The sequence below is a fragment of the Chryseobacterium antibioticum genome, from assembly GCF_012927325.1.
In the GTDB taxonomy this organism is placed as follows: Bacteria; Bacteroidota; Bacteroidia; order Flavobacteriales; family Weeksellaceae; genus Chryseobacterium; species Chryseobacterium antibioticum.
This window is the reverse complement of record NZ_JABBGI010000002.1, coordinates 115344-173014: the sequence shown is the minus strand read 5'-3', so window position 1 is coordinate 173014 and position 57671 is coordinate 115344. Positions and strand designations below refer to the sequence as shown.

Sequence of the window (57671 nt, the reverse complement as noted above, 5' to 3'; positions counted from 1 at the left end):
CCTTTTCCTAAAGCTGGCGAAAGAAATTTTGACCCAAAAGGAAACAATTCAAAGTTTGAACAGAAACCTTTCAAAAAAAGTGAAGAAAGTTCTAAGAGCAGAGATGAAGATCCAGGTTCGAAAACTGAGAGTAGAGCATACATCACCAATGCAAATGAAGGACGTGAGAGAAAGACTTTCGGTAAACCGGCTCCAAAAAGAGATGGAAAGAGTTTTGGCACCAGAGACAAGTATGAAAGAGGCAGTTTGAAATATGGAAGAAGACCATCAAGTGCAGATGACAAAAATGAAGATAAGGCAAGGTCTTTTGTACAGAAAAGAAGGTTAAACAAGATTGAAAAAGATGTTCATAAAGATACCATCCGTCTTAATAAGTATATCGCCAACTCAGGAATTTGCAGCAGAAGAGAAGCTGACGAACTGATCACGCAGGGGCTGGTAGAAGTAAATGGAGTGGTAGTGAATGAAATGGGATATCAGGTTCAAAAGACTGACAAAGTAGTTTTTGACGGACAGGGTATTACGCCTGAAAAACCGGTATACGTGCTTTTAAATAAACCGAAAGGGTATATTTCTACCACTAAAGATGACAAAGCGAGAAAAACCGTAATGGATCTGGTAGCCAATGCATCACCGTACCGCCTTTTCCCTGTCGGAAGACTGGACCGTTCTACAACTGGAGTTATTCTTTTAACGAATGACGGACACATGACTAAAAAGCTGACGCATCCTTCTTTTGATGCCAAAAAAATCTATCATGTGACACTGGATAAAAAACTGACCAATGAAGATATGAGACTTATCGTAGAAGGAATTCGTCTTGATGAAGGAATCGCGCTAGTAGATCAGATTTCATTCATTGAAGGTAAACCTAAAAATGAACTTGGAATTGAAATTCACAGTGGATGGAACCGTGTAATCAGAAGAATTTTCCAAAGACTTGGATATGAAGTGGAAACTTTAGACAGAGTGATGTTTGCCGGATTGACAAAGAAGAATATCAAACGTGGACACTGGAGAATCCTTACAGAACTAGAAGTTAATAATCTTAAAATGCTTTAATCATTTAAAGAGAATTATAAGTATTAAAAAAGCGCAGAAATTTTATTTCTGCGCTTTTTTGTTTATTTGTATGAAGCCTTTCTAATTAAAGTAAGCTTATATCGACCCTAATTACCCTTCCATGAAGTGTGGATTTTTGCAAAGCAAAAAGACGGGGTAGTTAAAAAAAGTTATACGTTCTATCCCAATCACTAAAAAAGGCCTATCCCAGAACCGTAATCCCTTTTTGGATTAAATCATAAATAGCATCTCTGCCATTATCAGGCTTCACATTAACGGCTTTGGTTCCGTTGAAATGGAGGCACGTAATATAGCCGTTTGCAATAGCATCCGTACATGTGAATTTTACACAGTAATCCAGGGCAAGTCCTACGATTTCAAGCAACTGGATGTCGTGGTATTTTAAGAAATCATCTAGCCCTGTTTTCATAAAATGATTATTGTCCTGAAAACCACTGTAACTGTCGATTTCCGTATTTTTTCCCTTTTGAATAATATGGGTTACTTTATCTCTGTTCAGATCTTTATGGAATTCTGCTCCGAAAGTTCCCTGAACACAATGATCCGGCCACATAAACTGTGGAACACCGTTCAGAATAATGCTTTCTCCTACTTTTCTGTTATTATTGCTGGCAAAACTTTTGTGATCAGCAGGATGCCAGTCTTGAGTAAGGACGATCTGGTCATATTCATTTTCTTCCATCAGAAGATTGATATAAGGAATCACTTCATTTGCTTCCGGAACTGCCAATGCGCCGCCTTCACAGAAATCATTCTGTACATCTACGATTATTAACGCTTTTTTCATATTAAGATTTCTCGAATTTTGGATAAAAATACTCAAAAAATTGTCCAAAATTGAATTATCGGACAAATCGGCAATATAAAATTTTAAACCAAATATCAATAGCTTATCTTTGCAGTAAATAAGTATTTTATGTCATTTGAGTCGTTAGGATTATCACACAATATTATTCATTCTGTCAACAAATTAGGGTATTTAAAGCCATTCCCAATTCAAGAGCAGGCTATTCCTGTTATTTTGCAAGGGAAAGATTTGATGGGAATTGCCCAGACAGGTTCCGGAAAAACGGCTTGTTTTGTCATGCCTATTTTAGAGAAATTACAGAATGCAGAAGTTAAAAAAGATCGTAATGTTCATGTTTTAATATTGGTTCCTACACGTGAGCTGGCCATTCAGATTGATGGAGTTTTCAAGGCTTTCACAGAAAATCTAAAGCGTGAGATTCGCACAATGGCTGTTTATGGAGGGGTTTCTATCAATCCGCAGATGAAAGGAATGTTTGGGGTCGAAGTTCTTATCGCAACACCGGGCCGTTTATTGGATTTAATTGATCATAATGCGTTGAGTATTTCAGGAATTCAGCATTTAGTAATTGATGAAGCGGATAAAATGTTTCAGTTAGGTTTTGGAGAAGAAATGAATAAACTTTTCGCTCTGATGCCTGTCATCAAACAAACGACTCTGTTTTCGGCTACCTTAAATGATAAAGTTGCTGAAATGAAGGAGCGTTTATCAATTAATCCTACAATAATTGAAATCAAAAAGGATGAAGTTGAAATTGATCATATAGAACAGCTGGCTTATCACGTTTCACCGGAAAATAAAGGTCCTTTTTTACGGTATTTAATTAAAGAAAAGAAAGTTGAAAAAGCCTTAATCTTTGTTTCCTCTACAAGATCTGCCGATAATTTGGTAGAAAAACTCAAAAAAAATAAAATTAAGGCAGTAGCTATTCACAGTCAGAAATCGCAAGGCGCACGTCGAAATAATTTAGAAGAATTTAAAGTAAATGGGGCTCAGATCTTAGTGGCTACAGACTTAATTGGGCGTGGGATTCACATCGAGTCTTTACCTTGCGTCATTAATTATGAATTGCCGCGTTCTCCTTTAGACTATATTCACCGTATTGGTAGAACGGGTCGTGCGAACGAAAAAGGAACGGCTATCAATATTCTAACGGATGATGAACTGCAGCATTTCAGAGTGATTCAAAAGAAAATGGGGAAGAAAGTAACTTTACAGAGAACAGAGGGTATTGATTTGCATGGATATTAATGCATGAATTTAAATAATAAAGGCTTCAATTTTAATAGAATTGAAGCTTTTTTTAGACCTCAATACTTCAATATTTTATAAATTATAATCAATAAATTAATGTTTTTTTCATTTTAAATTCTTTGATTTTTGATAAATTTACATTCACGGCATTTAAAAAATTGTCCAAAAATTAATAACCGGATAAAACTGCGACATTAAAAAAATAAAACGAGTACAATGAGCAACTTAGAACAGAAGAGGTTTCCAATAGGTGAGTACCAACAGCCTGAGAACATCTGCGATATCAAACTTGATGAGTATATTAAAGTCATCAAAAACTTTCCTGAAAAGCTTAAAAACTTAATAGAAGACCTCTCTGATGATCAGTTGGATACCCCTTACAGAGAAGGTGGATGGACGGTACGACAGCTTGTGAATCACATTGCCGACAGCCATATCAACAGTTTTATTCGCCTTAAATTGGCATTAACGGAAGATAATCCTACCATCAGACCTTATGATGAAGCGAAATGGGCAGAACTGCAGGACAGCGTCAATATGCCGATAAAACCAGCCATGAGAATGATCAAGGGTACGCATCAAAGATGGGCAGCTTTGCTTAAAACTCTTACGAATAAACAATTCGAAAGAACCTTTCATCATCCTGAACAAAACCAGAATTACGATCTGAGAAACTATCTTGCCCTTTATGTTTGGCATTGTAATCATCATTTTGCTCACATTGAAAACCTGAAGAAAGAAAAAGGGTGGTAAAAAAGAGTCTGCACAACCCAATTTATTTTGAGGAGATTGTACAGAGAATTTCCCTGCTTGCTGAAAATGCTCCCCGGAAATGGGGACAAATGAACGTTTCTCAGATGTTAAAGCACTGTGAACTTGTTCTTAAGGTAGCTTTGGGGAAGATTGAACTTCCGGAGATCAATATCTTCTTTAAGATGGTAGGGGCAGCAACCAAAATAGAAATGCAGATCTTTAATAACGGAATTCCCCGAAACATGCCTACTTTTCGAAAACTAATCGTTAATTTTGAATGTGATTTTGATGGATCAAAAACCAATCTGCTGAATACACTGAAGGACTTCCGGACCGCATCTGAAAATAAAGAGCTTCCGGACCACCACAGATTATTTGGTATAATGACTGAAAAAGACTGGGGATTTTTAGAATACAAACATCTTGATCATCATTTAAAACAATTTAATGTATGAGTTTTTTTGATAAAATATTCGGAGGAAAAGAAGAAAACCCTGAACGTAAATCTTTCTGGAAAAAAATAGAATCTTCAGAAGATCTGTCCCAGGCAATAGAAGCTTCTTATCACCATAGAATTGCTATTTTCAAACATTCAACACGATGCTTCATCAGCACAACGGTTTTGAAAAACTTTGAAAAAGAAATAGATGGTTTAAATGATAAACCGGATTTGTATTATCTGGATTTGCTGGAGCACAGACTGATCTCAAATAAGATCGCTGACGATCTTGGCATCAGACATGAAAGCCCGCAGTTAATCATTATAGAAGATGGAAAAGTGGTCGGCAGCTCTTCACATGAAGATATATCCGTTAGACAGATTGTATAATGAAGAATATCAACACGTATTTAGCTAAAGTACTCAATGTTCCTATAGAAAAGGTGAACATGTGCAGCTTACACTATGAAGTAAAGAAAATACCTAAAAATCAGTTTCTTTTACAGTATGGTGAAATATGCAGGCATATATTCTTTGTGGAAAAAGGATTGCTGAAGATGTATTCCATTGACAAGAACGGGAAAGAACACATCATACAGTTCGCTCCCGAAAGCTGGCTGATTTCTGACCGAAGCAGTCTTTATTTTAACGAAAAATCCATTTACTATATAGAAGCAGTGGAAGATACAGAAGTGCTGTTTCTTCATCCTGACTTCTTTAACAAGCTGGTAGAACAGTTCCCCAACAGCATTGAAAGAAGTGATTTCTTGCTGCAAAAGCATATCCGAAGTCTTCAAAACAGGATCAACTCCCTGCTCGGCGAAACCGCAGAAGAGAGATACATGAAGTTTATCAAAATGTATCCGGACCTTCTCCTGAGAGTTCCGCAATGGATGATCGCTTCCTACCTTGGAATCACTCCTGAAAGTCTAAGCCGCGTAAGAAAGGAACTGGCAAGAAAAAACTTCGTTCCGGATAAATAATATCAGATTTTCTTCGCAAGATTTCCGACCTGTTGCAGGCATAATTGGGTTTCTTCCGTCCAGGGAAGACCAATGCAAAGACGCATGCAGTTTTCAAACTGATCCTGCAGGGTAAACATCCTGCCGGGAGCAATACTGATGTTCTGTTTAATCGCCAGATCATACAGTTCAGTGGTGCGGATCTTTTTGTCAAATTCTACCCATAGTGAAAGTCCTCCCTGTGGGCGGCTTGTTTTGGTGCCTTCAGGAAAATAGTCTGCAATCGTCTGTACATAATTCTGATAATTATTCTGAAGAGCCCTTCTCATCTGGTGAAGGTGCTTTTCATATCTGCCGGATTTTAGAAAGTTAGCCACAGCCTCGTTTACAATGGAAATTGATGAAGTTGAATGGAGCAGTTTCAGCTTCATAATTTTGTTTTTGTATTTTCCGGGGGCAATCCATCCTACGCGATATCCCGGAGCCAGCGTCTTTGAAATAGAGCTGCAGTACAATACATTTCCGTCTTTATCAAAAGATTTACAACATTTCGGACGGCTGGAACCAAAATAGAGATCACCATACACATCATCTTCTATTAAAGGAATGTTATGTTCAGAGAGAAACCTTACGATCTCCTTTTTATTTTCGTCCGGCATGCAGCTTCCCAAAGGAGAATTGAAATTTGGAATCAATAAACACAGATTGATCTGTGGAATCACTTTTCGCAACGCTTCAATTTCAATACCTGTCGTGGGGTGTGTAGGAAGCTCCAGTACATTTAAACCCAAACCGTTGGCCAGTTGAAGGATTCCAGGATAGCAAGGGCTTTCAATGGCTATCGTATCACCCGGTTTTCCTAAAGCCATAAGACAGAATGACAGGGCATTCATCCCGCCATTGGTGGTGACGAGATCATTTTCATTAAGATTTCCGCCCCATTGAAGAGAGCGTACCGCAATCATTCTCCGTAGTTTTAGATTTCCCTGAAGCTCCTCATATTCCGTTCCGCCATCTTTTAATTCACGGGTAGCATTGATGATTTCTTTCTTTAACTTGGCTTGTGGAAGAAGGTCTCCTGAAGGAATTCCTATAGAGAAAAAAGTGATTCCTTTTTTACCCATATTCTCATAAACGCGGCTTATCAGTTCATCCGGTTCATCATTATTGGCGATCAAAGATGGGCGGCTCACTTCTGGAAGAGGGAGCTTTACAGACATCAGCCTGCTGACAAAATAACCTGACTGCGGCTTGGATTCTATTAAAGACTGTGATTCCAGTTCCAGAAATACACGCTTGGCTGTATTCATGCTCACATGGTGCTCCTGGCACATCATTCTTACGGAAGGAAGCCTGTCTCCTGCCTTCAGAACTCCGTTTCTGATCTGTGAAGCGATTCCGTCTGCAATTTCTGTATAAATAAATTCTTTGCTCATTGTTTCTAACTGTGCTCATGCAAATATACAAAACTGGGACTGTGTTTATTCATTTTGGCTTTCTAATTTTGACTCATTAAAAAAAATATAAAAATGATGATTGATAAAATATCAAAAGACGAAAGTGTAAGCGGATGGATCAACGGCTTTATAGGCGTATTGCTGTTTAGTGGATCAATGCCGGCCACCAAATTAGCAGTGATGGAAATGAGCCCTATTTTTGTAACCATTGCCCGTGCCGGTATTGCAGGAATCCTGGCACTTTCTGTTTTACTGATCTATAAAGAAAAACGTCCTGAAAAAAAGCAAATATTCCCATTATTGCTGGTTTCAATTGGTTGTGTCGTTGGTTTTCCGCTTCTTTCTGCATTGGCGCTTCAATATCTGACTTCGGCCCATTCTATTGTGTTTTTGGGAATGCTTCCATTGGCAACAGCAGTCTTTGGAGTTCTCCGTGGAGGGGAGAGGCCCCATCCTATATTTTGGTTTTTTTCTATTATAGGAAGTCTTTTAGTCATTGGATATGCAGTTTCTCAGGGGATTTCTGCTTCACCTGTCGGCGATATTCTGATGTTACTTGCCGTGATCTTATGTGGAATGGGGTATGCTGAAGGGGCGAAACTGTCAAAAACATTAGGCGGCTGGCAGGTTATTTCCTGGGCTCTAGTATTGGCATTACCGGTTATGATTCCTTTGTTTTTTATATACTTCCCAGACCATATCGAGACTGTTAGTTTTCAGGGTTGGTTTGGAATGGCTTATATTTCTCTTTTCAGTATGTTCATTGGATTTATATTTTGGTATAAAGGTTTGGCTCAGGGGGGCATTGCGACTGTCGGGCAGCTACAGCTTTTGCAGCCTTTCTTCGGACTAGGGCTTGCGGCCTACTTCCTTCATGAACAGGTAAGTATCGGAATGTTGGGAGTTACTGTAGGCGTCATCTTATGCGTTGCCGGAACCAAGAAGTTTGCAAAATAATCAAAAATAATCATTATGATTCTAATCATAAAATAACGTTTAGTCATTAGATTATCTTTGGAATGAAGATCAAAGTATAATGATGAAGGTTATCATTTTGCTTATTAAAATTAAAAAATAATTTTACAGATATATACTTTGAAAACCCGTTTTTTCATTAAAGCGGGTTTTAATATCCCTAAGCTACCCATGAGAACTGAATCATCGTGTGGTAGGTTTAAATTTGCGAATACGTTAAATTATAGGTCATTTTTATGTTTAATATTTATTTGAAATTTTAATTATATTGTGTTATGGTAATTATTTTAACTTTATTTAACAATTTTTATAATCAACAAGGTTCGGTATTTGCATATGCTAAGACAGAATTAGGTTCCCAATGAAAATTGTCCGGAGAAAGCTGTTAGAAAACGCAAAACAATTATAGCGATCAACGGAAATATCTTGCATTGAATGAACCATGAAACAGAAAGATAAAATGATTCAGATTAAAGATTGAAAAATTTTATATTAAAAGCGGTTTCAGTAATAAATTTCACTATTTTTTATTGAACATATTTTAAAGAGATACTTATGAAAACAATAAGCTGCATGAATATTGACGATGAGCTGTTATATTCATCCGGAGGAGACATCAGACAATATAACAAAGGGGATCTCGTATACAGGGAAGGGGACCATACACTCTATTATTTCCAGATCAGAGAAGGAAAAGTGAAACTCAATAATTATGATGATGAAGGAAAAGAATTTATACATAATATTTTTGGTGGAAAACAAAGTTTTGGGGATTCAATGCTTTTTTTAGATAAATTTTATCCAACCAATGCAGTTTGTATAGAAGCATCAGAAATTATCAGAGTGCCAAGGGACCGGTTTCTGGAATTAATAAAAAAACATCCTCATCTGTCTTTGGAAATGAATGCTTGTCTGTCTCAAAGGCTTTATTTTAAAGCTGTTATGCTTCATAGTATGGCGTCCCTGAATCCCGTTTCAAGGCTCAAAGGGCTTTTGGACTACCTTAAAAGCTATCACGACGGCAGCTGTGGAAGTTGCTTTCAAATAGAGCTCACAAGACAGCAGATTGCCAATCTGGTGGGGCTTCGTGTAGAAACTGTTATCAGAACATTGAAAAAAATGGAAAAGGAAGGAAATATCACAATAGAAAACAGAAAAATTGTCTATTGATATCAGCTTTAATATGATTCAGGTCATAAAAGGGTGAATTATTCTAGCGTATATTTGAAAAATAAAGTTTCAATACATTTCTTAAGACCTTAGTAAAAGGCAGCAGGGGAGCTTTCAGCTTTCAGGATTAGATGATCAGGTTTTAACCATTGCAGGGTTGCAATACACTACTCCATATTCCTACATGAAAAATGATGTTGAGAATACTGGAGGCTTCGGTAACCACAATTGTGAGATATTGATATTGAAATGAAAAAATCATTTCCTGCCGAATAAGATCTAAAATATATTCTGCTGGATATATATAAACCATAATTATTCAGCTATATGGACTGTCATAAAATAGTAAAAAACCTGAAGTATAAAGACTTCATAAAAGTATCCTATCAGGGAAACTGGTTTGATGCTGGCGCTGCTATTTATGCCAAAGAAATAAAGGCCAATATCTTTTTATTGTTTGTCATATTAAAAGACATCAAAATAGAGAATATTCAGGCGCTGATCGCTCATTTTGACAGCTTCAGCAGTATTGGATTGAAAGAGCCGGAACAAATTATGTTTTATCTCTCAATCAAAGACAAGGACGATCTGCATTATTTTGAGAAATATTTAAAAATTTCTGATAACTAATAACCATTATGAATATGATATTTGAAAATGACACTTTAAAATATTCCGGGCTGAATGATAAAAACAATGTAATAGAGAACGAGTCTTTATTTCCAAGCGTTATCAATTCATATGGAGTTACTGCTTTTCTGATCAAATCATTGGAAAAGATAAAAAACAATGCCCAATGTGATATTCTTAAAAATGTGATTGATACCGCTATCAAAGAATATATTTTGAATATTCGTGAATATCATGGCGAAAAAACTCGATCTCCGTCCCATATGGATGCAGAAATAAAAATAGAAAATTCTTCTTTCACTTTATATGCCAAGACCGCTTATTATAAAGTATTAAAAGAAGAAGAATACCTTAATAAACTCTTACATACACTGGGAAAAAACAGAACTGGCACGGAATAATTCGTGAACGATAATTATTTGACTTTTTACCCTTTACACGACACCAAAAAAAAATTGATATGAAAAATGATTCTCAAAAGAATAAAAAGTTAGACCAACTGGATGAACACAGTACTTCCAATGAAAATGAAAAACTGACGACTAACCAGGGGATAAAAATTAATAATAACCAGGATTCATTAAAGGCCGGAGACAGAGGGCCAACACTACTGGAAGACTTCATTTTAAGGGAAAAAATTACCCATTTTGATCATGAAAGAATTCCTGAAAGAGTAGTTCATGCCCGTGGTTCAGGAGCGCATGGCGTTTTTAAGCTGAACAAAAGCCTTAAAGCGTATACCAAAGCAAAATTTCTGAATAAAATAGGTGAAGAAACACCTGTTTTTGTAAGGTTTTCAACAGTTGCCGGAAGTAAAGGAAGTACTGACCTGGCCAGAGACGTACGGGGTTTTTCGATTAAGTTTTATACAGAAGAAGGAAATTATGATCTTGTAGGCAATAATGTTCCCGTATTTTTTATTCAGGATGCTATAAAATTTCCGGATTTAATCCATGCTGTGAAACCGGAACCCGATAATGAAATTCCACAGGCCGCTTCTGCACACGATACGTTCTGGGATTTTATTTCGCTGATGCCGGAAAGTATGCATATGATCATGTGGGTGATGAGCGACAGAGCGATTCCAAGAAGTCTGAGAATGATGGAAGGTTTTGGAGTCCATTCCTTTAAATTCATCAATGAAGAAGGCAAAGTCCATTTCGTTAAATTTCACTTTAAACCCAAATTAGGCGTCCATTCTGTAGCCTGGGATGAAGCACAGAGAATCTCGGGTGTAGATCCTGATTTTCATAAAAGAGATTTATGGGAAGCGATAGAAAACGGAGCTTTTCCTGAATGGGATTTTGGTGTACAGCTGATTCCAGAGGAAGACGAGCATAAATTCGATTTCGATCTTCTTGATCCTACAAAACTGATTCCCGAAGAAGAAGTTCCTGTAGAGCTCTTTGGAACTTTGACATTGAACAGAAATCCGGATAACTTCTTTGCCGAAACGGAGCAGGTAGCATTTCATCCCGGACATCTTGTTCCCGGAATTGATTTTACCAATGATCCGCTGCTTCAGGGAAGATTGTTCTCCTATACAGATACCCAATTATCAAGACTGGGATCACCGAATTTCCATGAAATACCGATCAACAGATCAATCAATACCGTCCACAACAATCAGCGCGACGGACATATGAGACAGCAGATCGTAAAAGGAAAAGTAAGCTATGAACCCAATTCTATCGGGGGAGGATGTCCTTTTCAGGCTATGATGTCAGAAGGTGGGTTTGTTTCTCAGGAAGAAAGAGTTTCCGGCGAAAAGGTGCGAAAAAGAAGTCAGAGCTTTGTAGATCATTATTCTCAGGCAAAATTATTCTACAACAGCCAGTCGGCTCCTGAACAGACCCACCTTCAGAATGCTCTTATTTTTGAACTTTCAAAAGTTACGATACTGGAAATCAGAGAAAGAATGGTAGGTCAGCTTGCTTTTATTGATAAAACGCTTGCACAAAAAGTTGCCGATAAAGTAGGGGTTAAGGCTAAAAAATTAAACGAGCCTAACCAAAGCATCCCTGCAGATGCGAACGTAGCTGAACTTCAGAGCGAAGAAAAGGAACCCAAAACGAAGATTTCGGATGCGCTGAGTATGAAAGATACGGTAAAAGATACCATTAAAAGTAGAAAAATAGGCTTTATCATAGCTAATGGTACGGATGGAAGCACACTTAATGATTTAAAATCAAAACTGGAATCAGAAGGAGCAAAAGTGGAGCTCATCGCACCAAGTGTAGCACCGGTTAAAACCAACGACGGTTCAACCCTTACTCCCAAACATTCTCTTACAAGTATTGCCAGCGTTTGCTTTGATGCCCTATACATCAGTGGCGGAGAGAAATCCACAAAAGAACTTATAGTTCCTGAGAATAAACATCATGTGCTGCAGTTCATCAATGAAGCTTATAAACACTGTAAGGCAGTTTATTTTGGAGCAGACACGGAAGAACTTTATAACAATAGCAATATAGCCGCGAAAAAACATGAAGACCCGGCAGTAGTTACCTGGAAAGACAGCAGTTCTGATCAGCAATTTATCAAAGCTGTTTCCGGACACAGAGTCTGGGATCTGGAGCAGGAAAGAAACGCATAGATCTTAAGAATACATCCTTCACACTCACAAAATATTTATAATTATGGAATTTCAGAAAAATCTTTTAGAATATATAAGCCAGTCTATTATGATGGCTGGTGAAACCATTTCAGTAGCAGAAGGCGTTACCTCGGGGTGCCTTCAGCTTGCTTTTTCACAAATGCCCAATGCTTCCTTATTTTTCAAAGGAGGCATGACCACTTATACACTTCCACAGAAAGTAAAACTGCTGAATGTAGACAAAACAGAGGCTGAAGAATGTGACTGTGTTTCAGAAAACATTGCTCGAACCATGGCTCTGAACGTTGCAAAACTTTTTGAAACGGACTGGTCTATTGCCACCACAGGCTATTTTACTCCGATAAGAAAATCAATGTATAAGATCTTTGCCTATTTTTCCTTTTCGTATAAAGGTGAAATCATTTTAACAAAAAAACTGGAGCTGCATCCCAAAACGCAGGCTCTGAATGCGCAGATGTATTATACAGAATTCATTCTTGGATGTTTTAAAAGTGAAATCAACCAGCTTTTGATCTTGAAATAATTTCATTAAGGAATAAAAGGACAGCTCAGTTCTTGAACTTTAATAGTAAATTTTAAGCTTGTAACCATGTCAAAAAAAAGTTTCTTTTACCGTAACAGTTTAAGTATTGTTGTGCTCGTACTGATGCTTATCTGTCTTTTCGGTCAGTTTTTAACGGGCTGGAAAACACTGAATAAAGAATTGACTGAGCAGGGAAGTGCTATGCTCAGTTTAGGCAGCTATATCCACAGTGGCCATTTTATACAGGCAACTTTTGAAAACTGGGAGAGCGAATTTCTCCAAATGATGCTGTATATTGTCTTGGCCGTTTCTTTAAGACAGAAAGGCTCCAGTGAATCAAAATCTTTGGAGGGAAAAGAGGAGGTAGATAAAGAGCCACAACCCCATGTAAAAGCCTCATGGCCGGTTAAAAAGGGCGGAATATGGCTTGCCATGTACAAACACTCTTTATCGGATAAGCTTTGGAATGCATTTCTATGGCAGCCTCAAAGACTATAATGAAGAGCAGATCGTAAAAAATGAGCCTACCACCACAGCTATACAGTATAATATCAGAATCGAGGTTCTGGTTTGAATCTTTACAGAACTGGCAAAGTGAATTTTTAGCGGTTTTCTCTATCGTCGTCTTATCGATCTGGCTCCGTGAAAAAGGCTCTCCGGAATCTAAACCGGTAGATATGGCCCATGATGAAACCCCTTAATTGACTTTCTTTACTTTAGGCTTAGATTTCATGATGGTCTGATAGGAAGACGTAAAAGCTGACAAACTCTGATAACCCACTTTGTACGCGATCTGGCTTAGGGTAAACTGTCCGGTATCGATGAGTTCTATACTTTTCAGGATCCTCACAAGCTGATGGTACTTCTGAAGCGTAATTCCGGTTTCGTTCTTAAATATTCTCTGCAGGCTTCGGACAGACATTTGTGCTTTTTCTGCCAATTCATCGGCGTTCAAACTATATTTAAAATTGGAATTGATATACGTGCAGACGGGAATTAGCCTAACATCCGAGGGAATGGGGATTTCAAGATAACTGCTTTCTTTGCAGAAATTGGGAAGACTTTTTAAGATGGCTTTAAAAAACAGATCCTGTTCCTCATCTTCTTCAATCAACTGATTCCATTTGGAAGCATATAAAAGCATTTCTTTTAAAACAGGAGGAACGGCAAAAACGTGAACATTTTGGTAAAAATCATCCTCAAAAACGGTTTTAAATAAAAACACCATTAAGTTAACGGTCTTTGCTTCGGAGGTAATTCTGTGCGCTTTTCCCGAAGGAACCCAAATAACATGATATTGCGGCACCAGATAAATCTTCTGATCGATATGGAAATACTGGTATCCTTCTTCCACAAAAGTGAGCTGGGCACGATGATGGGCATGCTCATGATCATCATGTTTCCAGTCTTTCTCACACCAGACATACGCTTCTTTTCCAATGGTATCTACAAATCGGCTATCTGTTTTTTCCGTTAACCCACATTTTACAATGTCGTTCTGCATAGAATTTTTGGCAAATTTAATAAAAACGACAATACTAATTTTGTATAGTAATTATTTATCTATTAAAAATGAAAAAACTAAGTACGGTTTTTGTATTAATTTTATTATTAAAAATCACCACGATCATGGCACAAGACCATAAAGCTAAAATACTGGTCCTCATTCATTCAAATAATGGTGGAACTTATGAACTGGCTAAAGAAATAGCATCTGGCATCGAAAGCAGCAAAAGTGCTACAGCAGTGATTAAGCAAGTCAAAGAATCCCAAAATCCAAAATTGAAAAATGTTCCTGTAGCCTCCGTGGATGAATTGCCGTCTTATGATGGAATTGCTTTTGGATCACCGGTGTATTTCGGAAATATCAGTACCGGAATGAGCGAGTTTTTATCTAAAACCGTTAATTTATGGACGAACCATGCGCTGGAAGGAATGCCGGCAACTGTTTTTATGTCTGCGGGAAGTGGTGCCGGAAAAGAACTGGCTCTTAATGCTTTCTGGAATACATTAGCGGTTCACGGAATGGTATTGGTTGCCAATGGAATCAGAGGAACCGAAAGCATCGATAAAGCAATTCCTCAGGGAAATACCGTTTTGGGCGTAACGAGTATGGCGTCACTTAAAGATGTGGAAAGACCTACAAAAGACGAACGTGCACTGGCAGAACTTCAGGGAAGTAATTTTGCTAAAACGGCTTTGGCTTTGAAAGGAACGTTCAGCAAAAAACCGATGACTGCTGTTGTTTCGGAAAAGTATGATGATATCAATGTTCTTTTGAAACAGAAAAATATTACCCTGCCAAAAGTTCCTCAACCAGCTGGAAATTATAAGCCTTATGTACGTTCCGGAAACCTGGTATTTATCAATCAGGTGGCTTTAAAAGACGGTAAAATTTTAAATCCCGGAAAGTTAGGCGTTGACGTGAATGAAGAACAGGTGAAAGAAGCTACAAAAGCCACGATGCTTAATGTGATAGCCGTTTTAAAGGAAGCCGTAGGTGGTGACCTTAATAAAGTAAGACAATGTGTACAGCTGACAGGAATCTTCAATACGAAAGACGACTATACAAAACATGCAGACTTAATGAATACTGTATCAGACCTGACTGTCGAAATCCTGGGAGAAAAAGGAAAACATGCCAGAGCGACTTTGGGAGCTTCATCTATTCCTGTAAATTCTTCTGTGGAAATACAGGCTATTTTTGAAGTGGAGTAGATCCTCTGTCAAAATAATATAAATCTGCTTTATTGGCTCAATCAGGGGATAAATTGAAAATTTTGTTTTTAATCTCTCGCAGATCTGGCTGATTGAGCAGATTTTTTAATTTCTAAGTCTGTAAAAAAGGCAGTTTGTCAGATACAAAAAGTCCTTTCCTTTCTTTCGAAATCACCAGAAATTTACGATCAGTTTAATATTGATGTTGTAGAAAGTAGGCTGCGAAATTCGCAGCCTACTTTTATTTTATACCATGGCATTTCCTTCCACGCCATCTGCATTATTGGTTTTAATACCCGTAAGGGCTGCTGCTACAAAACTGAAAAGACTGACCAGTTTTCCAGCTTTAGTATCCCAGTAATACGTCTCTTTAGGCTCTACGCGAATGATGGTTACATCCGGATCATCCTTTCCGTCAAACCATGCTTTAGCCATCGGCGACCATTTTTCTTCAATGGTGGCCTTATCTTTATAAACAGAAGCCTGACCATAGACAGAAAGATACTGTGAATCACTGTTATTCATAAAAAACAGCTGTACTCTGCGATCTTCTTTAATTTCAAAATTTTTGTTACTTGTTCCGCTGCTGATAAACCATAAATTTCCACTGTCGTCCGTTTCCTGCAGGGACATAGGACGTGAATTGACGGGAGCGGTTTCAAGATCGGTGCAGAACATACAGATTCTTGCTTTTTCCGACAGTTCCTGGATCTTTTTAATGGCTTCGAGGTGGGTTAAATTCTGTGTTGACATACTATTATATTTTAATGATTGGTATTGAGTAAGAAATTAAAATTGATTGCTTCCGGAAATTGAAGATCAATAATATAGTAGATTAAAATATTCAAATACCTGACCAAACAGGACTTTTTGTGGTACCAATGGTTAAAATCTTTCTTTAAAATCATAAAATATGCCTATTTCATTCTATAGAATTTTGCGTAATTTTGAAGAATGCAGATCCAGCCACCTGAGCATTTATCATCTTACATCCGGCATTATATCTTTTTAGAAAATGCAGGTAGTGAGCGTAAAAACTTAAGGTTATTTACAGATGGAAGTACAGGGTTGATCTTGTCCGGCAGCCAGGATCTGTATGCTGGCAGCTCAGGGGATCATATTCCATCCTCTTTTTTTTATGGACAGCCTGCGGGGTATAGAGATTTTACAGCAGAAGGCTCATTTTCTATGATAGCCGTGGTTTTTCAGCCTTATTTTTTTAATATTCTTCTTAAAATTTCGGCAAAAGAAGTCAAAAACCAAATTATCTCTGCTGAAGATGTTTTGAAAAATGAACTGTTACCTTTCCAGGAAGATCTCTTAGCAGGAGCTGATCCTCAACTTATTATTTTTAAACTGAATACTTTCTTTACGAAATTCCTGTCCGGAAAAATAAATTCTGATGATGAGCTTATCAAAGCGGTTCAACAGTGGATGCTTAAAAATAAAGGTTCAGTATCTTCAAAAGATCTGGAACATTTCACCGGATACTCTGAACGGCATCTTGAAAGGAAATTTGAAGAATACATGGGCTTAACTCCCAAAAAGTACGGAAACATCATCCGGCTCCATTACTTCATTAATCTTATGAAAAAAAATGCGGGCAGTGAAAGCGTGGCAGGCCTTTCTTATGATGCGGGATATACCGACCAGTCTCATCTGATCAAAGATTTTAAAAGCAATATCGGGCTTACTCCCAACCAATACCTGAAAATTGAAAACAAACTGGCCATCAATTTTATCGAGTTGCGATAAGAATGTCGGTTTTTTACAATCCTCAGATAAGTCTGATCGATAGTTTTGCAGAAAAAAAAGATGGACAATCTCAAAATTTCAACGGCACAATTCGAAAATAAAAGCGGAGACAAAGAATACAATCTGTCTGTGATAGAGAAATTAGCCGCAGAGGCCTCAGCTAAAGGTTCACAGGTGATTGCTTTTCATGAATGTTCGGTGACAGGGTATACTTTTGCCAGAAACCTTTCAAAAGAGCAGCTTCTGGATATTGCAGAATGTATCCCTGACGGAAAAAGTATTCAAAGATTACAGCAAATCGCCACTCAATACAACATCACGATATTGGCTGGCCTTTTCGAAAAAGATGAAAAAGATGATATTTTCAAGGCTTATGTATGTGTAGATAAAACCGGACTGAAAGCTAAATACAGGAAACTTCACCCCTTCATCAACCCTCATCTTACCCCCGGAAATCAATACTGTGTTTTTGATATTCACGGCTGGAAATGTGGTATTTTGATCTGTTATGACAACAATATCGTTGAAAATGTAAGAGCGACAAGGCTTTTGGGAGCAGAGATTATTTTTATGCCGCATGTCACTATGTGTACGCCTTCCACAAGGCCGGGCGCAGGATTTGTAGATCCGGAATTGTGGAAAAACAGGGAAGCAGATCCTACATCGCTTCGTCTGGAATTTGACGGAATGAAAGGAAGAGACTGGCTGATGAAATGGTTGCCGGCAAGAGCTTATGACAATGGAATTTATGTGGTTTTCTCAAATCCTGTCGGGATGGATGATGATCAGCTGAAAAACGGTTGCTCGATGATCATTGATCCTTTTGGAGATATCATTGCGGAATGCCGTTCGTTCGATGATAGTTTTGAAACAGTCACTATTTCTCCTGAAAAGCTTTCCCTGGCGGGCGGAAACAGATATGTCAAAGCAAGAAGACCGGAGCTGTACAGAGATATCATCGGTAGGGAACATCATTCTGAACAGAAAGTGGTTTGGATGAAGGATGAGAATATTTAGCCTGACTTGGGTTGGAAGCTGGAAGAAGGAGGCAGGAAGATATCCCTGTCAAGGTTTAAAACCTTGACAGGGATATTCGGTGAAAATCTCAAAAACTTTCAGCTCCAAACTTCCTTACTTTATCAAAGCCTGAAGATCACTCCATGCTCCGCCGTTATGCACATGTAAATCGGGTAAATTACATAAACGGCAAGCAGAATTCCACAAAATATCAGTACATTTTTCATAACCTGCTGAGAATTTTTTTGTCGATATAAAAGGTTCCGAAAGGAATGAAACATGCCAGAATGACTTTCCATGTAGTTTCCTTAAATTTCCAGTGCTGCTCAACACCAACGCTTAGGGTATTGAAAAGAAAAAGCAGAAACAGAGTTCCATGAATGGGTCCCATCATCTTGACAAGGGCAGGATTTCCAAGCCAGTATTTCAAAGGAACGGCAACGAAAACTAAAGTTAATAGAGATATTCCTTCCAAAATAGCCAGGATTCTCAGGCGTCCGATTTTTGTTTTTAATAAATGTATCATTATTATCTGAAATAAGGTCTGTTAACAAATGGGGAAAACGGCCACGGAATCGCTATAAAAATAACAGCAAGAGCAATAGCGAACCAGATAAGCATCGTTTTGAATTTTTCCTGATCAATGTTTTTTCTTTTAGCTAAAGCCGAACCAATGGTAATCAGTACAATAGCAGTAATCATGAGGGAAATATGAATCAGTCCGAAGAAAAGCAGGTCCACAGAGTCTTTGGCCTCATCGAAGTTTTTCCAGAAATACTTTACAATAGGACTTTTTACATACAGAATGACTCCAAAGATCAATTGAATATGGGCAATAGTGGCTGTCCAATGTCTTACCGAATCATCTGTTTTCGAAAATGTTTGATGATAAAAATAACCTCTAAAAGCTCTCCATAGAGCATAAACAAGACTTAATAGAACGATCCAGCGAAATGTGGAGTGCAAATAGGTAAGGGTCTGGTACATGGTAACTTTTTTGAACGCATCAAAGGTATAATAAAAACATACTTATTAGTATGTTTTTTGATAAAAAATTATTCCATAGATTTAAAATAAGATTTAAGTCCCTTTAAATAAGTGAGATACACAGATTTTGAATTTTCCAGTTTTCCTAAATTCCGTACACCCCAATACCCTGCCATGACGAATACTGCAATTTCTTTGGCATTCACATGCTCTTTTACGGTACCTTCTTTCTTGCCGTTTTCAATACAGGTGATCATTGCATTTTCCCAACGCCCGGACAATTCATTCAATGCTTTCGTAAATTCTACATGCCAGGGAGCCATTTCCTGGGTGAAATTGGAAGTGGGGCAGCCGTATTCAACCTTTAGAAAATCGTTTTCCATTAAGATGCCATACACAAGCTGGTAAATATTTTCCAACGGTTTGTCACTGTTTTGAAGAGGTTCAATAAAAGTGCTTTTAAAGTTGTTTTTCAGAAGTTCGTTAATGATGGCGAGGCCCATCTCATCTTTTGTTTTAAAATGATAATAGAAGGCACCTTTTGTCACCTGCGTGGTTGCAATGATCTCATCTACACTGGTGGTCTGATAACCTTTTGCATAGATCAGTTCAAAGGCTTTCTGAAGGATATTCAGGCGGGTTGCTTCTGATTTTTTCATAGGGAGAGTCTGGCTTTAATGCAAAGGAACGGAATTTTTGGACAAAAAATAAAACTATCATTATTCTGATATTAAACTACAATTTAAATAATTTTTATAATACATTAATTCGTCGGAAATTTGTCTCGTCAAATACAACAAAATTATAACGCGATGAATGATCAAAAAGAAATACAAATCAAAACAGAATCTATTGCAAAAAGCAAAGCTCTCCCGGCCGCATTGTGGGCATTGACGATTAGTGCATTTGGAATCGGAACCACAGAATTCGTCATTGTAGGACTTCTTCCCACCGTGGCAGGAGACCTTGGAATCAGCATTCCTTCGGCTGGACTTCTCGTGAGTTTATATGCGATTGGAGTAGCGATTGGAGCTCCCATATTAACGGCATTAACAGGAAAAATACCCCGTAAAGCATTGCTGATTTCCATCATGCTGCTATTCGTCATCGGAAACGGACTGGCTTCTATTGCTCCGGGATTTATCACATTGGTGATGGCCAGAATTCTTACAGGATTTGCCCATGGGGTTTACTTTTCTATCGGTTCAACTATTGCGGCTTCGCTGGTTCCGGAGGAAAAAAGAGCCACTGCTATTTCAATTATGTTTGCAGGACTTACCCTTGCGATCGTAACCGGAGTTCCTCTGGGTACTTTTATCGGACAGCATTTCGGATGGAGAGCGACCTTCATAGGCGTTTCTATTCTGGGAATCATAGGATTGATCGCAAGTATGCTGCTCATTCCGAAAAACCTCAAAAGTGACCAGACTGCTTCTTTAAAAAGCCTTCCGAAAGTATTTGGAAACAGACGTATGGTCTTTGCATTTTTAATGACTGCGATGGGGTATGGAGGAACATTTGTAGTGTTCACTTACTTATCACCAATTTTACAGGAGATCACAGGATTTCAGGAATCTACGGTGACGTTTATTCTTCTGATTTACGGAATCGCTATTGCTTTAGGGAATCTTTTAGGAGGTAAAACAGCGAATAAAAATCCTTTAAAGGCACTTCTATGGATGTTTGCAGCACAGGGATTGGTATTATTGGCCTTTTATTTCACAGCAGATAATAAGATTTTAAGCATCATTACTTTATTTCTTTTAGGAGGTTTGTCGTTTGCCACGGTACCGGGGCTTCAGCTTTTGGTTGTACAGATAGCAGAAAAAGAACTTCCCGGAACGGAAGATGTGGCATCAGGAGTTAATATTGCGGCATTCAATATAGGAATTGCTATTGGATCTTATACCGGTGGTCTTATCGTCACTTCTTCCTTAGGATTGGCAAGTACGCCGTGGATAGGCGCTTTGTTTTTACTAGCTACAGTACTGATCACAGTTTACAGCATCCGTTTAAGCAAAAATTAAAAATAATTCCACCTGTTTTTATACTTTCAAGGACTGTCTGTAATTGGGCAGTCTTTTTTAGCTTGTGCGCTTAGTCTTACCCATATCCTCAGCTTTATTTTAAATTTCATGAATCTCAGCATCTGTAAATACAAAGAATTTTCCGCCTTTAGGAATGTTTTTGGTATCCAATCCTGTAAATTCACTAAAGGCTGGTAATAACAGTTGGTTTTGAGTCTGAACAAAGCACGGAAGCCTGATTTTTTTTACAGAAGAGTTGAGTACAACACCAGGATGAATATGTCCTGTGATCTGAAATTCTGCCAATGCTTTGTCAAAATCATGAATAAAAGTAAATCCATTAATTGTTAATAATTCTGATTTAAAATTCAAACATAATTTTTTCTCTAATTTCGCTGACAGGCGGTCGTGGTTTCCTTCAACAAGATAGAATTGAAGATCAGGATACTGATTTCTCCAACTGCAGAATTCATCCACATCCGAGTTGTCTCCGGCATGAAGCAGATCTCCGACCACAATGAATTTTTCCGGCTGGAAATATTCAATCAGAACAGAAAGCCTTTCCAGATCACTTTTCATAATTTGATTGGCTAATGCAATTCCGTTTTTCCGGAAATGGGCGGTTTTTCCAATATGAAGGTCAGCTAAGATCAGTGCTTTCTCCTTTCTCCAAAATGCCGCACGCTGGTTGGTTAAAGTGAAAACTTCGTTGTTGAGGGTGATATTTTTTACTGCGATGTTCAATTTTTTTGTAAAACGTATTAATGATTTTTTTAGAGAGGAATTTTATCTTGTCCCTCTTTTTAACTACCCCGTCTTTTTGTTGGGCAAAAATCTATCCCTTCATGGAATGGAAATTAGGGTTAAAATGAAATTGTTGTTATTACTCCCGAAGCCTGAAATCGTCTGCGAAACACGAGCCCAACTCATCACTCATAATTTATAACTTTGAACTCTAAAACCCTAAAATCCTCTCTTCCTCGCCTGTTCCACCATCCGTTTGATCCTCGCATCTAGGCTTTCGCTTGAAAGGGTCTGTCTTAAGCTGTCTACTTTGATAGGGAAGCTCAATGGCGTAAAGGTATTGGAATATTTTAAAATGATTTTTGATTTTTCAATTCTTTTAAAGGCTTCTACAAGACGGGGTTCCTGAAGCTGCATATTGAAAACTTCGGTATAGGCTTGTCTGACAAGGAAATGATTGGGATCATAGTCTTCCAACACTTTAAAAATCAGTCCTGCTGAGCTTTGTAACGACTTATTGGATCGCTGTTTTCCTGCATAATTCTGGATCACCATTCCTGAAATTACAGCTATATCACGGAATTTCCGGCGTGCCATTTCCGCAGAATTGATACTGGCAATGACATCGTTCATGAGATTGTCCCGGGTCAGAATCTTATCCATATGCTCCTCATGCAGAGGAATTTCTTTGTCGCTGAACAATTCAAAACCATAGTCATTCATCGCCATTGAAAAAGAAATCGGGGCCAGTTTTGAAATGCGGTACGCTATCAACGCAGCCATAACTTCGTGTACAAGGCGGCCTTCAAAGGGATACATGAACAGATGATACCCTTCCCGGTTTTTGATCAGCTCTACCAGAAATTCGTCTTCTTTAGGAATGTGGGAATTTTTTTCCTGACTGGCTAATAGGGGATGTAAAAATTTCAATTCTTTTTCTGATGCTTTCGGATTTAAGGCATGAGACAGTTTTTCTCTTAAAAAATGACCTAAATTAGAACTCAACGGCAGTCTTCCACCCAGATAACTCGGTGCCATTGCTTTTCCTTTTGCTGCGCGAACATAAACCGTCATATCTTTGATCATGGCGACTTCAAGCGTTCGTCCGGCGAGAATAAATCTTTCTTCTTTTTTTAATTTGGATATAAAATATTCTTCCACCATTCCGATATAGCCACCGGAAATAAATTTCACTTTCAGCATAGCATCACTTACGATAACCCCCATATTCATACGGTGGAGCATGGCGATCTTGCGCGAGGTCACTTTGTAAAGACCGTCTTCCATAATGACGATTTTATGGAATTCTTCATAGTTTTTTAAAACACTACCGCCAATGGTCAGGAAATCCAGAATGCTTTTCCATTCTTCTGCGGTCATTTCCTGGAAAGCAAATACTTTTCTGATCCTTTCAAAGGTTTCTTTGGGATAAAACCCGTCGCCAACAGCCAAAGTCATCAGAAACTGAACCAGTACATCGAAACACAAAACTTGAGGTTCACGGGGCTCTATGACTTTCTGTTTCACGGCTTCCTTTAATGCGGCTACTTCGATCAGTTCAAGAGAATGGGTAGGAACGCAGTAGATTTTAGAAGTTTCAAAAGGAGAGTGACCGCTTCGTCCGGCGCGCTGCAGGAATCTGGCAACTCCCTTTGCTGAACCGATTTGAATAACAGTGTCTACAGGTTTAAAATCAATTCCGAGGTCTAAAGATGAAGTGGAGACTACAGCTTTTAATTTTCCGGCACTTAAATTCTCTTCGATCCAGATCCGGAGATGAGCATCAATGGAACTGTGATGAATAGCGATTTGTCCAGCAAAATCCGGATAAGCATTCAGCAATAACTGATACCACATTTCGCTTTGGCTCCGTGTATTCGTAAAAACGATGGTGGATTTTGAGTCAAGGATGATCGGAACGATTTTATCGGCTAATTTACCTCCCAAATGACCAGCCCACGGAAGAATTTCAAGCTCGTCCGGAATAACGGGGAGAATATCTATTTTTTTATGTTCTTTGGCGGTAATTTTTGTTTTTTTGATGTTGTAGGGAATTAAAACTTCCATTGCTTCATCAAGGTTTCCAATGGTTGCTGTGATTCCCCATATTTTTATTTTCGGAACATATTTTCTGAGCTGAGAAATACCGAGTTCCACCATAACCCCGCGTTTTGAACCCAATAGCTCATGCCATTCATCAACAGCGATACATTTCATATCCTGGAAGAAGCGGGCGTGATTTTTCTGGCCTAAAAGCAAATGAAGGCTTTCGGGCGTTACCACAAGAATTTCAGGCATATTCCGGACCTGCTGCTGTTTTACTTTCTGGTCTGTATCTCCGTTTCTGACCCCAACGGTCCAGTCGAGGCCAATCTCATCCATGGCTTCCTGCATCGCTTTAGCAATATCCTTAGACAAAGAGCGCAAGGGAGTGATCCAGATCATTTTCAGTCCTTTTTTGTACTGTTCAGGACGGTTCATGAAGTCTGAAACCAAAGCCAGAAAAACGGAAAATGTCTTTCCAAATCCGGTGGGTGCCACGACCATTCCACTGTATCCGCTTCCAAATTTCTGCCACGTGTCGGTCTGAAATTTGAAAGGGGACATGCCTTTATCAGCCATCCATTGCTGAATGACCTTGAATCCATCACTATTGTCAAATGCTTTCAAATTATTGGATCAGTTTTTTTATTTCTTCAAGTTCGTCAATTTCGTCTACGGTTTTGTCTTTCCGCCATCTTACAATCCTTGGAAACCTTAATGCGACACCACTTTTATGCCTGCTGCTGAATCCTATACCTTCAAAGGCAATTTCGAAAACCAATTCAGCTTTTACGGTGCGAACAGGCCCGAATTTTTCAATGGCATTTTTATTGACAAATCTGCTTACCTCCATGATCTCTTTATCCGTCAAACCCGAATAGGCTTTTGCAATGGTTACCAATGCATCTCCATTCTTTACAGCGAATGTATAATCTGTATAATAGGCACTTCGTCTGCCGCTTCCTTTTTGGGCATAAATTAACACAGCATCAATAGTCAGCGGACTTACTTTCCACTTCCACCAGTCGCCTTTTTTTCTTCCGGCATGATAAGACGAATTTTTCTGTTTCAGCATAAGGCCTTCACTATTGATGTCTCTGGAACCTTCTCTTATGCTATTCAGATCTTCCCATTTTTCAAAATCAATAACTTGAGAAAGTTTAATATTTTGAGGGGTCTCGTTCAGCAATAATTCTTCCAGCATGGCACGTCTTGATGCTATAGATTTTTCACGGAGATCCGTTCCTTCCAACTCTAAAAGATCGTAAACAAACACTTCAATGGGAATATCTACCAGCATTTTTTTAGTTAAAGTTTTCCTGTTTAATCTTTTCTGTAATTCATTAAAATTTAAAACATTAGAGTCCTTTACCGCAAGTATTTCTCCATCTAAAACAAAGTTCCCTTTCATAGCCAGAACGGTCTCTTTGATTTCCGGAAACTGATCGGTTACGAGCTCTTCACCTCTTGACCAGATAAAGACTTCGTCATTCCTTTTGATGATCTGTCCACGGATTCCGTCCCATTTGTATTCGATCTGCCAGTCTCCAGGATTTCCCAGTTCTTCCAGCTCTTTTTCGAGAGGATAAGCCAGACAGAAAGGATAGGGTTTTGAATTGTCTGGATTGACATGTTCAGCCGAAATCAATTCCTGAAATGTAACTTCCCCGGGGATCCATTTTCCCATCAGACTATGCATTAAAGTACTCGATTCCTGAGATGAAAATTTGGTAAGGGCATTGATCAAAGTTTTATCGGAAACCCCAATTCTGAAACTCCCTCCCAGTAATTTGTTAAAGATAAGACGCTCTGTATAATCCAGTCCGTTCCACGACTGTAATACAAATGCTTTCTTTTCAGTTTCTGATTTGTCTTTTAACTGAACGATATCCAGCATCCACTGGGAAAGGGTCCGGTCAATGGTTTCTGAAGGTGGGGGCAGGATCAGGGAAATGGTTTCTCCAAGATCTCCCACGGAAGAATAGCTTTCCTGAAACAGCCAGAAAGGCAGCTGGGTGATTTCCAGCGCCCATTCTTTCATATAATTGGTATTCACATTCCTTTTGGGTCTTTTGCCCGTAAACAAAGCAATGAACCATACTTTATCCTGATCCGGAGCGCGTTCCAGATAATCAATGATAGCTTCTATTTTAGCATTGGTCTTATTGGTCGTTTCCAAGGCGTTGATCAAATCTGCAAAATGTTTCATGGCTCCGGATTTTCAATGATTTCTTTTTCGGACTCTTCTTCGTCTTCGCCGAACAGGGTTTCTACAACATCCGCTTTGATGCCGATCTCGTTTAAATATTTTGAAAAAATTTCCGTCTGTCCGTGCGTGACATGTACAATTTCTGCTTCTGTAGCTTTTACGGCTTGCAGAAGCCCTTTCCAGTCGGTATGATCGCTCATGGGAAATCCGGCATCAGCACTACGCCATCTTCTGGCTCCGCGTACCTGCATCCAGCCTGAACAGATAGCGGTTGCCGCATCCGGTATTTTTTTTATGATATTGCTGTCGAGTAAAGCGGGTGGGACAATGACGATTTCATGCTGTACTTCTTTGGGATTTTCTTTAAAATCAGCCGTCTTGTAATCCGGAAGCGTAATGCCTACAGATTCAAAAGCTTCATTCAGCCTTCCAATGGAATTGTGAACATATATTTTTCCTAAGCCTTCCACTGCTTTCATGATACGCTGAGCTTTTCCCAGCGAATATCCTATGAATACTGAGGTTTTTGAATTTTCCTGATTTTTAAGGACCCAGTTTTGAAGTTTTTTATTGAGATCGGGAACTTCCAGCCAGTTGTAAATGGGCAGACCGAAGGTGCTTTCCGTTACGAATTCATTGCATTTTACGAGTTCAAAGGGGGTACTTAGTCCATCTTCCTGTACTTTGTAATCTCCTGAAATAACGGTGACGTATCCTTTGTATTCTAATCTTATCTGTGCTGATCCGATAATATGTCCGGCAGGGTGCAACGAGACTTTTACACCATTTAGCGTAATGGCTTCACCATATTCAACGCTCTGGCATTCAATATCAATCCCGATCCTTTGATACAGGATGGGCTTTGTATAATGATGGCAAAGGTATTTTTTCATTCCCCACCGGGCATGGTCGGCATGTCCGTGGGTGATAATCGCCAGGTCTACAGGTCTCCAGGGATCAATATAAAATTTCCCCTGCGGACAGTAAATTCCCTTTTTTGTGAATGTTATTAATTTCAATGGTGTGATTGGTTTATATTTTACATTCAAAAATCCCACCAAATTAGGGTGATCTGTCAATTTTATAACAAAGTATGGTATGTAAAAAACTGATAGGAGTGTACTTTATCTTAGTATGAACTTCTCACCAACAAAATATTGAACCTTCCACCAACAAATATCCTTTTAAAATCCTTCAATTTTGTATCTGTAACAATAAAAAAACAAAATGAACAAAACTATTTTAATTACAGGTGCAGCAAGCGGTTTCGGAAAAATTGCAGCTTTTGATCTCGCCCAAAAAGGACACAAAGTTATCGCAACCGCACAGGTTTACCCACAGATGAGTGATTTAATCCGTGAAGCCCAGGAAAAAAGAATAGAATTGACGGTAGACAAACTGGATGTAACCCATTCAGGAGATATCGAATACATCTTAAAAAAGTATGATATTGATATTCTGATCAGCAATGCCGGAATTATGGAAGGTGGACCCATTGCTGAGCAGCCGATTGATCTGGTTCGTTCCATGTTTGATGTGAATGTTTTTGGCGGATTAGAGCTTGCTCAGGGATTTATCAAAAAATTCATTGAACAAAAGAAGCCTGGTAAAATTGTATTTACCACATCAATGGGCGGTTTATGGACGGTTCCGTATGTTGCAGCCTATTGCGCTTCAAAACATGCTATGGAATCTATTGCAGAAGGATTGAAAACGGAACTGGCTCCGTTCAACATCAAAATTGCTACCTGCAATCCGGGTGTTTTTGGAACCGGATTCAATGACAGAGGGGTAGATTCTATCTTTCGCTGGTATGATCCACAAGTGAATTTCACCCCGGAATCTTCTTTTGATGGGGTTGCCGATTCTCTTGCCCATCAGCTGGATCCTCAATCTATGGCCGATGTTATCGTCAATGTGGCATTGGATGATCAGTCTAATTTTAGAAATGTACATCCTAAAGAAACCGAAGATTTTGTAAAACAACTTCAGGCCGAGGCATGGGCTGCAAAAAGTTAAATAATGAATATTAATTATGATCAGGCTGCAAAATCACTTCAGGCAGCCACAGAAAAAGCCAGATCTTTCAATATCCCTGTAAGCATTGCAGTAGTTGATACTGGTGGGCACCTTATGACATTAGCAAGACTGGACAGTGTTTATGGCGTTATCGATTTTGCCGTTAAAAAAGCAAGAACTGCTGTGATGTTTGGGGTCGATAGCGATGTGATGGGGACTATCATTGCCGGAGCAGATATTCACGGATATGGAATGCTGAATTCCAATGCAGGACTTTTAACGGTTGCCGGTGGAGTAGTGATCAAAGATGCTGAAGGGAAAATCATAGGAGCGATAGCTTCCTCGGGTGGAGCTCCTGAGCAGGATAAAGAGATTGCAGAAGCAGGTGCTGCTGTTATAGGTTAAATTTCAGATATTTGTATCATGGAGAGAACTTTTGAGATCATATTCGATAAACTGGTGTATTCATGCGCTTTTGAAACATACAGAGGACATGAGGAATTTATTCCGGATTATTTTCTTGGTTTTCAGTTGTCCGGTGAAACGCATGCTTTCCATGACAAAGAACGGATGATTATAAAAGAAAATACGGTGGTTCTGGTACGAAAAAATCAACTGATCCGTACGGTAAAGCATCCTTCGAAGAACGGGAAATATCAGTTTCTTTCCATAACACTTGATCAGGAAACGCTTCGGCAGTATGCGGCAGAAAATAGAATTACGGCAGATGAAAGATTTTCAGATACCGAAAGGCTCTTTTTTGAATCTGATGAATTTTTCAGAGGTTACTTTGTTTCGTTGCTTCCCTATATTGACAAAACGAAAGCAGCGACTTCCAGACTGATAGTTTTAAAGGTGAAAGAAGCTATAGAATTGATTCTCCAAAGCAATCCTGATTTTAAAAACCTGCTTTTTGACTTCTCCGAACCGCATAAGATTGATTTGAAAGAATTCATGATTAAAAATTTCATGTTCAATGTATCGGTAGAGACCTTTGCCAGGCTTACAGGCCGTAGTTTATCAGGATTTAAGCGTGATTTTAATAAAGCATTCAATATAACCCCAAAACAATGGCTTAAAGAAAAAAGACTGGAGGAAGCCTATTATCTGATCCGTCATAAAAATAAAAAGCCATCAGATATTTATCTTGAACTCGGGTTTGAAAATCTTTCCCATTTTTATTATGCATTCAAACAGAAGTTCGGGATGACAACCAGTGAAATTTAATAAGTAAAAAAGCACAGAATAATAGAAAAGGAGCCGCATTCAGCTGCTCCTTTTCTATTGTGTCGGGAAGCTTGAAGAGGGAAGTTATTGAATCCAAAATCGGAACTGCGGGACAGTTTTATTAATTTTTGTACCTAAATAAGTATTGGGGAAATATCCTTGTCAAGGTTTTAAACCTTGACAAGGATTGCTAGTAGTTTCCAGCTTCTTATTAGGGGATCAATTTTTCCGCCTTCAGTTTTTCAAAAAGTTCAGTGAAAGAATCTTCTGTATTTTGATACGCTGTAAACCCAAGCTTTCTGCTGTTAGACATATCACACATCACTTCCAGCGGTCTTCCGAGATCTAGATCTGTATGCCATGCTGAAGTCAGGCGGTCAAGGTTATCTTCTCTTGCAGACCAGCTATTCCCTTTGAAATTTTGTATATCCATCGTATTACAGTTAAGAATCCAATATTTTAAGATTCTGATCAAATCTTATTTTTTTAGATAATTGATGATGCCGATCACGTCGTCTTTACCAAAACCTTCATCATGTGCGGACTGATAAGTCTCTATTAGTGTTTTGGACAGAGGAGAATCTGCTCCTGCATTGTGAGCCAGGAGAATATCTTTCAGCATCAGGTCCAAAGCAAAAGCAGGATCATAGGTGTTATTAATCAACATTGGGGTTTTTACTTTTGTGGCGCCACTTCCGCTGGCACTTTCATTGATGATTTCCATCATGGCAGCACGCTCAATTCCCAGTTTGTCTGAAAATAAAACCGTTTCTGCCAGTCCCTGATAAATTGTAGACAAGAAGTAATTAACAGACAGCTTTCCGGCAATCCCTTTTCCGTTTTCGCCCAAATGTTTTACGGCTTTTCCGAGCTTCTCCAAATAAGGCATTGCCCGCTGCAGGTCTTTTTCTTCGCCACCAGCCATGATGATCAGTGTACCTTCTGCCGCCGGCATCGTGCTTCCGGCTACCGGAGCATCTATGAAAGATGCTTGTTTTATTTTGACCGCGCCGGCAAGTTGGCTCGTGGCTTGCGGAGAAATGGTACTCATATCTACAAAGAGTTTTCCGCTGATATCTGATTTTAGAATCTCTTCATACACGGCGGTCGCTGCATGATCATCGGTAAGCATAGTGAATATCAAACTGCTGTTCTGAATCAAATCCTGAATTTGAGTATAAACCGTGGATTTTTCTTTAAAATCTTCAGCTTTTTCAGGTGATCTATTGTAAACAGAAAGCGGGAATCCTGCCTTTTCCAAATTTTTTGCCATAGGATGGCCCATATTTCCTAATCCGATGAATCCGATTTTTTCTGTCTCCATGTTTTATTTTTTCAATTACAGTTAAATATCAGCTTCTGTAGTATAATGAAGCCCGAAGAATGTAAGTTAAATATTGACAATATAAAAGTAAGCTCTGATATTGTAAACCTCTCCTATTTGTATCAAAAAACTGACCAAAACCAACGTTCTACATTAAGATTTCATTATATTTTTAATGATTTGTTTCAGTAATATTTTTCCGGATAAACTTTTAAAACCGGGAAAACTTGCTGAAATTTGCAATAAATAAAATCAATGAAGATCATAGATATCGAAAACTGGAACCGTAAAGAGCATTTTGAATTTTTCTCGCAGATGGAAAGTCCCTATTTTGGCTTTACTACTGAAGTTGACTGTACAAAAGCTTATGATGATGCAAAAGAAAATGGAGATTCTTTTTTCGCCACCTATCTTCACAGATCAATGATTGCCGTGAATACTGTAGATGAGCTGAAACTACGGATCGTTGACGGTCAGGTTATTTTATATGATACTATCCATGCCGGAAGTACGATTGGCAGGGCAGACGGAACTTTCGGTTTTGCATTTATTCCTTTTTCTGGAGATTTTAAAGTATTTAATGCCGCAATGCAAAAGGAAATTGAGGCTGTGCAGCAGTCGTCCGGGTTAAGGTTGAAGAACGGTGACCTGGGCAAAGATCTGATCAGACATACCACAATCCCATGGAATTCTTTCAGTGCGCTGATGCATCCTACCAGTTTTAATAATTCGGAATCTGTCCCAAAAATCACATTTGGAAAGTTCAGTATCCGTGATGGAAAAAAATATCTTCCGGTTTCTGTGGAAGCTCATCATGGATTGGCTGACGGACTGCATCTTGCGAGGTATCTGGAGGAATTTCAGAAACAGCTTGACGAGGAGGTGTGAATTTGTTTCGGTTGCGGATTTCGAGGTGCTCCTTGCAATTTATATAGATGGCTAATTTGTCTCAACATAAATTCCCCTTCTCTGAAAGGGTGGGTTTTGCGGAGCAAAAAGACGGGGTAGTTAAAGAGTTCTAAGATCAATGATAATCAATAATTGATGCATCGTCATACAGAAATTTTCACTCATCCTCCTCTAACTTCTAAAATCTAACTTCTCCTTTTACGGAAAACCGTAAGGTCTTTTTTTCAGTTTTGAATATTTTTGAATGTATAATATTGCTATATTAACCCGAACTCAGGTTATTTAATAAACAGGGGAGGCTCGAAATTTCAATGAGGTGAAAAACGATCAATTTTAATCAGTTCCCATAGTACGGGATACCACAAGCTTTTGGTGGTTCCATTTCAAAATCTTTTTATATTCACCGGGAATTGGGAATATAATCATCAAAAACATTGATTACGATCATAAAAAATAAGATCTGCAATCTGCTACATTTGCTTAGAATAAAAAAATGGACAACTTAAATTCGAAACTTGGCTCAAAATAGAACAAATACACTGTTGATAGGCATGACGTGGTACGTATGTGGTATTTTAATTCTGTAAAATTTTAATCATTTTTTCTTTCTTTGTTTCATTTAAAAATAACTGAAGAAAGAACTTAAGTGGCATGATTTTTAAGAATAAATATCAGGACTCTGTAAAATGTATATTATATGATTGAATCAAAATTATGAAATTTAGGTAACCCAAATAAAAACCTCCATATCAAAACAGCTATTATATAGCCGAATAAGAAGAGTTTTTGCTGATACTATCGGAAAGTATCAGAAATAAAGTAGCGATGAGAAAAATATTATGAAAAACGAAAAACCGCAATCTAATTTAGAAGATTTGAATCAAAAGATTTTAGTGCAGGACGAAATCATGGCATTGGCCAAAGAAAATTCACCACGTCTGCTGAATAAATTCAGACTTGTATATCCGGATTTTTTTGATAAGATTACAAAGGTACACCCCAATCTCAAAAATTCTGAACTGATTTTCTGCATTTACCTAAAACTCAACTTTACCACCAAGGAAATTGCGACCTACACTTTTGTGACCCCCAAAGCCATTCAGAACAGAAAAAACAGAATTCGGAAAAAACTCAATATCCCTTCTGAATTGGATATTTATAAATGGTTTAATGATCTTTAAACCAAGTTCACATCAGATTTATATTTGAATTACTGCTTTGTCCAGATCATGATAAAGCAGTATTTTCCATTGTTCTTCAGCAGCTTTTTTTTGCCACTCCAGTCTTAGTTCCATTGCTTTTCTGCCATCGAAATCACTTTTATAAGCCAGATGGTATTTCAGATAAGATGCCTGGGGAAGGTCATCCGCACCGTAAAAAACAGTCTCATCATTCTCTCTGATCCAGAATACCTGCATAAAAGGGGTATGTCCGCCTACGACTTCAAAAGAGATCTCGTCAGTAATCTTTCCCTGATCTTCATCCATCCATACAATATTCGGAAGACTAATCAGTTTTTCCAAAGTGTCAACATCAAAAGAAGGATTTACTTTATTTTCCATAGCGAAAGCCAGTTCACGTTTCTGGATATAAATTTCTGCGTTCGGAAATGTGGGTATAAAACCATGGTCAGTCTTTTGTATACTGCCGTCAATATGATCTTTGTGAAGATGCGAAAGTAAGAGCTTTGTAATGTGTTCTGGCCGGATATTTTCTCTTTCCAACAGTTCAGAAACAACAGTCTTTCCTTCAGCATTTTTCCATCCTATCCCTGCATCAAGAAGAATATAATCATTTTCTGTCATGATAAGAAATGGCTGCACAGACATTTTGATTCCTTTGATTGTATCAAAGTTTTCATGAGTCAGCAGAGTGAAGTCTTTTGTTCTGCTGGCGGAGAAATTGCCTTCTTTAAGCGGAATAATTTTCATTCTGCAAATTTCTCTAATATTTCTAAAACCTGAAAACCTTTTTTTCAATAGAACATATTGGAAAAAACGATCAGATTACCAGCTGTTCATACCATTTTTCATCGCTTTGATATAATTTTCTTCATCAAAAGAGTAGAGGTCGGGAGCTTTGTGAGCGCCGCCACGTCTTTGTTCTTCAAGCTTTTTCAGGATGCCCAGATTCTTTATCTTTCTGTAAAAATTTCCACGATTCAGTTCTTTTCCTAAAACAGCTTCATATAATTTCTGCAGTTCCGGAAGAGTAAATTTTTCCGGAAGCAGATTTCTTCCTATAGGTTTTGTAGATATTTTCTGTCTCAGGGTAAACAGAGCTTTCTGAATAATCTCATAATGGTCCATCCCAAATTCGATTTGGGGCAGCTTGCTTAAAAAGACCCATTCGCAGGTTTCACTAAATTCATCAGGGATCAGATGAAATCTTGACGGACTGTATAATGCGTAATAGCCCACAGTAACAAAGCGTTGTTTCTGAAAAAGCGTTTCATCAAAATCTTCAAAATGAAATTCACTTCTGTTTTTCTTTCCGAATACCCCAAATTCCTCGAGATAAATATCCGTGATTCCTGATCTTTCTTTGAGAATTCTTTTTACGGCTTCATCCAAATCCTCATCTTTTCTTACGTAACCACCCGGAAGCAGCCATTTTTGTCTGTAATTAGTTTTGAGAAGAAGAACTTTAAGCTCATTGTGTTCAAATCCAAAAATAACCGGATCTGCTGAAATATGAGGCAGAAATATCTCTTTTGCCGCGATTGACTGCTGTAAAAGCTGTTGTTTAGAATCCATGGAACTAGTGTGAAATGTGATTAGTACAAATGTGCTAAAAAAAAATGAAATACCACCAAAAATCCTTTATATAAAGGCATTTAGAATGATTCTGCTTAAAAGATTGAAATAAAAAAGAATTGTCATAAAATATTAACAGCAGTTATTCCGTTAAAGATAGACACAAAAAGATAGGCTCTATGCAATGTAAAGCCATTATTAGTGAAAAATCATCTTCCAATTTACAGATTTATAAATTATTTTTAAGATTAAATGCCATAGTTGATTAAAAGAGACCGTTTACCGACGGCCTCTTTTTTTATGAAATTTGAGTACCTTTGCACTTCTTAAAAAAGAGGATATTTTCGATTGAATGTATGAATAAGATCATTCATCATTAACAATCTGAAATACACCTTATTCATAAATTCTATTCTTACATTTGAAATCAAATTTTAATTCAACTATGCAGGGGAGCTCTACGAACAGTATTTCAAGAATAGTTATCTGGCTGATGGCCATTATTTCAGGACTTGTAGTGGCCAACAATTATTATAACCAGCCTTTACTGGCACTTATTTCCGATGATCTTAAAGTTTCTGAAAGTGCAGCAAGTAAAATCTCTGTGCTTACCCAGGTTGGATATGCTGTTGGATTATTATTAATTGTTCCGTTGGGAGATAAGTTTTTCCGTAAAAAACTCATCCTGATTGATCTTTTTTTAGTTTTCGGTTCATTATTATGGATGACGTTCGCGACCCAACTGTGGATGCTCTATGCAGCAAGTTTGTTAATTGGCGCAACATCTGTAATTCCTCAATTATTTATCCCTATTGCTGCTGAATTGTCCTCTGATAAAGAAAAATCCTCCAATATCGGAACAGTAATGTCAGGATTGTTATTAGGAATTCTTTTATCCAGATTTATAGGGGGAATTGTTGGAGACGTCTGGGGCTGGAGAGCGATGTTCGGAATTGCTGCCGGACTAATGATTCTGGTTTGGATTGCCGTTTACAAAATGCTACCTGAAATGCAGCCTAATTTCAAAGGAACCTACAAAGAGCTGATGCGTTCCGTGGCACATTTGGCTAAAACACAGCCGATATTACAGCTGGCTTCATTTCGTGGGGCGATGGCATTCGGATCCATGTGTGCATTATTCACTACCTTGGTCTTTCATATGGAAAAACCACCGTTCAGTGCAGGTTCTTCCGTAGTCGGAAGCTTTGGATTGGCGGGAGCTGTAGGAGCTTTGGCCGCAGCAAAAGTGGGAAAACTTCAGAAATACCTGGATATCAACAGAATTATCCTGTATTCACTTTTTATTGTGGTGGGAAGCTGGGTTTTTACCTATTTTGCCGGGGAAACTTATTGGGGACTGATCATTGGTGTTATCCTTGTTGACCTTGGGGTACAGTCGAGTCACATCATGAACCAGACCAATTATTTCTTAATTAAATCCAATGCTGTTAACAGATTGAACACCGTTTATATGGTGTCTTATTTCATCGGTGGATCACTCGGAACGTGGCTGGCTTCTATGGCCTGGCAGTATGCACAATGGTCTGGAGTATGTTTTGTAGGAGCATCTTTCGGTCTGCTGGCGATCATAGCTCACGTATTGTTCTGCAACAAAGTGAATGCATCTCAATCCCAACCTTAATTTTATCATTTATCTTAATCTAAGCCTTAGCCTTAATTTCCTCCTCAATACTATTGGCCTGAACCAAGTCCCTATGCTTATTTCCCCATTTTTCCAGCTCTTCCCATATCGGGATCAGCTCTCGGGCTATATTCGTAAGTTCGTAGTCTACTCTTGGCGGAACTTCAGCATGAACGGTTCTTTTTACCAGTCCTTCTTTTTCTAGCTCTCTCAGCTGTAGAGTAAGCATTCTTTCAGTGATTCCACAGATCCGGTCGCGAACTTCACTGAAACGCAGTTTTCCGTCCTTCAGTCTATTTAAAATCAGAAGTTTCCATCTTCCTCCGATTTTACAAACGGCATAAGACAGATCGCATTCCTGTATGTACTTTTTATTGATGTTATTCGTCGAATTTTCCTTTATTTTCCCCATAGCTTACAAATTTGTTAGTACCATACAATTCGCTGTATACAGTGCAAATGTAAGGTTTGAAATTTAATTTTGTCCTCAGAAACTGAAAATAAACAGTTTGGGAACAATAGCGCTTAGGTTCCCTGTAAAAATAATATTAACAGGAAAAATTAAAAAATAATGGAATTAACATCCTCAATAACCCAGATCGTAAGTCATTTAGAAAAAATACAGTCATTCAATGTACAGAATCCATTGGATGATACCCGGAAATATCTTGAAACGATGTCGCTTCAGCTCAGCGGAAAAAAAGAATCTGTTGCGATGATAGAAGAACTGAATGTGTCTATGGGAGGCCACCAGATTCCGGTCCGTATCTATCGTCCGAAAGGAAAAGATGTTCAAAAATCATCAGCCATTATTTATATCCATGGTGGATGGTTTATTGCAGGAGGCTTTGAAACCCATGATGCCGTGGTACGGAAATTAGCAAATAAAACAGGATCAGCCGTGATTTTTCCAGACTACAGACTGGCTCCTGAACATCCTTTTCCAGCAGGTTTAAACGACTGTATTGACATTGTAAAATGGGCCAGTGAACATGCTGAAAATCTTGGAATTGACAGAGATCAGATCGGGATTATAGGCGATAGTGCCGGAGGAGCCCTTGCGACCAGCGTTTCAACTCAGGTAGGAGAGCTCCTGAAATTTCAGATATTGATCTACCCGGCAGCGGATAATCAACTCAATACAAAATCGTGGGAGATGTATGAAACCGGCCCTGTTTTAAACAAAGATGGCGGTATTCAAGCCTGGAAATGGTATCATCCTGAAGGTGAAAGCAAGCCGGATCCGTTAGCTGTTCCGATCTTGATAAAAGATTTTAAAAGTACGCCACCTACATTGGTTCTTATTGCAGAGCATGATGCTTTAAGGGATGAAGGAGAATTGCTGACACAGCAGATGAAAGAAGCAGGGGTTTCCGTGCAAACCAGTTTTTATAAAGATATGGTTCATGGATTTATGCATATGGGAGAAACACTGAATGAAGTACAAAAGGCGACCGATGAAATGGCGGCATTTGCGAATCAATATCTTAAAACTGCTGAAAAATAAGGATGAAAAAATACGCATACATCGGATGTCTGGGATTCATTGCGGTTATTACCACAGAATTCGGAGTGATTGGAATTCTCCCGCAGATTGCAGAACATTATAAGATTGGCATAGACAAAGCTGGCTGGCTGCTTAGCGCTTTTGCATTGATCATTGCTTTAACCGGTCCTTTTATGACTTTACTTATGTCAGGATTTGATAGGAAAAAAGTGATGTTAACAGCCATTGCCATATTCCTCTTTACGGCTGTTATTTCTGCAATGTCACCCCCGTTTTGGCTTCTGATGCTGGTGAGAATTCTTCCTGCGTTTTTGCAACCGGTCTATATTGCGACAGCTTTATCTGTTGCAGTATCGGGAGCAGATAAAAAACAGGCCAACAAGCTGATGGGAATCGTTTTTATCGGGGTTGCCCTTGCCATGGTGACTACGGTTCCTTTTGCGACATGGCTGGCCAGTGTATGGATATGGGAATCTTCTTTTATCGTTCAGGGGGCAGTGAGTACAATTGCTCTGGCCGTTATCTATTTTTTGCTTCCACCGATGCCTGTTAAAGAAAAGAAATCTTACAAAAGCCAGCTTATAATTTTAAGTCAGCCTACCTTCATCATCAGTACAGCTATGAACTTTTTTATGATAACGGCCTGGTTCTCTACTTACAGTTATTTTGCAGACTATCTGAATAAGGCAAAAGGAATGGACGGAACTATGGTAAGCTATATGCTTTTTCTATTTGGAATTATAGGTGTTTTTGCCAATTGGATCGCAGGGAAAATGCTGAGCTGGAATGTACCTAAGACAACGGCTTTATTTCTTTCCGGGACTTTAATTGTGCCTTTTTTACTGTATTTTTCTGGGGATAGTCTGCCTGCCAATATCATTAGCATAGCTGTTTGGGGGTTCCTTTACTCTCCCAGTTTCCAGAATGCATCTACCTATATGATCTCTTCTGTCCCGGATTCTCTTGAATTTGCCAACAGTCTGGCTACCTCTTTTGGGAATTTGGGAGTAACTCTGGGAACGACATTAGGAGGATGGATGATCGTGGCCAAAGGGGCGTCTTACAATCCCTGGATAGGTCTTATATTTGGTGTTCTGGCCTTTTTGATGATCATTCTGAGGAGTATTTTAGAAAAAAGAACTGAAAAGAAGGAGGCTATTATTCCCTGTTCCTAACATATTGTAACAAATTTTGTTACATTGAGTAAAATGTATTAATTTTGATGTTTCAAATCATTCAGAAATTAAAACAAATAAAAAATGAAAATAGAAATTTGGTCGGATGTTATGTGTCCGTTCTGCTATATCGGAAAGAATAATTTTGAACAGGCTCTTGAAAAACTGTCGTTTAAAAACGAAATAGAAGTAGAATGGAAGAGCTTCCAGTTAGATCCAACTTTAGATGCTACACAACCTCAGAATACGATTGAATATTTTAAAGAGAAAAAAGGTTTTCCGGCAGATCAGGCCTCTCAGATGATTGGTCAGGTGGCCCAGATGGGAAAAGGAGCCGGCATCGATTTTAATTTTGAAAAAGCGTTGATCATCAATACTTTTTCCGCACACAAACTTCTTCATCTTGCCAAAAAATACGGGAAGGCAAATGAAATGGAAGAAACCCTTTTTAAAGCTCATTTTATCGACGGAAAAAATGTAGGAGATATTGATGAACTTGTTGCTATTGCTGAAAATTCAGGGATGGATAAGGATGAAGCCAGACAGGCTTTAACATCGGATCAGTTTGATTATGAAATCAATCAGGATATTCAGGAGGCAAAAAACAATGGAATTTCCAGCGTTCCTTTCTTTGTTTTGAACGGAAAGTATGCCGTATCGGGAGCACAGCCGGCTGAAGTTTTTGCAGATGCTCTTCAGCAGACTTATAAAGAAACGGTAAGCCCGTTTGAAGACCTTTCTAAAGGGGGAGGAGCTTCTTGTGATACTGATGGATGCAGTGTTTAAATCATGTCAGGAAGTTTAAAGCTGGAAGAGGGAAGTCATTGAAGTTTGAATACAGAGCTACAGTGTATTTTTATTAAATTTTCAAGGTTACTTCATTAAATTTTATTGACTAAGAGTAACTTCCAACTTCCCCCTCCCAACTTCCTGACTATGTTAATTTTCTAAACACAAATAGATTCACTAATGTCACTATTGAAGGACAGCAATATTCGTGGGGTTTGTGAAAAAGATTAGCGACATTAGTATTTTTTAATAAAAAATAAATTCGCATAGTCATTATAAAACACCTCAATCTGAGGTGTTTTTATTGGTTATAGGGTTCAATAAAAAACAGAAAAGAGGCTCGGTTTTAGCTGCTCAATGCTTATTTTTGTTTAAATATTTACGTTCAATGATAAAAATCAACACCGAAGCTCATTATCCGGTTTCTGAAACACTGTTTGTTTTTGCTTTGGATTCAGAGGCAGGACAAGCTTTTGAAGGAAAAAATAAATTGGTAACAGGAATAGGAAAAGTAAACGCTGCCATAGAACTTACCCGAGAAATTCATTTCAGAAAGCCTAAACTGATCGTTAATTTAGGATCTGCAGGAAGTAAAAACTTTGGTAAAGGTAAAGTGGTCTGCTGCACAAAATTCATTCAAAGAGACATGGATGTGAGAGGTCTCGGTTTCAGCCTTTATGAAACCCCTTTATCCGGAATTCCTCCTGTCCTGGAATATGGTCTTCAGATGAACGGTCTGGAAGAAGGGATTTGTGGCAGCGGCGACAGTTTTGAGATGAATCATTCAGAAACGGATTACAATATTGTAGATATGGAAGCCTATCCGCTTGCCCTGATCGCAAAGAAAGAAAATATTCCTTTTCTATGCCTGAAATATATTTCTGATGATGCCGGAAGCGATGCCGCAGACGACTGGGCAGTTCAGGTACATCTGGCTTCTGAAGCATTTAAGAAAATATTATTTTCATAGTATAAATCCCGTGAAAAATTTCAGAATTCTGTTTTCTATCTGACGATGATATGAAATTGACTTTTTATCAACCTACGCATCCTCTTCTTAAAAAATATATTGAAGGATATTATTTTATAGAAAAAGATAATATGGACAAACCGGTCAGGTATCTTACTTTTCCGGATAACTATTTCATTGTATCAGTCTGTCAGAATGTATCTATTGCGCAGGATAAAGGATGGATAGAAATTTACAGATCTTTGGAGGAGAATTTAATTATAGACTTTGTTTTCAGGTGTTCAGTTCCTACTGAAATTTTTTATCAGCAGTCTGTTAATGAACTTACGCTTTACTTTAAACCCTTAGGAATTTATCATTTTTTTGAGGCAGATGACTGTGAAGCCCTGGAAGAAAACATTCACCTTTCGGGTTTTAAAGAAATCTCGAATGCTATTTTTAATGAGCCTAACAGAAAAAAGCAAATTGAAATGCTGGAGGATTATTGGCTCTCTAAATTCCAACAAAAAGATTTAGCATTGGCTTATTCGATATTGAATGATTTTGAGACTGAACTCAGCATCGAAGAAATTGCAGTAAAAAATAACATAACAAGGCAATATGTGAATAAGATCTCAAAACGTTATCTGGCTAAACCAGCATCTGAATTCAGAAAAATCCAGAGATTTCGTAATGTTTTGATATCCAATAAAAAAGTAAAAAATCTCACTGAACTTTCATATGAGCATCTTTTCTACGATCAGTCACATCTTATTAAAGATTTTAAGGAACTCACAAAAATAAACCCCAGGAAGTTCTTTGACAATGTAGATATTGAACAAAATAATATCTGGCTGTTTATCTGAGTTTCCATTTTTACAATTTATAAGCTTTCCATTGAAATACTTTTACTGAAATATTAAATCATATTTCAATGAAAAAAATACTGGTCGGAATTTTCTTTTTCTATTCTCTGATTTCCTATGCACAGAGCGATCATACTAAAGTAGTACTGTCTGATATCACAGAAAAAGTAAAAAACAATTATATTGATAAAGATGCCTACAAGAAAGTTGATTCTTTATTTCAAAATGAATCTAAGAAAGGAACTTTTAATAATCTGAGTAAAAAAGACTTTGCTGCCTTTCTGACTCAAAAGTTGAGAGCCACCATAAAAGATGAGCATTTTTTTGTCAAATATTTAGAAAATTATAGCTCTGAAAATCCTCACAATGAGAAAGAAAGAGAAAAAGAAAACAATTTTCATAACAGCCTTGAAAATTTTGGTTTTGAAAATGTTCAACGCCTGGAAGGTAACGTCGGTTATATCAATTTTAAAGGTTTTGCAACGGCTGAATCCAGTGCAAAAACACTGGCTGCTTCAATGAATTTTATTGCCAATACCAACTCGTTGATTATTGACCTGCGAGAAAATGGAGGAGGAGATAATGAAATGCTCCTTTTATTCTGCAGTTATTTCTTTGATAAAAAGACGGATCTTTATACTACTTATTTTAGAAATAAGGATAAAACAGTCATAAACAGTACACAACCTAAAATTTCCGGGCAGAAATATCTTCACAAAAATATCATCATTCTTACGAGTAAAAAAAGTTTTTCCGCAGCAGAAGGTCTGGCCTACTTTTTACAGGAATATAAAATGGCCGAAGTAATTGGTGAAAAAACGGGCGGTGCTGCCAATCCGGTAGATCATTTTATCATCCAAAATCAATATTTGTTACTTCTTCCGGCAGGAGAAATAACATCTTCCATAAGCCATAAAAATTGGGAGCATATCGGAGTGATTCCTGATCAGGAAGTAGAAGCAGAAGATGCTTTAAAGGTTGCCCATATTAGAATTTTAAAAAACATTTTAAAAGCAGGAACAAAAACCGAATTAAGCATACCTGAAATAAAAAATCTTATTAATAAATTAGAGCAATAAATGTATAGCATGTCATCAATAATCATTCAAAAAGCAGGAATAAAAGATCTGGAAACCATACAGGATGTGGGAAGACAAACTTTTTATGAGACCTTTGCAGAAAGCAATTCAGAAGAGGCAATGAAAACCTACCTGGAAGAAAGCTTCAGTACAGAGAAAGTGAAATCAGAATTAAATAATCCTGATTCTCATTTCTTTATTGCCTGGGAAGAAGACATTCCTGTTGGTTATCTGAAATTAAACTCCGGGACTGCACAAACTGAGATGCAGGACGACACTTCCCTGGAAATAGAACGTATTTATGTAAAACAAAGCCATCACGGACAAAAAGTAGGTCAACTGCTTTACGACCAGGCTCTGGCAACTGCTCAAAACCTTAACAAAAGTTATCTGTGGCTGGGAGTTTGGGAAGAGAATTTGAGAGCCCTTCAATTTTACAGGAAAAATGGGTTTGAGGAGTTCGGAACTCATACCTTCAGGTTGGGAGACGACGACCAAACTGATCTGATGATGAAGAAATTGTTAGATTAAATAATAATCTGCCTTGAAAGAACTTTTAGAACAGATCAGTACCTATTATCCGCTTTCAGAAGAAACGGTTGAAGCGCTGATGAATATCTGCACGGAAGAAACTTATCATAAGAATGAACTTCTCCAGGAAGCCGGAGCTGCTGCCAGATATTATTATTTTATAAAATCAGGGTTGATAGGATATTATACCATAGATGAACAGGGAGATTCTGTGTATAAAATTTTCTTTGAAGAAAAAAGTTTTGTGGCTTCTACGGCAGCCGTTATCAAGGATAAGCCCAGCGACTTCAATATCATTGCTTTGGAAGACTGTTCAGTGATCAAATATCCGGCAAAAGCTTTCAGAGAACTGATCAATCAATATCACGATCTGGCATTATTTCACATTCATTATCTGGAAAAAAACTGGGTAGTAAAAAAAGAACCGCTGGAGATCTCTTTAAAGCATGAAACAGCCAAACGGCGTTATTTGCAGCTTTTGGAGAACAAACCGCTCCATGACCGGCTGAAACAGCATCATATTGCTTCCTATCTGGGGATTACACCCACTCAGCTGAGCCGCATAAAAAAGAAATAATCTAACAAAAGCCTCAACATATGTTGAGACTTTTTTATTTTCTCTGCCTCATCTTTTTCTCATAAACAAGAACAATTGTATGGGAAACAGCCAGCCACAACGTGGCGATTTAGCCTAAGATAGGATGCAGTCCTATTAGATTCCCAAGTTAGCAACAAAATTAAAATTGTATCCTATGAAAAATTTAGTAAGTATCGTATGTGTATTGACGATATCTGCACAGCTTTCCGCACAGAAAGTCATTCATAAAGATGTCTTCAGTGCCAAAATGAATAAGAACATTAAAACAATCATTATCACACCGGATGTGCAGAAGGGTGCAACCTACCCATCCGTCTATATTCTGCATGGCTACAGTGGAAATCCTGAACGGACGATCAAACAGGATATTCCGGACCTTGTTCAGAAAGCTCAAAAGGATAAGATGATTTACGTACTTCCGGACGGAAATTACAACTCATGGTACGTAGACAGTCCGTTGGTTAAAGATTCACAGTACCAGACTTTTATCGGGCAGGAGCTTGTAGATTTTGTTAATAAAAACTATCCGGTAAAAAATGATAAAAAATTCCGTGGTATCCTGGGCTGGAGTATGGGAGGTTATGGTGCTGTGAACATTGGTACTGCGTACAATAATACATTTGGCATTGTGGGAAGTTCTTGTGGAGCTTTGGATTTCAATTCATTCGGCGAAGGATATACCCAATATCAGGTAAGTAATGTATTGGGCCCTTTGTCTTCGATCAACAAAAACTTACTGACTGATCATAAAACCAATCTAATGGCAAAAGCAGGACAGCAATATATTTTCGATTGCGGAACAGAAGATAGTCAGATGATAGAAATGAACAGAAAATTTCACAAAAAACTTACAGACCTTAAGATTCCGCATCTTTATATAGAATCTTTGGGTGCTCATGATCCGCAGTATTGGAGCAGATCGTTATCTGAACAATTGACTTTATTTGATCAGTTTTTTAATCATTAAAAATAACTTTATTTGCATACTTGTAAAACATTACTAAACAATTATTTAAATATTTTTATTTAAAGCTAAAATCAATTTGTTTTTAAACTGAATGTGCTTTAACCATTAAGAGCATTGAAGTGACCAAGGAAAATTAAGATTAAAGTCCGATGATTTTTAAGAACCATAACAACTTAAAGCAAAGCTCCTCTTAATCCTCTTAAAAACTTAAATGCTCTTAATGGTTTAGAAAAAATAGTAAAAAAATCCTTTTAAGCACAAGGCCTAAAAGGATCCATCATAATTATTATCAAATAAATATCTACTAAAACATTTTAAATATTTTCAAAGTTTTTACCCAAATGCTCTTCAATAACAAAGAACGGGTCTTCTGTAAGTGTGTGCGCTCTCATTTCCATCAGGCTCACTTTGCTCATCATACGGAGCATAATTCTTCTTTCACAACGGTGTTCTACGCCGTCGATATTTCTTACTCCAGCCCTGAAAGCCGATCTTCCATGAGCACATAAATGGTTATTCACCAGTATCACATCTCCGGCCTGTGGCGTGAAACCTGAATAAATAAGATCTCTTGCTTCTTCCCAAAACTCTGTCAGATGGCTGTGTGCATCATCAGTCTGCTTAATGCTTGGGTTGAACAGCTGTTCCGCAGCATCAAACCTCATAAAAGGCAGTTCATAATTGCCATACAAAACGGCATCCAATGCTTCTTCTTCGTCTACACCTGTCTCCAGATTGGCATCTTTCGGTATTTTGTACATACGTTCAAAAAGAGGTCTGAAATTGTCCCCGATAGCTCCGTGAGAACGGATAGAATATAGGGTAGAAGGCACCTGTTCTTCATTACGAATGTACATAAAGCTTAAAAAATCTGCCTGATGTTTCAAAAAGGCATCTTCGGTATGCACATAAAGATCTGTTGCAGATCCCGATCCTGTCTGCGTTTCCCTCATTTTTTCGTCAGGAATGATGGCATGCATTAATCCTCCGCCTTTACGTTGAGAATAATATTGCACAGGTTTGGATGGAAGTGCTCCGTGAATCAAAGCACACGCAAAACCATAGATATTGAATTTGGAATAATCCGCAGACTGCCAGTTCGGTGGCGTATTTCCAATACTTTCCTGATCAATGTCCATTAACTCCCTAAATACGAGAGCTCCGTACTGGTTTATTGAAAAGTCGCTGGCAAAATCAGCGGCTATATGTAGAATTCTTTCCGGCAAAAAATAAGAAGCCAGTTGATGAACGTGAGTAATGAAGTCTCTATTTTCATAGCTGCCATATTTTCTCTGAAGATGCACCGCTGCATCTTGTATCATTCTTCTTTCCTGAGAGGTGATCTCAATGACTCTCGGAAGCAGTTTTACCGCAGTAATACGGTCGTTATCTAAAATTTCTAGCGAATTCATTAAAAAAATATTTGGTGTGTGAATATAATTTCTATATTTGTTTTTAATTATTCTAAATAACAATAGACGGTTCAAATTTAGGAATAATTTATCAATCACCAAATAAAAACTTAAAAAATGTAAAAAATAAAAACTTGACTATCAAGTACATACGCCTATGTACTAAACCACTTTACGCAACTTATTGATTTTAAAAATCACCTTACAAATACGTATATGAACAACAATCAAATGCCCGCCGGAGACATACTGGGCGCTTCCTTACCTCACATTTCGGGGAATTTTGGAAATATTTTTCATACTGACAATTATGATCATTATCGTTCCGCCGTCGAAGAAACTTTAGACCTTGTGGGAACTTTTCTTCACAGAAACGACAAACCCTTCAGCGGAATCGGAGCCAAAGAAATGAAAGGCATGGTACAGCAGATAGACCTTAATCAAAAACTATCTTCATACCAGGAGCTACTTGAAGAGGTAGATACTATATATGTAAAGCATGCCACTGCTTTTCACCTTCCACAATACGTGGCACACCTTAACTGTCCTATCGTTATCCCTGCATTGGCGGGAGAAATCCTTGTCAGTGCCATCAATTCTTCTCAGGATACCTACGACCAGAGTGCCGGAGGAACTTTCATGGAAAGAAAACTGATCGACTGGACCGCAGAACAGTTAGGATACAATGCAGAAATAAGCGACGGTGTTTTCACAGCAGGCGGATCACAGAGCAACCTGATGGGACTGGTGATGATGCGTGATTGCTTTTCTCAGAAGAGATATAACCATAATATCAAGCTGGATGGTCTTCCGCAGGAAGCTGGACGTTTTAGAATTTTTGTTTCTGATAAATCCCATTTCAGCAACTTAAAGAATGCATCTATCATGGGATTAGGCGAAAAAAGTATCGTGAAAGTTCCTACAGACGAAAGATTCTGCATGGACATCACTTTGCTGAAAAAATACATTAAAAGAGAAGAACAGATGGGAAATATTCCTATCGGAATTGTAGCCACGGCCGGAACTACAGACTTCGGAAACGTAGACCCACTGGAAGATATCGCCAATGTTGCTGAGCAATACAATATCTGGATGCATGTAGATGCGGCTTATGGATGTGCTTTATTATTAAGCGAAAAGTACCGTTACCTTCTGAATGGTATCGAAAGAGCGGATTCAGTGACAATCGATTATCACAAATCTTTCTTCCAGCCAATCAGCAGCAGTGCTTTCATCGTTAAAAACAAAAGGGAATTAAGAATCCTGAAACACCATGCAGACTATCTGAATCCTGCGGAAATGGATGAAGAGGAAATTCCTGCACAGATCAACAAATCCATTATCCAGAGTACGCGTAGGTTCGATGCTCTGAAATTGTGGTTTACTTTAAGAATGATGGGCAAAGAACAGCTCGCAGAATATACAGACACGGTGATAGACCTTACCAAAGATGTAGCGTCTATGATCACGGAAAACTCTCATTTCGAACTGCTTTCTGATACAGATCTGAGTGTTCTGGTTTTCCGTTATATAAGATCTGATATTAAAGACCTGAATGCTTTGAACCAGCATATCAAAATGAAACTTTTCTACAGCGGGGAAATTCTGGTGGCAAGTACTAAAGTAGATGGAAATTTCTACCTGAAGTTTACTTTCCTGAACCCGATCACCACAACAGAAGATGTTCACCAAATTTTAAATACAATACAATCGCATGGAGAAGACTTTGGTACAGCCAACTAAGCTTACAGAAAAAGCACAGCAAATCACGATTAGAATCCTGCTGAACGGAATGCTTCGTGAGCTTGGAAACGGAAAGTTCTATCAGGGCGTTCCGAAATACGATGTCCTTACAGCTCAGGCACTGGAAAACAGTACATATCCATTGCATATCAGATTTGAATTAAAGAAAAGCGAGATCTTTTTATTCGCTCCGGTTTCTTACCGTTCTGAAAGTGCTTTCCACAATTACGGATCGCCTTTATGGGTGGTTGATCATAATAATCAGAAGGTTTATGAGCCAAATGTTGATCAGCTTACCGAACTGGTATACCGCGAACTTTCTGAGCAGTTCAGTGAAAAAGGGCTTGAATTATTTACCAAAAGAATTCACAGCAGCTTAAGAAATCTGGAAATGATCATGGAGGAAGGTTTACAGGATCAGGATGATCTAACGTATTCTTTCCTGGAATCTGAACAGCAGCTTCCTGTGGGACACAATCTTCATCCTTTCACAAAAGCGAGAATGGGATTCTCCAGAGAAGAGCAGCTTCTGTATGGCCCGGAATTCAATAAAGGAATTCAGCTGGAGTATTTTCTGGTGCATAAAAGCTGTGTTCAGGAACAGTCGGTTTTGGAGCAACCTTACAACGAATTTCTGAAGACTATGGTTTCAATACCGGAAGATCTTGAAGCGAAATATCTTAAAGAAGGTGAAAAACTTTCTGATTTCTATACGGTTCCGTGTCATCCGTGGGAAGCTACTTATCTTTTGTCTATCGAAGAAGGAGCGGAAATGATCAAAGACCGTACTTTAATCCATATCGGAGCTTTTGGGGAAGAATTTTATTCAACCTCTTCCATCAGAAGTATGTACAGCCCAAATATCCCATGGATGCCTAAGTTTTCGTTAAATGTACTTTTAACAGGATCAATAAGGATCAACACGGAGAAAGATTTAAAAAGAGGCTATGCATCGGCTTTATGGAGAAAACATGCTGGAGCAGCATTTGAAAAGGATTTCAATCAGTTTAAACTGCTTTTAGAGCCTGTAACATTAGGCGTTTATCATCAGGATAAAAATATTGAAAGCCTTAATCTGCTGATCCGTGAAAATCCATTCCAGCCGGAAGATAAAATACTTCTTTTAGCAAGATTGTGTCAGGATGAGCCTGCAGACAGACAAAATTTTATCCAAAAATTCTTTACAGATGTTTCTGAAAAATTAGGAACCAGTCCTGAAGAATCGGTTACTATTTGGTTTGCAAAATATATTCACTTACTGATTGCTCCTTTAAACCATTTATACAGCCAATACGGCATGGCTCCTGAAGCACACCAACAGAATCTTTTAATTCAACTGGATGATCAGTTGCTGCCAAAGACTCTTTTTGTAAGAGATGCACAGGGATATTTGTTAAGAGAAAGCGCAAGAGAACAGTATACGGAACTTTCCAAAATGTATCCTGAAATTGAAGATCTTTTCATCAGGGATGAACGTCTTTTAGACATAATTTCTTACCATGTTCTGGTGAGCAATCTTTCAGCACTTGTGGCGTCATTAGGGAAAACAGAATGGGTAAAAGAAAGAACACTGATCAATATTCTGCACAACCATTTTGAACAGGTTCATCAGGAAATGCCTTCAGATTTCACCCGTTATGCACTTAAAAACCGTCATTGGGGCACAAAAACCAATTTTAAGGCCGTTGCCAATGAAATTGACGGAATTACAAGCGCTGCAGCCATTTCTTACGCTAAAGTTCCGAATCTTCTTCATTATCATTATTTCTCAGATCAGCTGATCCATCCAAAAGGAAAAGAAGCTTTCTTCAAGCGTTATTTCCAGAAAGATGATGTCACGGTTACGATGAGACCTGTTGACCTTGATAATGATCTTGAAATGCTTCATGAGTGGTTTAACCGTGAACATGCGATCAAAATCTGGCAAATGAACTGGCCGATTGACGAGCTGGAAACCTATTACCGTTTAATGCTGCCGGGTGATGAAGCACACAGCTACATTGTCTTAAGCAATGGAGAACCTACATGTAATATTGAGGTATACTGGCCATGCAGAGATATTGTGGGCGATTACTACGATGTACTGCCTACCGATTATGGAACCCACCAATTTATTGCACCCACAGATCCGAAGAAGAAATACGTTTCTCCTTCCACACAGTCTATGGTAGATTATGTATTTGCCCAACCTGAGGTTGGAAAAATGGTAGGGGAAGGCTCGGTAGATTCTCTGGCTTCTATGATGAATAAAGCTCATGTAGGCTTCAAAGTAGATAAAGTCATTGAAATGCCTCATAAAAAAGCCAACCTTAATTTCTGCTACAGAGAATGGTACTGGGAAAAATTCCCACAAAACAAAGACGTAGAATTCACCGTAAAAATCACTGAACATGAATAACGACACGATATATAACGTGATCGGAATAGGCATTGGTCCTTTTAATTTGGGACTTGCGGCCTTATCCAATCCGATTTCTGAATTAAAAACACTTTTCCTTGACCAGAGAGACAGTTTCGACTGGCATCCGGGATTGATGATCGACCACGTAACACTGCAGACACCTTTTCTGTGCGACTGCGTATCCATGGCAGATCCTACGAATCCTTTAAGCCTTCTGAACTATCTGAAAGAAACGAACAGACTGTATAAATTCTTTATCAGGGAAGATTTTTTCATTCCGCGTAAAGAATATAACCGTTACTGTCAATGGGTGGTGAGCCAGCTTCCACAGTGCCGTTTTTCAACGCAGGTGGTTGATATTGTGTATGAAGACGGATTGTATTTAATTACAACTGTTCATACCAAGACTAAGGAAACACAGGTTTTCAGAACAGAAAGACTGATCCTGGGAACAGGGACACAGCCTCATATTCCTTCGTTTATTCCGAAAGAGGATTCTCGTATTCTTCATACAAGCTCTTATCTGTACCGTAAGGAAGAACTTTTAGCTCAGGGTAAAAAAATTGCCGTGATCGGTTCAGGACAGAGTGCGGCAGAGGTTTTCTATGATTTATTGCAAAGCCGTGATGAAAACACCCAATTGGGTTGGTATTCACGTCCGGACCGTTTCTTCCCTATGGAATATTCAAAACTGACGCTTGAACTGACTTCTCCTGATTATGTGGATTATTTCTACAGCAGGGATGAAGCAGCAAGAAAATCAATATTAAGCAAGCAGCAGGCTCAGTTTAAAGGAATCAATTACGACCTCATCAACCAGATCTATGATTTCATCTATGACCTGAATATTGATAATGCTGATCCAAACCTTACGATCATACCAAATAGCCAGCTCGATAGAGTAGATAACAGCAATCCTGGTAATTTAACCCTTGAGTTCACCCAATTGGAGCAGGATGTCCCTTACGAACAGGAAGCTGATTATCTGGTGGTAGGAACAGGATACCGTTATCATGAACCTACTTTCCTGAAAAATATTCAGTCCAGAATTAAAAGAGATTCCACAGGTTTATTTGCGGTCAACAGGAATTATTCGATAGACCATAATGGCGGTGAAATCTACGTGCTTCACGCAGAAGTACACACCCACAGCTACATTTCTACCGATCTTGGAATGGCGGCCTACCGTAATTCCTATATCATCAATGACATTTTGGGAAGAGAACATTATAAAATCGAAAAGAAAATTGCTTTCCAGGATTTTGATGTAGAGAAACACGCTGCTGTATCAACTGTCAAAATATAACAGAACAATGAACACCAACTTAAAAAATAATACCATCAGCCAGGAAATCTGGCTACAGGCCAACAGAGATCTTATGGCCAAAACGATTGCGGAGTTAATGCATGAAGAACGGTTAAAACCTGTTGCCGTTACTCAGGACGAAGAAGGATTTACGGTCTTCAAACTGGAGACCGGAATCTCAACTATAGAATATATTTTCCGCGGACAGGAAAGGATGATGGATTACTGGCACATTGATACGGAAAGTATCGTGAGAATAGAGAATGGCGTACCAACCTCAGCGCTGAATATTCCACAGTTCTTTCTTGAAATGCAGACCGTATTTGATCTGGATGCCAATACGCTGGCGAGATATACCGAAGAATTGCTGCATACGTTATACTGCGATGCACTCATCTTATCCAGAGGCGTTATGTCTTCAAAAGAACTGGCATCAAGTAATTACCAGACCGTAGAACATCAGATGACGGGACATCCGTGGGTCATCGTTAACAAAAGCAGATTAGGATTTTCTCCTACCGATCTTGAAACGTTTGCTCCGGAAGCAGGAGAGGATTTAAAAGTCTTATGGCTGGCTGCTCATAAGGACAGATCAGCGTTCCAGTCGCTGGAGCATATAGATCAGGAAGGATTTTACCGTTCTGAAATTGGAGACGAATTGTATCAGGCTTTTCAACAAAGACTGATTGATTCCGGAAAGTTTCCTGATGATTATAATTTAATTCCCGTGCATCCGTGGCAGTGGCAAAATAAACTGAAAATTCATTTTGCAGGCGATATTGCATCCGGTATTTTAATTCTATTAGGAGAAGGAAATGATATCTACAGTCCGCAACAGAGCATCAGGACTTTGTTCAATACAGTTCATCCTGAAAAAAGATATCTGAAAACGGCTGTTTCTATTTTAAGTACAGGAAACATCAGAGGACTGTCGCCTAAGCAGATGAAAATTGCGCCTTCTATAACATATTGGGTAAAAGGATTAATCAAAGGCGACGCTTATCTTGAAACAAAAGGAACCATATTTTTAGGAGAAGAAGCTTCTATTGCTTACCTGCATCCTCAATACAGTGCTATTGCCGGTGTTCCTTATCAATACAATGAATTTCTTGGGGCTTTATGGCGCGAAAGTGCTTCCAACTATTTACAGGAAGACGAAGAAATGTTTACCATGGCTTCCCTGCTTTTTGTAGATCAACATGGAATTCCATTGGTACAGGCTTTTGCAGAACAGGCAGGAATCAGTATTCAGCAATGGATCAAAGATTATCTGGATGCCTATCTTACACCGCTCCTTCACATCTATTATACCTATTCTCTTTGTGTAACGCCTCACGGAGAAAACATTATGGTCGTATTGAAAAACGGAGTACCGCGGAGAATTGTGATCAAAGATTTTGTAGATGATATTGTCCTGACCACAGAAGCAAGAGAGAAACTTCCTGATCATCTGGCAGACGGACTGATTCAATCTTCCAACAAGGAAAATGTTCCGTTGTCTATTCTTTTGGGTGTTTTTGATGCGTTCTTCAGATATTTATCCAATGTTCTGCATACGCATTCCAATTTTAAGGAAGAGACCTTCTGGACGCTTGTTCATGAGTGTATAGAAAACTACAAAAACCATAATCCTCATCTGAATGAGCGTTATGAAAAATATGATCTGTATGTTCCTACCTTCAAAAGGTTCTACATCAACAGTCTTCGTTTGAAAAACAACGGCTACAGTGAAAATAAAGCATTTGCTATTCCAAAGAAAGACGGCGCACTGCCTAATCCTTTGTATCAGATTGCGAATAAAAACTCTGTAGCGACGGTATGAGAAAGTTTCTGCATCTTGTAAAAGAAGGCTCTGTATTTGCGTACGGAGCTTTAGCGGGAAAAAAAGTAGAACTTACTTCAGGGAGTATCAACCGTTCTATCTTCAGCCTTGCCATTCCGATGGTGATGGAGCTCGTGATGGAATCTGTTTTTGTCAGTATCAATCTTTTAATTATTGCAAGATTGGGAGATAAGGTCCTTGGACTGGTGGGAATCGCAGATAACTATATCAATTTTGCCAATGCAATTGCCATTGGTTTGGGTATCGCTGCTGCAACACTGACGGCAAGAAGAGCAGGAGAAAAAGATCAGGAAGGTATGAGCCGGACTGCCCATTACATCATATTGCTGGCCTCTGGTTTTGCACTACTGATTGGCGGTTTGTCATTTCTTTTCGCCGGTGAGATCATCAGTTTCCTTGGATTTAATACAGGAATTGTAGATAATGGGCTTCCTTTTTCCAAGCTGGTCTTTCTGAGTATCGGTCTGGTGATTCTGCGTCTGTCTATCAATGGTCTTTTCAGGGGAGCAGGGGATGCAGATCTGGCGATGAAGTCGCTTTGGCTTTGTCATATCTCCAGTATGGTCTTTGCGGTAATTCTTGTTTTCGGATTGGGTTTTATTCCTGCTTACGGATTAATGGGGTTGGCGTATGCTACCATATTATCCCGGTTACTGGCGGTTTTATATCAGTTCTTTATCCTTCTTACACGTAAAACCAGCGTGAATATCCTGGTGAAATTTCATCTTGATCTGCCTTTAATTAAGAAAATACTGAAAATTACTTTTGGCGGGCTGGTTCAGTATATTATTCCTGCTTCAAGCTGGCTGATCATGGTTAAAATCATCGCCACCTTCGGCACGACAGCTCTTGCAGGATATATTATCGCGCAGAGAATTGCTTCTGTTGCGACGATGCCTGCGTGGGGAATAGGAAATGCCGCAGGAGTTCTTACAGGACAGAATTTAGGAGCCGGAAACCCGGACCGAGCAGAGAAAACGGTATGGAGAGCCGGAGGAATTAATATGACTTATCTGGTAGTAGTTGCTATATTCTGGCAGTTCGCTGCGGAATATGTCGTGACGTTCTTCACCAAGGAAACTGAAGTAGCAAGATATGCAGTACAATACATCCATGTAGTGTCTATGGCTTATCTCTTATTAGGCTTTACAATGGTGATCAGCCGTGCGCTTAATGCGGCTGGCAATATTATGCAGGTAACCCTGCTGTACATGATCATGTTCTATGTGATTCAGCTTCCTTTAGCTTACCTGCTTGGGGTAAGACTTCAATGGGAACTGAAAGGAATATTTACAGCTATTGTTTCTTCGGAAATCGTACTGGCTGTACTGTTCCTCATGATCTTCAAAAATGGTAAATGGAAAACTATAAAAATTTAAAATGCACACAACAGACGAATTTTATGAAATTATCGCATCAGCAATTGCTGTGAAAAAAGAATTGGTAGACGAAAACCTTACCTATCAGGAAATTCCTGAATGGGATTCCATGTCGCATCTGCTTATTGTAGAAGCTTTGGAGCAGTTCTACCGTGTCAAGTTTGACTTTAACGACATCCTTGAAATGGGAACCGTCGGAAAGATCCGCGAAAAAATGAAAAAATACGATGTACTCGTAGAAAACTAAGTATATGAAAATTTTAGAAAATGTAATTGCCAACAAGAACTTGTTGTTTACAGATGCTTCCACCGGTGCTTCCACGCCGGTTGGAACGCTGTACCGGTCTTTAGGCCTCAATCCTGTAGAAAAAGGATTGATCTTTTTGTACAATGACAATCAGGTATCCAGCATTGAGGTGCTCCTCAATTTCTATGGAACGGCACATGCCATTGCTGTTTTGGGACAGAAACTGCATCCGGAATTTAAAGAACGTCTGGAAGCGGAATACCGTCCCAAATATATCTTTGATCCCTCAAGAGATGAGGTTCAGGGATATTCGTTAAAGGAATTTTCGGAAACGGTGAAAATCTTTGCTAAAGAAGGTTACCAGCCGGAAGTGACGATTCATCCTGATATCAAGATCCTTTTAAGTACTTCCGGAACAACCGGAGTTCCAAAACTGGTAAAACTTTCAGATGAAAACCTTTATCAGAATGCCGTGAGCATCCTTCAATACATGCCTATCCTGGAATCTGATGTAGTTCCGCTCAACGTACCAATTAATTTCGTGTACGGTTTTTCTATTTTTACCACCAACTGTATGCGTGCGGGAAGAATAGTATGTACGGACAAAGACATCATGCAGAAAGCATTCTGGGACGAAATGGAAGCGTATGGGTACAGCACGCTGGGAGGTGTTCCTTATCTGTACGAAAACCTGAACAGAATCGGATTCTTCAGAAAAGACAGCACCAGTCTGAGGTATATGACCCATACGGGAGGTGTGATCAATGCTGAATTGAGGAAAACCATCTTCAACTACTGTCATGAGTTTGAAAAACAGTTTTTCGCTCAGTACGGACAAACCGAAGCAGGCGGAAGAATGGCTTATCTTACCACAGATGGACTCCTTGAAGAAGAAACGTCTATCGGAACTCCTGTACACGGAGGAAGCTTCCAGATCGATCCTGAAACGGATGAACTGCTCTTTTTACATTCAAGCATCAGTGGAGGGTATGCCAACAAGCTTGAAGATCTTTCTACCTACGAGCAGCCTAAGGTTCTTCATACAGGAGATACAGGCAGAAGAGGGCAGAACGGACTGTACTACATCACAGGAAGAATCAAGCGGATCATGAAGCTTTTCGGGATCCGTCTCAACCTGGATGAGGTAGAGTTTATCCTTAAAAATGAACTGGAAGGAAATACAGTTGTTTGTCTAAACGGCAATGATAAAAAGATCATTGTTCTGTATGACAACATCGAGATTGATCCTGAGATCGTTAAGGAAACCATTAAGAATAAGCTGCGCATCAATCCGCAATACGTACGCACCGAACACATAGAATCATTTCCACTATCACAAAACGGCAAAATAAACTACCCCCTGTTACAAAACTTACAGCATGAGAATATTTAAAACCCCTATATTACTTTTATTTCTTGTCGGTCTTCCATTATTTGTTTCTGCCCAGCAGAATGAACGCGTCAACGGAAAGATCATGTTGTCTGAAAAAGTGCCCGTGAAGAATGCGCTTTTAAGATTAGTCAATACGCCGTATCAGGCTAAGACCAACAGTTTAGGAGAATACTATTTTGATAATGTGCCACCGGGAGAATATACGCTTCAGGTGGTTTTAAATGATATTGAATTAATGCGTGAGCCGATCCACATTGAGAAAGATGTCTTTGAAATTCCGGTGATTTACACTTCAGTAGAAAACAACGTCATCGAAGGGATCACGGTATACGCCGTGAGCAGAAATAAATTTCTGGACAGAGACAGTACTTCGATCTCTAAAATGCCTTTGAGAAACATTGAAAATCCTCAAATGTATACAAGTATCAACCAGCAGATCCTGAAAGAGCAGTTGGTTTATGATATGTCTGACGCTTTAAAAAACGTTCCGGGTATTGTGAAAATGCAGGGAAGTGCGGGTAGAGCGGGAGACGGAAGTTTCTACTACAATTTGAGAGGTTTCCCTACCAGGGTTTCTATGGTAGATGGTGTTCCTGCGACCACCAACTCAGAAATTGATCCGGCGGATATTGAGCGTATCGACGCGATCAAAGGACCTTCCGGAACTTTATACGGAGGCGCAGTCAATTCTTTTGGAGGATTAATTAATGTCGTAACGAAAAAGCCTAAAGATTATTTCGGAGGAGAAGCTTCGTATCTTTTGGGAAGTTATAACCTAAACCGTGTGACGACTGATGTTTACGGACCAATCACGGATTCAAGGAAGACTTTATTCCGTGTGAATGCTGCGTATCAGTATCAGAACGGATTCAGAGATTCAGAGTTCAGAAAATCCATGTTTGTCGCTCCTACATTCAGTTACCAGGTGAATGACCGGTTAAAATTTAATTTGGGAGCCCAGATTTACACCTATGAAGGAACGAATACACCGATTATCTTTTTACCGAGAACCAGGGCATTCATCGCAACCACGCCGGATGAGCTTGGATATGACTGGAAGAGGTCTTATTCCAATAATGATATGACCTTAAAAGCACCTTCCATCAATGTAAAAGCTGAGGTTAATTACAAAATTTCAGATCAGTGGAGTTCTCAGACTTTGATCTCAAGAAATTACAGAAAAACGGAAGGACTCTATCAGTATCAGTTCATGAGAGGAGCTACAGATAACCTTTTGGAGCGTAATGTACAGTGGCAGAATGGTGAAGGAGCGTCTACCAGCATTCAGCAGAACTTTAACGGGGAATTTAAAATAGGAAAAATCAAAAATAAAGTTCTTGTCGGATTAGATTATTTAAACCAGTCTTTGAACAATAACCTTTCTCCAATTGTTGTATTTGATTACATTGATCCTAGAAATCCTACAGCGCCAGTGGAA

At 38.6% G+C, this 57671-nt stretch carries 58 protein-coding genes (2 of these 58 cut by a window edge); 41 read left to right on the top strand and 17 right to left on the bottom strand.

The features are described 5' to 3' along the window. Positions 1 to 1062 carry the 3' portion of a pseudouridine synthase gene (locus tag HHL23_RS02360; RefSeq protein WP_228464577.1) on the top strand. The gene continues 123 nt to the left of window position 1, outside the view, so the window shows 1062 of its 1185 coding nt (coding positions 124-1185); its start codon lies off the left edge, out of view; its stop codon occupies positions 1060 to 1062. Between the two features lie 202 nt (positions 1063 to 1264). Here HHL23_RS02360 and pncA read toward each other — a convergent pair whose 3' ends face one another. Beyond that, a complete protein-coding gene (gene pncA, locus HHL23_RS02355) occupies positions 1265 to 1870 on the bottom strand; it encodes a bifunctional nicotinamidase/pyrazinamidase (RefSeq protein WP_169233213.1) in 606 nt (201 codons plus the stop codon). A gap of 129 nt (positions 1871 to 1999) precedes the next feature. On the opposite strand from pncA, the gene HHL23_RS02350 reads away from it, so the two are divergent. From HHL23_RS02350 to HHL23_RS02330, 5 genes are all read left to right on the top strand, one after another. Then, entirely contained in the window at positions 2000 to 3142 is a 1143-nt protein-coding gene (locus HHL23_RS02350) for a DEAD/DEAH box helicase (protein ID WP_169233212.1), read from the top strand. A 219-nt stretch (positions 3143 to 3361) separates the two neighbouring features. After that, the gene (locus tag HHL23_RS02345; RefSeq protein WP_169233211.1) at positions 3362 to 3898 is read left to right on the top strand and encodes a YfiT family bacillithiol transferase; all 537 of its coding nucleotides are present in this window, start codon (positions 3362 to 3364) and stop codon (positions 3896 to 3898) included. Continuing rightward, complete coding sequence (locus tag HHL23_RS02340; RefSeq protein WP_317174661.1) at positions 3892 to 4353, top strand: DUF1569 domain-containing protein; 462 nt, start codon at positions 3892 to 3894, stop codon at positions 4351 to 4353. Before HHL23_RS02345 ends, HHL23_RS02340 begins: the two co-directional genes overlap by 7 nt. Next, positions 4350 to 4727, top strand: coding sequence for a bacillithiol system redox-active protein YtxJ (ytxJ, locus tag HHL23_RS02335; protein WP_169233210.1), 378 nt, complete (start codon positions 4350 to 4352; stop codon positions 4725 to 4727). The genes HHL23_RS02340 and ytxJ overlap by 4 nt, the downstream gene beginning before the upstream one ends. After that, a complete protein-coding gene (locus HHL23_RS02330; RefSeq protein ID WP_034730236.1) occupies positions 4727 to 5320 on the top strand; it encodes a Crp/Fnr family transcriptional regulator in 594 nt (197 codons plus the stop codon). The genes ytxJ and HHL23_RS02330 overlap by 1 nt, the downstream gene beginning before the upstream one ends. Positions 5321 to 5322: 2 nt before the next feature. Here HHL23_RS02330 and HHL23_RS02325 read toward each other — a convergent pair whose 3' ends face one another. Further along, positions 5323 to 6735, bottom strand: coding sequence for an aminotransferase-like domain-containing protein (locus HHL23_RS02325; protein WP_169233209.1), 1413 nt, complete (start codon positions 6733 to 6735; stop codon positions 5323 to 5325). Positions 6736 to 6828: 93 nt separating this feature from the next. Between HHL23_RS02325 and HHL23_RS02320 the strand changes: the two genes are divergently transcribed. From HHL23_RS02320 to HHL23_RS22415, 8 genes are all read left to right on the top strand, one after another. Continuing rightward, positions 6829 to 7713: a DMT family transporter gene (locus HHL23_RS02320; protein WP_169233208.1), complete on the top strand. Its 885-nt coding sequence runs from the start codon at positions 6829 to 6831 to the stop codon at positions 7711 to 7713. 573 nt (positions 7714 to 8286) lie between these two features. Continuing rightward, on the top strand, positions 8287 to 8901 hold the full coding sequence (locus tag HHL23_RS02315; RefSeq protein WP_228464575.1) for a Crp/Fnr family transcriptional regulator: 615 nt from the start codon (positions 8287 to 8289) through the stop codon (positions 8899 to 8901). Positions 8902 to 9228: 327 nt separating this feature from the next. Next, complete coding sequence (locus tag HHL23_RS02310) at positions 9229 to 9531, top strand: hypothetical protein (RefSeq protein WP_169233207.1); 303 nt, start codon at positions 9229 to 9231, stop codon at positions 9529 to 9531. Between the two features lie 8 nt (positions 9532 to 9539). Next, positions 9540 to 9932 carry a hypothetical protein gene (locus HHL23_RS02305; protein ID WP_169233206.1) on the top strand — a complete coding sequence of 131 codons (393 nt, stop codon included), beginning with the start codon at positions 9540 to 9542 and terminating at the stop codon, positions 9930 to 9932. 59 nt (positions 9933 to 9991) lie between these two features. Beyond that, positions 9992 to 12127 carry a catalase gene (locus tag HHL23_RS02300; RefSeq protein WP_169233205.1) on the top strand — a complete coding sequence of 712 codons (2136 nt, stop codon included), beginning with the start codon at positions 9992 to 9994 and terminating at the stop codon, positions 12125 to 12127. 43 nt (positions 12128 to 12170) lie between these two features. Continuing rightward, complete coding sequence (locus HHL23_RS02295) at positions 12171 to 12671, top strand: CinA family protein (protein WP_169233204.1); 501 nt, start codon at positions 12171 to 12173, stop codon at positions 12669 to 12671. 66 nt (positions 12672 to 12737) lie between these two features. After that, complete coding sequence (locus tag HHL23_RS02290) at positions 12738 to 13169, top strand: DUF6766 family protein (protein ID WP_228464572.1); 432 nt, start codon at positions 12738 to 12740, stop codon at positions 13167 to 13169. Positions 13170 to 13189: 20 nt separating this feature from the next. Next, the gene (locus tag HHL23_RS22415) at positions 13190 to 13372 is read left to right on the top strand and encodes a DUF6766 family protein (RefSeq protein ID WP_228464570.1); all 183 of its coding nucleotides are present in this window, start codon (positions 13190 to 13192) and stop codon (positions 13370 to 13372) included. Here HHL23_RS22415 and HHL23_RS02285 read toward each other — a convergent pair. Further along, the gene (locus HHL23_RS02285) at positions 13369 to 14175 is read right to left on the bottom strand and encodes a helix-turn-helix domain-containing protein (RefSeq protein WP_169233203.1); all 807 of its coding nucleotides are present in this window, start codon (positions 14173 to 14175) and stop codon (positions 13369 to 13371) included. The genes HHL23_RS22415 and HHL23_RS02285 overlap by 4 nt on opposite strands. Before the next feature lie 68 nt (positions 14176 to 14243). Here HHL23_RS02285 and HHL23_RS02280 point away from each other — a divergent pair, with 68 nt between their 5' ends. Further along, positions 14244 to 15389 carry an Atu1372/SO_1960 family protein gene (locus tag HHL23_RS02280; protein WP_169233202.1) on the top strand — a complete coding sequence of 382 codons (1146 nt, stop codon included), beginning with the start codon at positions 14244 to 14246 and terminating at the stop codon, positions 15387 to 15389. Positions 15390 to 15635: 246 nt separating this feature from the next. On the opposite strand, the gene HHL23_RS02275 is transcribed toward HHL23_RS02280, so the two are convergent. Next, entirely contained in the window at positions 15636 to 16142 is a 507-nt protein-coding gene (locus tag HHL23_RS02275; protein WP_169233201.1) for a pyridoxamine 5'-phosphate oxidase family protein, read from the bottom strand. A 201-nt stretch (positions 16143 to 16343) separates the two neighbouring features. Between HHL23_RS02275 and HHL23_RS02270 the strand changes: the two genes are divergently transcribed. Together HHL23_RS02270 and HHL23_RS02265 are read left to right on the top strand one after the other, a co-directional pair. Beyond that, the gene (locus tag HHL23_RS02270) at positions 16344 to 17144 is read left to right on the top strand and encodes an AraC family transcriptional regulator (RefSeq protein WP_169233200.1); all 801 of its coding nucleotides are present in this window, start codon (positions 16344 to 16346) and stop codon (positions 17142 to 17144) included. Between the two features lie 60 nt (positions 17145 to 17204). Next, positions 17205 to 18161, top strand: a complete 957-nt coding sequence (locus HHL23_RS02265) for a nitrilase family protein (RefSeq protein ID WP_169233199.1) — start codon at positions 17205 to 17207, stop codon at positions 18159 to 18161. A 223-nt stretch (positions 18162 to 18384) separates the two neighbouring features. Here HHL23_RS02265 and HHL23_RS02260 read toward each other — a convergent pair whose 3' ends face one another. The 3 genes from HHL23_RS02260 to HHL23_RS02250 all read right to left on the bottom strand — a co-directional run bounded on the left by HHL23_RS02260 (position 18385) and on the right by HHL23_RS02250 (position 19807). Beyond that, positions 18385 to 18687 (bottom strand): DUF3817 domain-containing protein, encoded by a 303-nt coding sequence (locus HHL23_RS02260; protein WP_169233198.1) that lies wholly within the window; start codon positions 18685 to 18687, stop codon positions 18385 to 18387. A 2-nt stretch (positions 18688 to 18689) separates the two neighbouring features. Further along, positions 18690 to 19148 carry a hypothetical protein gene (locus HHL23_RS02255; protein WP_169233197.1) on the bottom strand — a complete coding sequence of 153 codons (459 nt, stop codon included), beginning with the start codon at positions 19146 to 19148 and terminating at the stop codon, positions 18690 to 18692. 68 nt (positions 19149 to 19216) lie between these two features. After that, positions 19217 to 19807 (bottom strand): TetR/AcrR family transcriptional regulator, encoded by a 591-nt coding sequence (locus tag HHL23_RS02250; RefSeq protein ID WP_169233196.1) that lies wholly within the window; start codon positions 19805 to 19807, stop codon positions 19217 to 19219. Positions 19808 to 19960: 153 nt separating this feature from the next. On the opposite strand from HHL23_RS02250, the gene HHL23_RS02245 reads away from it, so the two are divergent. After that, the gene (locus HHL23_RS02245) at positions 19961 to 21175 is read left to right on the top strand and encodes an MFS transporter (RefSeq protein ID WP_169233195.1); all 1215 of its coding nucleotides are present in this window, start codon (positions 19961 to 19963) and stop codon (positions 21173 to 21175) included. Between the two features lie 99 nt (positions 21176 to 21274). Here HHL23_RS02245 and pdeM read toward each other — a convergent pair whose 3' ends face one another. The 4 genes from pdeM to HHL23_RS02225 all read right to left on the bottom strand — a co-directional run bounded on the left by pdeM (position 21275) and on the right by HHL23_RS02225 (position 27190). After that, positions 21275 to 21919, bottom strand: coding sequence for a ligase-associated DNA damage response endonuclease PdeM (pdeM, locus tag HHL23_RS02240; RefSeq protein WP_169233194.1), 645 nt, complete (start codon positions 21917 to 21919; stop codon positions 21275 to 21277). 219 nt (positions 21920 to 22138) lie between these two features. After that, positions 22139 to 24589 (bottom strand): ligase-associated DNA damage response DEXH box helicase, encoded by a 2451-nt coding sequence (locus HHL23_RS02235; RefSeq protein ID WP_262889203.1) that lies wholly within the window; start codon positions 24587 to 24589, stop codon positions 22139 to 22141. A gap of 1 nt (position 24590) precedes the next feature. Next, positions 24591 to 26171, bottom strand: coding sequence for an ATP-dependent DNA ligase (locus HHL23_RS02230; RefSeq protein WP_169233193.1), 1581 nt, complete (start codon positions 26169 to 26171; stop codon positions 24591 to 24593). Then, positions 26168 to 27190: a ligase-associated DNA damage response exonuclease gene (locus HHL23_RS02225; RefSeq protein ID WP_169233192.1), complete on the bottom strand. Its 1023-nt coding sequence runs from the start codon at positions 27188 to 27190 to the stop codon at positions 26168 to 26170. The genes HHL23_RS02230 and HHL23_RS02225 overlap by 4 nt, the downstream gene beginning before the upstream one ends. Before the next feature lie 208 nt (positions 27191 to 27398). Between HHL23_RS02225 and HHL23_RS02220 the strand changes: the two genes are divergently transcribed. From HHL23_RS02220 to HHL23_RS02210, 3 genes are read left to right on the top strand one after another with little or no spacing between them, the layout of a single operon-like run. Next, complete coding sequence (locus HHL23_RS02220) at positions 27399 to 28190, top strand: SDR family oxidoreductase (RefSeq protein WP_169233191.1); 792 nt, start codon at positions 27399 to 27401, stop codon at positions 28188 to 28190. Between the two features lie 3 nt (positions 28191 to 28193). After that, on the top strand, positions 28194 to 28595 hold the full coding sequence (locus tag HHL23_RS02215) for a GlcG/HbpS family heme-binding protein (RefSeq protein WP_169233190.1): 402 nt from the start codon (positions 28194 to 28196) through the stop codon (positions 28593 to 28595). Positions 28596 to 28613: 18 nt separating this feature from the next. Continuing rightward, positions 28614 to 29417: a helix-turn-helix domain-containing protein gene (locus HHL23_RS02210; protein WP_169233189.1), complete on the top strand. Its 804-nt coding sequence runs from the start codon at positions 28614 to 28616 to the stop codon at positions 29415 to 29417. Positions 29418 to 29628: 211 nt separating this feature from the next. Here HHL23_RS02210 and HHL23_RS02205 read toward each other — a convergent pair whose 3' ends face one another. Both HHL23_RS02205 and HHL23_RS02200 read right to left on the bottom strand, forming a co-directional pair. Further along, positions 29629 to 29850 carry an NAD-dependent dehydratase gene (locus HHL23_RS02205; RefSeq protein WP_185194847.1) on the bottom strand — a complete coding sequence of 74 codons (222 nt, stop codon included), beginning with the start codon at positions 29848 to 29850 and terminating at the stop codon, positions 29629 to 29631. A gap of 45 nt (positions 29851 to 29895) precedes the next feature. Further along, a complete protein-coding gene (locus HHL23_RS02200; protein ID WP_169233188.1) occupies positions 29896 to 30741 on the bottom strand; it encodes an NAD(P)-dependent oxidoreductase in 846 nt (281 codons plus the stop codon). Positions 30742 to 30996: 255 nt separating this feature from the next. Here HHL23_RS02200 and HHL23_RS02195 point away from each other — a divergent pair, with 255 nt between their 5' ends. Next, positions 30997 to 31629 carry a chloramphenicol acetyltransferase gene (locus HHL23_RS02195; protein ID WP_169233187.1) on the top strand — a complete coding sequence of 211 codons (633 nt, stop codon included), beginning with the start codon at positions 30997 to 30999 and terminating at the stop codon, positions 31627 to 31629. Positions 31630 to 32489: 860 nt separating this feature from the next. Then, positions 32490 to 32831, top strand: coding sequence for a helix-turn-helix transcriptional regulator (locus HHL23_RS02190; protein WP_169233186.1), 342 nt, complete (start codon positions 32490 to 32492; stop codon positions 32829 to 32831). Between the two features lie 18 nt (positions 32832 to 32849). Here the strand turns inward: HHL23_RS02190 and HHL23_RS02185 are convergent, their stop codons facing one another. Together HHL23_RS02185 and HHL23_RS02180 are read right to left on the bottom strand one after the other, a co-directional pair. Continuing rightward, complete coding sequence (locus HHL23_RS02185) at positions 32850 to 33581, bottom strand: MBL fold metallo-hydrolase (protein WP_169233185.1); 732 nt, start codon at positions 33579 to 33581, stop codon at positions 32850 to 32852. A gap of 75 nt (positions 33582 to 33656) precedes the next feature. Further along, positions 33657 to 34406: an NUDIX hydrolase gene (locus HHL23_RS02180; RefSeq protein WP_169233184.1), complete on the bottom strand. Its 750-nt coding sequence runs from the start codon at positions 34404 to 34406 to the stop codon at positions 33657 to 33659. A 445-nt stretch (positions 34407 to 34851) separates the two neighbouring features. Here HHL23_RS02180 and HHL23_RS02175 point away from each other — a divergent pair, with 445 nt between their 5' ends. Next, positions 34852 to 36048 (top strand): MFS transporter, encoded by a 1197-nt coding sequence (locus tag HHL23_RS02175; RefSeq protein ID WP_169233183.1) that lies wholly within the window; start codon positions 34852 to 34854, stop codon positions 36046 to 36048. A 19-nt stretch (positions 36049 to 36067) separates the two neighbouring features. Here the strand turns inward: HHL23_RS02175 and HHL23_RS02170 are convergent, their stop codons facing one another. Continuing rightward, entirely contained in the window at positions 36068 to 36460 is a 393-nt protein-coding gene (locus HHL23_RS02170) for a winged helix-turn-helix transcriptional regulator (RefSeq protein ID WP_169233182.1), read from the bottom strand. A gap of 159 nt (positions 36461 to 36619) precedes the next feature. Between HHL23_RS02170 and HHL23_RS02165 the strand changes: the two genes are divergently transcribed. The 9 genes from HHL23_RS02165 (at position 36620) to HHL23_RS02125 (ending at position 44509) form a co-directional block, all read left to right on the top strand. After that, on the top strand, positions 36620 to 37555 hold the full coding sequence (locus HHL23_RS02165; protein WP_169233181.1) for an alpha/beta hydrolase: 936 nt from the start codon (positions 36620 to 36622) through the stop codon (positions 37553 to 37555). 2 nt (positions 37556 to 37557) lie between these two features. Then, complete coding sequence (locus HHL23_RS02160) at positions 37558 to 38730, top strand: MFS transporter (protein ID WP_169233180.1); 1173 nt, start codon at positions 37558 to 37560, stop codon at positions 38728 to 38730. 84 nt (positions 38731 to 38814) lie between these two features. Next, positions 38815 to 39516: a DsbA family oxidoreductase gene (locus tag HHL23_RS02155; RefSeq protein ID WP_169233179.1), complete on the top strand. Its 702-nt coding sequence runs from the start codon at positions 38815 to 38817 to the stop codon at positions 39514 to 39516. Positions 39517 to 39907: 391 nt separating this feature from the next. Then, the gene (locus HHL23_RS02150) at positions 39908 to 40489 is read left to right on the top strand and encodes a 5'-methylthioadenosine/S-adenosylhomocysteine nucleosidase family protein (protein ID WP_169233178.1); all 582 of its coding nucleotides are present in this window, start codon (positions 39908 to 39910) and stop codon (positions 40487 to 40489) included. Between the two features lie 50 nt (positions 40490 to 40539). Then, positions 40540 to 41334: a helix-turn-helix domain-containing protein gene (locus HHL23_RS02145; RefSeq protein ID WP_169233177.1), complete on the top strand. Its 795-nt coding sequence runs from the start codon at positions 40540 to 40542 to the stop codon at positions 41332 to 41334. Positions 41335 to 41402: 68 nt separating this feature from the next. After that, entirely contained in the window at positions 41403 to 42413 is a 1011-nt protein-coding gene (locus tag HHL23_RS02140) for a S41 family peptidase (RefSeq protein WP_169233176.1), read from the top strand. A 9-nt stretch (positions 42414 to 42422) separates the two neighbouring features. Continuing rightward, the gene (locus HHL23_RS02135; protein WP_169233175.1) at positions 42423 to 42944 is read left to right on the top strand and encodes a GNAT family N-acetyltransferase; all 522 of its coding nucleotides are present in this window, start codon (positions 42423 to 42425) and stop codon (positions 42942 to 42944) included. 13 nt (positions 42945 to 42957) lie between these two features. Then, positions 42958 to 43521, top strand: a complete 564-nt coding sequence (locus tag HHL23_RS02130; RefSeq protein ID WP_169233174.1) for a Crp/Fnr family transcriptional regulator — start codon at positions 42958 to 42960, stop codon at positions 43519 to 43521. Positions 43522 to 43696: 175 nt separating this feature from the next. Further along, the gene (locus tag HHL23_RS02125) at positions 43697 to 44509 is read left to right on the top strand and encodes an alpha/beta hydrolase (RefSeq protein WP_169233173.1); all 813 of its coding nucleotides are present in this window, start codon (positions 43697 to 43699) and stop codon (positions 44507 to 44509) included. Between the two features lie 314 nt (positions 44510 to 44823). On the opposite strand, the gene HHL23_RS02120 is transcribed toward HHL23_RS02125, so the two are convergent. Beyond that, positions 44824 to 45921 carry a Fe(II)-2OG oxygenase family protein gene (locus tag HHL23_RS02120; protein ID WP_169233172.1) on the bottom strand — a complete coding sequence of 366 codons (1098 nt, stop codon included), beginning with the start codon at positions 45919 to 45921 and terminating at the stop codon, positions 44824 to 44826. A gap of 216 nt (positions 45922 to 46137) precedes the next feature. Between HHL23_RS02120 and HHL23_RS02115 the strand changes: the two genes are divergently transcribed. The 8 genes in view from HHL23_RS02115 to HHL23_RS02080 are tightly spaced (at most 7 nt apart) and all read left to right on the top strand, a layout consistent with a single transcriptional unit that may run on beyond the window. Beyond that, positions 46138 to 47664 carry a pyridoxal phosphate-dependent decarboxylase family protein gene (locus HHL23_RS02115; RefSeq protein WP_169233171.1) on the top strand — a complete coding sequence of 509 codons (1527 nt, stop codon included), beginning with the start codon at positions 46138 to 46140 and terminating at the stop codon, positions 47662 to 47664. After that, positions 47636 to 50062, top strand: coding sequence for a GNAT family N-acetyltransferase (locus HHL23_RS02110; RefSeq protein WP_169233170.1), 2427 nt, complete (start codon positions 47636 to 47638; stop codon positions 50060 to 50062). Before HHL23_RS02115 ends, HHL23_RS02110 begins: the two co-directional genes overlap by 29 nt. Next, the gene (locus HHL23_RS02105) at positions 50055 to 51371 is read left to right on the top strand and encodes a lysine N(6)-hydroxylase/L-ornithine N(5)-oxygenase family protein (RefSeq protein ID WP_185194846.1); all 1317 of its coding nucleotides are present in this window, start codon (positions 50055 to 50057) and stop codon (positions 51369 to 51371) included. Before HHL23_RS02110 ends, HHL23_RS02105 begins: the two co-directional genes overlap by 8 nt. 7 nt (positions 51372 to 51378) lie before the next feature. Further along, positions 51379 to 53193: an IucA/IucC family protein gene (locus HHL23_RS02100; RefSeq protein ID WP_169233169.1), complete on the top strand. Its 1815-nt coding sequence runs from the start codon at positions 51379 to 51381 to the stop codon at positions 53191 to 53193. Continuing rightward, the gene (locus HHL23_RS02095) at positions 53190 to 54593 is read left to right on the top strand and encodes an MATE family efflux transporter (RefSeq protein ID WP_169233168.1); all 1404 of its coding nucleotides are present in this window, start codon (positions 53190 to 53192) and stop codon (positions 54591 to 54593) included. The genes HHL23_RS02100 and HHL23_RS02095 overlap by 4 nt, the downstream gene beginning before the upstream one ends. 1 nt (position 54594) lies before the next feature. Beyond that, positions 54595 to 54840, top strand: a complete 246-nt coding sequence (locus HHL23_RS02090; RefSeq protein WP_062646915.1) for an acyl carrier protein — start codon at positions 54595 to 54597, stop codon at positions 54838 to 54840. 4 nt (positions 54841 to 54844) lie between these two features. Next, positions 54845 to 56233: an AMP-binding protein gene (locus HHL23_RS02085; protein ID WP_169233167.1), complete on the top strand. Its 1389-nt coding sequence runs from the start codon at positions 54845 to 54847 to the stop codon at positions 56231 to 56233. After that, positions 56220 to 57671, top strand: partial view of a TonB-dependent receptor gene (locus tag HHL23_RS02080; RefSeq protein ID WP_169233166.1) — the 5' portion only. The gene runs 987 nt beyond the window's last position; 1452 of the gene's 2439 nt are visible here — the first part of the coding sequence; it begins with the start codon at positions 56220 to 56222; the stop codon falls past the right edge of the window. Before HHL23_RS02085 ends, HHL23_RS02080 begins: the two co-directional genes overlap by 14 nt.

Coding starts and splice junctions, on each gene's coding strand:
- pncA (WP_169233213.1), bottom strand. CDS start 1,870: ATGAAAAAAGCGTTAATAATCGTAGATGTACAGAATGATTTCTGTGAA.
- HHL23_RS02350 (WP_169233212.1), top strand. CDS start 2,000: ATGTCATTTGAGTCGTTAGGATTATCACACAATATTATTCATTCTGTC.
- HHL23_RS02345 (WP_169233211.1), top strand. CDS start 3,362: ATGAGCAACTTAGAACAGAAGAGGTTTCCAATAGGTGAGTACCAACAG.
- ytxJ (WP_169233210.1), top strand. CDS start 4,350: ATGAGTTTTTTTGATAAAATATTCGGAGGAAAAGAAGAAAACCCTGAA.
- HHL23_RS02330 (WP_034730236.1), top strand. CDS start 4,727: ATGAAGAATATCAACACGTATTTAGCTAAAGTACTCAATGTTCCTATA.
- HHL23_RS02325 (WP_169233209.1), bottom strand. CDS start 6,735: ATGAGCAAAGAATTTATTTATACAGAAATTGCAGACGGAATCGCTTCA.
- HHL23_RS02320 (WP_169233208.1), top strand. CDS start 6,829: ATGATGATTGATAAAATATCAAAAGACGAAAGTGTAAGCGGATGGATC.
- HHL23_RS02315 (WP_228464575.1), top strand. CDS start 8,287: ATGAAAACAATAAGCTGCATGAATATTGACGATGAGCTGTTATATTCA.
- HHL23_RS02310 (WP_169233207.1), top strand. CDS start 9,229: ATGGACTGTCATAAAATAGTAAAAAACCTGAAGTATAAAGACTTCATA.
- HHL23_RS02305 (WP_169233206.1), top strand. CDS start 9,540: ATGAATATGATATTTGAAAATGACACTTTAAAATATTCCGGGCTGAAT.
- HHL23_RS02300 (WP_169233205.1), top strand. CDS start 9,992: ATGAAAAATGATTCTCAAAAGAATAAAAAGTTAGACCAACTGGATGAA.
- HHL23_RS02295 (WP_169233204.1), top strand. CDS start 12,171: ATGGAATTTCAGAAAAATCTTTTAGAATATATAAGCCAGTCTATTATG.
- HHL23_RS02290 (WP_228464572.1), top strand. CDS start 12,738: ATGTCAAAAAAAAGTTTCTTTTACCGTAACAGTTTAAGTATTGTTGTG.
- HHL23_RS22415 (WP_228464570.1), top strand. CDS start 13,190: ATGAGCCTACCACCACAGCTATACAGTATAATATCAGAATCGAGGTTC.
- HHL23_RS02285 (WP_169233203.1), bottom strand. CDS start 14,175: ATGCAGAACGACATTGTAAAATGTGGGTTAACGGAAAAAACAGATAGC.
- HHL23_RS02280 (WP_169233202.1), top strand. CDS start 14,244: ATGAAAAAACTAAGTACGGTTTTTGTATTAATTTTATTATTAAAAATC.
- HHL23_RS02275 (WP_169233201.1), bottom strand. CDS start 16,142: ATGTCAACACAGAATTTAACCCACCTCGAAGCCATTAAAAAGATCCAG.
- HHL23_RS02270 (WP_169233200.1), top strand. CDS start 16,344: ATGCAGATCCAGCCACCTGAGCATTTATCATCTTACATCCGGCATTAT.
- HHL23_RS02265 (WP_169233199.1), top strand. CDS start 17,205: ATGGACAATCTCAAAATTTCAACGGCACAATTCGAAAATAAAAGCGGA.
- HHL23_RS02260 (WP_169233198.1), bottom strand. CDS start 18,687: ATGATACATTTATTAAAAACAAAAATCGGACGCCTGAGAATCCTGGCT.
- HHL23_RS02255 (WP_169233197.1), bottom strand. CDS start 19,148: ATGTACCAGACCCTTACCTATTTGCACTCCACATTTCGCTGGATCGTT.
- HHL23_RS02250 (WP_169233196.1), bottom strand. CDS start 19,807: ATGAAAAAATCAGAAGCAACCCGCCTGAATATCCTTCAGAAAGCCTTT.
- HHL23_RS02245 (WP_169233195.1), top strand. CDS start 19,961: ATGAATGATCAAAAAGAAATACAAATCAAAACAGAATCTATTGCAAAA.
- HHL23_RS02230 (WP_169233193.1), bottom strand. CDS start 26,171: ATGAAACATTTTGCAGATTTGATCAACGCCTTGGAAACGACCAATAAG.
- HHL23_RS02220 (WP_169233191.1), top strand. CDS start 27,399: ATGAACAAAACTATTTTAATTACAGGTGCAGCAAGCGGTTTCGGAAAA.
- HHL23_RS02215 (WP_169233190.1), top strand. CDS start 28,194: ATGAATATTAATTATGATCAGGCTGCAAAATCACTTCAGGCAGCCACA.
- HHL23_RS02210 (WP_169233189.1), top strand. CDS start 28,614: ATGGAGAGAACTTTTGAGATCATATTCGATAAACTGGTGTATTCATGC.
- HHL23_RS02205 (WP_185194847.1), bottom strand. CDS start 29,850: ATGGATATACAAAATTTCAAAGGGAATAGCTGGTCTGCAAGAGAAGAT.
- HHL23_RS02200 (WP_169233188.1), bottom strand. CDS start 30,741: ATGGAGACAGAAAAAATCGGATTCATCGGATTAGGAAATATGGGCCAT.
- HHL23_RS02195 (WP_169233187.1), top strand. CDS start 30,997: ATGAAGATCATAGATATCGAAAACTGGAACCGTAAAGAGCATTTTGAA.
- HHL23_RS02190 (WP_169233186.1), top strand. CDS start 32,490: ATGAAAAACGAAAAACCGCAATCTAATTTAGAAGATTTGAATCAAAAG.
- HHL23_RS02185 (WP_169233185.1), bottom strand. CDS start 33,581: ATGAAAATTATTCCGCTTAAAGAAGGCAATTTCTCCGCCAGCAGAACA.
- HHL23_RS02180 (WP_169233184.1), bottom strand. CDS start 34,406: ATGGATTCTAAACAACAGCTTTTACAGCAGTCAATCGCGGCAAAAGAG.
- HHL23_RS02175 (WP_169233183.1), top strand. CDS start 34,852: ATGCAGGGGAGCTCTACGAACAGTATTTCAAGAATAGTTATCTGGCTG.
- HHL23_RS02170 (WP_169233182.1), bottom strand. CDS start 36,460: ATGGGGAAAATAAAGGAAAATTCGACGAATAACATCAATAAAAAGTAC.
- HHL23_RS02165 (WP_169233181.1), top strand. CDS start 36,620: ATGGAATTAACATCCTCAATAACCCAGATCGTAAGTCATTTAGAAAAA.
- HHL23_RS02160 (WP_169233180.1), top strand. CDS start 37,558: ATGAAAAAATACGCATACATCGGATGTCTGGGATTCATTGCGGTTATT.
- HHL23_RS02155 (WP_169233179.1), top strand. CDS start 38,815: ATGAAAATAGAAATTTGGTCGGATGTTATGTGTCCGTTCTGCTATATC.
- HHL23_RS02150 (WP_169233178.1), top strand. CDS start 39,908: ATGATAAAAATCAACACCGAAGCTCATTATCCGGTTTCTGAAACACTG.
- HHL23_RS02145 (WP_169233177.1), top strand. CDS start 40,540: ATGAAATTGACTTTTTATCAACCTACGCATCCTCTTCTTAAAAAATAT.
- HHL23_RS02140 (WP_169233176.1), top strand. CDS start 41,403: ATGAAAAAAATACTGGTCGGAATTTTCTTTTTCTATTCTCTGATTTCC.
- HHL23_RS02135 (WP_169233175.1), top strand. CDS start 42,423: ATGTCATCAATAATCATTCAAAAAGCAGGAATAAAAGATCTGGAAACC.
- HHL23_RS02125 (WP_169233173.1), top strand. CDS start 43,697: ATGAAAAATTTAGTAAGTATCGTATGTGTATTGACGATATCTGCACAG.
- HHL23_RS02120 (WP_169233172.1), bottom strand. CDS start 45,921: ATGAATTCGCTAGAAATTTTAGATAACGACCGTATTACTGCGGTAAAA.
- HHL23_RS02115 (WP_169233171.1), top strand. CDS start 46,138: ATGAACAACAATCAAATGCCCGCCGGAGACATACTGGGCGCTTCCTTA.
- HHL23_RS02110 (WP_169233170.1), top strand. CDS start 47,636: ATGGAGAAGACTTTGGTACAGCCAACTAAGCTTACAGAAAAAGCACAG.
- HHL23_RS02105 (WP_185194846.1), top strand. CDS start 50,055: ATGAATAACGACACGATATATAACGTGATCGGAATAGGCATTGGTCCT.
- HHL23_RS02100 (WP_169233169.1), top strand. CDS start 51,379: ATGAACACCAACTTAAAAAATAATACCATCAGCCAGGAAATCTGGCTA.
- HHL23_RS02095 (WP_169233168.1), top strand. CDS start 53,190: ATGAGAAAGTTTCTGCATCTTGTAAAAGAAGGCTCTGTATTTGCGTAC.
- HHL23_RS02090 (WP_062646915.1), top strand. CDS start 54,595: ATGCACACAACAGACGAATTTTATGAAATTATCGCATCAGCAATTGCT.
- HHL23_RS02085 (WP_169233167.1), top strand. CDS start 54,845: ATGAAAATTTTAGAAAATGTAATTGCCAACAAGAACTTGTTGTTTACA.